Origin of the sequence: Nostoc sp., assembly GCF_036916575.1 — a bacterium.
Lineage (GTDB): Bacteria > Cyanobacteriota > Cyanobacteriia > Cyanobacteriales > Nostocaceae > Nostoc.
Map to the genome: position 1 here is coordinate 1 of NZ_JBALGC010000064.1, position 51120 is coordinate 51120.

A 51120-nucleotide genomic window follows, 5' to 3' on the forward strand; every position below is an offset into this window, starting at 1 on the left:
CGGGAACGCCAAGGGCGAACATTCCGCTACCCTTCGGGAACGCCAAGGGCGAACGCTTCATTCGCAATGACAATCTATTATCTTGGTAAATTTGCAAAATTGGGATGCTCCTTTCTCTAGTCAACTATGCCACCTTACTTTTTTTGACATGGGTAGTAATATGAATTAAACTACCTCTTGCAATCAACAAAAGAATCTTTATCAATGCATCCAACTGAAAAAGCTGCTGTCCCTACTTGCGTTGTCGGTTTAATTAGTGGCACATCTGTAGATGGTATAGACGCTGCGTTGGTAGAGATTTCCGGTACAGAATTGGATCTCAAAGTTGAGTTGCTAGCCGGGGCAACATATCCCTATCCCGCTGAACTCAGAGAAAGAATATTGGCAATTGGTGCAGGCGTTGCCATCTCAGTGGCAGAATTGGCAGAAATAGATGATGCGATCGCCGTTGTTTTTGCCCAAGCCGCCCAAAATATTCAAATTGGTCATCAACCAGCCACTCTCATTGGCTCCCACGGTCAGACCGTTTATCATCGACCACCTGGGGGAGCAGGGGAGCAGGGGAGCAGGGGAGCAGGGGAGCAGGGGAAAAGAGAAATCTTAATTTCTGACTCCTCACGGGCTAAACAACAGCTATCCGCTAAGAGCACTCCCTTGGGTTATAGTCTGCAACTAGGGCGCGGTGCATTAATTGCCTATCTTACAGGCATTACAACTGTGAGCAACTTCCGGGTTGCTGATATCGCTATTGGTGGTCATGGTGCGCCTCTCGTGCCCAGAGTAGATGCCTATTTACTCAGTCATCCCCAGGAAGGGCGTTGTATTCAAAACATTGGTGGTATTGGTAATGTTGCTTATATTCTGCCTCGGCATGGCGACTGGCTCTCAAAAATTCGCGCTTGGGATACTGGCCCAGGAAATAGTCTGTTGGATCTGGCAGTGGAGCATTTAAGCGCTGGTGCTAAAACTTACGATGAAGATGGCAATTGGGCAGCGAGTGGTACTCCTTGCCATCCGTTGGTAGAACAATGGCTCAACCAAGACTATTTTCATCTGCCGCCACCCAAATCCACTGGTCGAGAGTTATTTGGTGTGACTTACCTGCATGAGTGTTTAAAAGATGCTCAAGCATACCAACTCAATGCTGCCGACGTACTGGCAACTCTCACGGAACTTACCGCAGCTTCAATTGTTCATAGTTACCGCACTTTTTTGCCGGAAATGCCACAACGGGTACTATTATGTGGCGGTGGTAGTCGTAATCTCTATTTGAAACAAAGATTACAGTCGTTGTTGACATCAATACCAGTCTGGACTACAGATGAAGTCGGCTTGAGCGCAGATTTTAAAGAAGCGATCGCCTTCGCGGTTTTAGCCTACTGGCGAGATTTGGGTATTCCTGGCAACCTACCTACTGCCACTGGGGCGCCTCAAGAAGTACTTTTGGGAGAAATTTACCAAGGTCAGTACTGTTAGCGGATAGCTGTTGTTTAGCCCGTGAGCAATCAGGAGTTAAAATTTCTTTCCCCCAGTCCCCAGTCTCGTCTACCTATTTGTAGCGACCTGAAACTGAAATGGTATAACTGTAGTCTTGGCGGCACTCGATCAAGACAGGGAATAATAGAAGGTGGCTCATACTTTTTTATTGGAACCAGGACGCTGGGCAATGCAAGGAAATTGGCTAGAACGTAATGGTACGCCAATCAGCGTCAAAGGTATGACCTTGGTAGCTTGGAATCGAGATAACTGGTTCACCATGGCCACAAAACTGATATTTCCTGGTAGCGATCGCTCCGAAATCTCTCTGCAATATAAGGGACGGCTGCATGATGGAGAGCGTCAGTATACTTTTTTACTACAACATAATATTTTGGGGCAGGTTGAAGGCGAAGGCTGGATTGGTCTAGATACGATTGTGCAGCGTTACTGGGTACTAGGCGATCGTCAGCGTCGTAGTGGCTTTGAAACCCTGCACCGGATTTCGGAAGATAGATACTACCTCAGTAGTGGTATCTTGGCTGGTCATTTTTTAACTAACACGATGGAAGCTAGCCTAGAGCGTCAGTCAAACTAAGGGTAGCGCTACCTCACAGCTAGCTAGCTGTGCGTCTAGGCTGGAAGCCTGCCGCTCAAACAACTCTGGCAACGAACGCACGGTTTCCCAACGTCCAATGTCTCATGCCTGACCTTAAGAAGTCATCGTTTATCACTGTTTAATTACTCTTATAAAATAAAAATAATAAGTAAGTGGGCGTGAATAATTAAAGGTTTTTAGTAAGGGCTTCAGCCCTGAAAATAGGGCTAAAGCCTTTACTAAAAGCAAATTTAATTAATTTTACATCGCATAACATGGTTTTGTTTATTCTTCCCTACTTATTTAGTTAATTTTTCAACTGTGGATAAAGTGCGAATTTGAGCGTTTATTTTCTTAGAGAATGGCTAGGATCAATGTTTTCGTTAAAATCCTTATGCTGTAGGGATTTTAGATTATTCTCTTGCAAGAGTGATAGAAAAGGGTTATTTTCACCAACCTATTGAGTTGTATAGTAAAAAACAAATTATCAAATTATCCTGATGATTTTAGGGAGTGACAAATAAAAAAATTTCCCCTTTGTAGGGTGCGTCAGTGGCAATAATCTCTTGATATTCAAATATCCTGTCTGACTGATGCACCCTACTAACCATTAATTTGGGATAATTTCTTTTCTGGGGTTCCCTTAGCATTTTTACCGAACTGTTTAGTCTGGAGTTTAGTTTCGTGAATCCTAAAGTCTCTGTCATTATCCCTGCTTACAATACTGAAGTTTATATTGCCAGAGCAATAGAGTCAGCCTTAGAGCAAACGCTCACTGATATTGAAATTATCATCGTTGATGATGGTTCAAGTGATCAAACTGTAGAAGTCGCTAAAAGTTTTACTGACCAACGTCTCAAAGTAATAGTTAATCAACAAAACCTTGGGGTTTCTGTTGCGCGTAATCGTGCCCTCAGAGCAGCCCAAGGAGAATGGGTTGCTGTTCTTGATTCAGATGACTGGTATGCTCCCGAAAGATTAGAAAAGCTTGTGTTGCTAGCAGAGGAAACAAATGCAGACATGATTGCTGATGATCTTTATTTAATCAAAGATGGTGCAACATCTCCTTGGAGTACATTGATTCAAGAAAGTGGAGAACATCTAGATCAAATTATCCAGATAGATATCGTTTATTTTGTAGAAACTGATGTCTATGGACAAGCAGGGTTGCATCTTGGTTTAAGCAAGCCTATATTCAAACGAGAATTTCTGGTTAAGCACGGCATCGAGTACGATGAAAACATCAGGATGGGTCAAGATTTTTGGCTTGATATGAAATGCTTAATCAAAGGATCTCGCTTTTTTCTTGAACCAAAACCTTATTATTTCTACCGCTCACGCCCTGGATCTCTTGTACATCAAAGCAAATTATCACGTCTAAATCAATGCTGCATAGCTACTAATTCTTTCATGCAACAAGAAGTTGTGAAAAAAAATCCAGCTTTAATGCGTGCTCTGTCTTATCATCTTGCAGTCTCTAAGAAAAATCTAGTTTACTTTCAAGTTTTAGTGCCTATCAAGCAAGGAAAATGGTTAACAGCATTAACAGAAATGAGTAAACAACCGGGCTTTTTTTATGATTTTATTTTCCGCTTTTACAATATTCTCGAACGTAGAATTCAATACTATGTGATGGGTAATAAATCAGTTTTTGACATGTCTTATAACCTACATATAAAACGAAAGACTACTAATTAGTACTATCACATTTTTATCAAAAAATCGTACATCCTTACATAGTCAGAATCAGCCAGAAGGTCAAGTAATAAGCTATCTGTGATTATCCCTACTTATAAAGCAAAGGCAAAGGACAGTCTTGCTGGAGATAGGAGGAAAGTACTTATAAAGCAAAACTTTAGTTGTAGGTCATTAACCACTCAAATAACAGTTATAAATCCTAATAAGCTAGAGCATTATTTACGAGGCATGAGGGCTTAGAGCTTATAAAATCTGCCCAGCACGGCTTCATGTCCCCCCTCAGGCTTTATTGATATTCAAAACTCCGGACTCATTACTCAGTTCTCAGAACTCTGTAGTGAGTGTGGTACTGCCTAATTAAGGTTTTTGGCAGATATTAGAGTTATCTATTTAGTCAAAATTGGGCAAACTAAAACTACACCACAATGAAAGTGCAAAATGGTACAAAGGGTAATTATAAATCTACCCTTTCTGCTTGTTTTATCTGGTATGTTGCACCAGTTGTAATAACCGTCTCGGTTGCAACCTGCCAGATTATGGTTTCAATCCTCTAAAAGAGGACTGAAAAAAGCTAGTATAGTACCGCCTAAATAAAGTAACAATTGGAAATAACTGAAAAGCTTACCCTATAAGCTTTTTGACTTCCGATTTCTGCTTTGCGGTACGAGGCGAGAAAGTTATTTCTGGGTGCAATAATTCAGATATCAGTTTGAATGCACTTTTCCTCCCAAACACTTACAACCTGCTTTTGGATTCAAATTCTCTATGTCAGACCCCAACATTGGTCGCTTACTCAGCAAACGCTACCAACTCCAGGAGTTAATCGGTACTGGAGCAATGGGTCGGGTTTATCGTGCTAAAGATACTTTGTTGGGAGGTGTACCTGTTGCTGTTAAGTTTCTGGCGTTATCAATCCAAAATGAAAAGATGCGATTGCAAGACCGCTTTGAGCGAGAAGCAAAAACCTGTGCTTTATTAGGGCAAAAAAGCATCCACATTGTCCGAGTTATGGACTATGGCGTAGATGACAATAATACTCCGTTCTACGTCATGGAATATTTACAAGGACAAAGCCTGAACAATATTATTCGCAAGCAACGACTGCCTTTACCAAGATTTCTGAGTATGGCGCGTCAACTCAGCTTGGGGTTACAGTGCGCTCATGATGGCATCTCAGTTGAGGGCACTATTTGCCCAATTATCCATCGCGATGTCAAGCCAAGCAATATGCTGGTGATTCAAGATGCTAGTTTCGGAGAATTGGTCAAGGTTCTAGATTTTGGTATTGCTAAGTTATTACAGTCAGATGGCGACCATACAAAATTCTATTTGGGGACATTGGCTTATTCTTCTCCCGAACAGATGGAGGGTAAAGAATTAGATAACCGTGCTGATATTTATAGTTTGGGCGTCATGATGTTTGAGATGCTCACAGGTAAAATGCCACTGGTGGCATCAACTCACTCTTTTGGAGCATGGTATAAAACACATCATTATCAAAAACCACGTTCTTTTGCTGAGGTTGCGCCTGGATTAGAACTACCAAAAGAAATCGAAAATTTGGTGATCAGTTGTCTAGCTAAAGTAGCACGCGATCGCCCCCAAAGTATCACTGAAATCCTAAAAGTTTTAGCATCTCTAGAAAAGCCTGAGCATACACGCAAAATTAAGCAAGACAGCCATGCCCTAGTTCCTACTACTACAGTTAGCACTGAGCTTGAACAAAAGACAAAAGCCGATTTGCAAGTATCCTGGTCAAACGATGAAATCGGTCGTGCCATTTCCTGGCCTCAAAATAAACCAATTGCTGATATTGTCTTTCCCCAGCCCATTCACACCAATGGGGAGGTTTTACCAGCTCTGTGGGTGATGCTACCGCAAGAAGAAATTCAAAAGCGCTTACTCTGTACCCGCTATAACCAATTTCTGTTCATCTCTGTTCCCCATCCCATGCTGCTATGGATTACTGTCATCTATAACCGCAAACATGGCGCTAAATGGTTACCTTATTACCTTGATCTCAAAACCAGTCTTGGTCAAGAAATTGCCCGGTTACTACAGCATACAGGTTACTACCGCCTAGTGTTCTTTGCACGAGAAACACCAAATCGCTGTACCCATATCTTACTTTCCAGCGTCGCTTCTGCCCAGCGCCAACGACTGCAAGAGTGGGTCGCAATGAGCAATACATTGATGTCCTCTGCCGACCCGCAACTTAGTAAAAGCTTACTCAAAAGCGAGTACGAAAAGATTAAGCCTCAAATTCTGGCAAAACTGGAAAGTATTGATACAGATTCTCCATATGATCTTTGCAGCTAGGCATAATTTCTTAATATTACGTGTTTTAGATGAAACTAAGGGGTGGTCACTCCCATAATGTAAACTTTTATAAACAAAATATATATAAAGATGTAAGTTCTAGTTATATGTATAAAGAGTGAAATCACTAACTGTCAAAGCAAGGGCGATCTAAATTCTATCTAAATCTTCCTGTGTAGACATTGCAGGAGATTTGGAATTTACGCAGTGTGATTCTCAGACTAGACTAAACAAAAAGAAGTTTGGCTAAAGCAAACAACGAATTTAGTCTACAAAGCTAAAGTTAGGTCTAGACTACAGCATATGTGTCGTAGAGAATGTTTATTGATTCTTAGTTAATCTTGTGAATTGAACTTTTGCACCGCTCTTGTGGAATTAGTTATCGAAGTTGACGCCCCGACATCCCCAGCTCTTTTCCTCCTTGGAACCAAGCAAGAGAAGGAGGTCGCCCACTGCGACAGTAGAACGACTCTATGCCATAGTGGAACCGGAATCTAAGCCCCACTGGTGCTTAAGAAGCTCTTGATAAGTTGCCTCACGCACTACCATTTGCTCATAAAGCTTGACCAAAAAGTCTTTAGCTTGATCATGGCTCATATTTTGCACCTGAGTAGCAAATGAGCAGATGCTGAATTGCTGTTCCAAAGATAGTTTCATTGGTTGGTTCATAAGTTAACTCCGAAAAAACGACGCGTAAAGATGATATCGCTCACAGAAGTCCAAATGAGATAATACTTGGACTTGTCACTGTCCAACATTTGTTCCTCCGTATTAAGAAAGATAACAATTGTTTGACAGATTGCCCACATCCTAATTGTGGACTTTTTCTGCTCTGATATCTTGCACCTAATCCTACTGATATACCACCCAAGTTAGCCGAGCCATATTCCGGAAAATAAGCTCTGTTTGGTCTCAGATTAAGTATAACTACCTCCCTGACTCCTTCCTGCTTTGCACAACTCTCCTTTGAGGAGAAAATCAGGTGCTATCCTTAACCCTTGATAGTTTTTCTTAAACGAAAAACTAAGATGCTGTTTCCCCACTATCGAGGAAGCTTCAGAGGGTAGAAATTTTAAGGAGGTTGGAGAATGAATGGTAATAAGCGTGAATTATAGTCGCTCTACCTTATTACGTGCAAGATGTCAATTTATCAATTTATGCAAATTTAGCCTCCTTAGGTCAGTTTGGAGGCTAAAAGTATTTGTATCAAATTGTAAAAAGAAAAAATGCTCACGCTGAACAAATTGCTGAGTATATTTACCACATTAGTCATTTGTCCTTTGTCCTTTGACAATCAGAAATGACTAATGACTATTTTCTTCGAGTGAGACAATAACAACTGTGATGTTATCGTGCCCTCCGTGGTCTTTGGCAGCCTCAACTAAAGAGATGGCGGCTTTATCAACCCAAGGAGTTTTCTGGAGGCAGCTAGCAATCTTCTGGTCGACAAGTTCTTCTGTGAGACCATCACTACATAACAGCAAGCGATCGCCAACTTTTACATCCAGGGGTTGCACATCAATCTGATGCAAGTCTTCACGTCCCAAACAGCGCGATAATACATGACGAAAAGGATGTAATCGTGCTTCATCTAAGGTGATGTCACCGATTTTGATTGCCCGTGCTACCCAAGTGTGGTCTTCCGTTACCTGTTCTAATTGCGACTCTCGGAAGCGATACAGCCGGGAATCGCCAACATGAGCGCACCAGGGCGATTCTGGGGAGCGAAAAATTACCGCTACAACTGTTGTACCCATGTCGGCGCGTTCGGGATGATTTTGCTGATCCTGCAAAATTGCTTCATTGGCTCCCCACAAAGCTTGCTCTAGCAATTCTTGGGAAGATTTAGGAGATTGCCAATTTGCTACCAAATACGCCTGAATTTCCTTAGTGGCAATCCGACTTGCCTCCTCACCTCCGGCATGACCACCCATGCCATCGGCAACAACACAAAATCGCCCTTCTGGGTCGATATAATAAGCATCCTGATTATTAGAACGAATAAGTCCCGGATCGCTAAAACCCGTGAAATTAAGTTTCATAAATTTTTTGGAACAATTAATACATCCGATCGTAACGGTCAAGGCGTAAAAGTAATCGGATCACGATTACTGAAAGCCCTGCTGCAATTAAACCAGGCACTAGTGCCCACCATACATAATTGCTAACCACTAAAATCGTAGCTGAAAGTGTGAAACCACTGATTAACAGAGCATAGCTTATTGAGAGCTGAATACTGCTTTGCCGTCGCAACAGCCGTTCAGTTTCTATAGACCGAACCCGCAAGCGCATGTCTCCGCGTTCTAGCTTTTCTAACGTATCCTCTAACCTACGTGGTAGACCAAACGCAGTACTACTTACCTGAGCTGCTTGACGACTTAATTCGTTAAGAAAGCTATTCCCCTCAGAACCATTCATATCGGTCATAAGCTGCATTGCATATGGTTTGGCAACTTCCATAAAGTTAAACTCTGGATCTAAGCCTTTGCCTACCCCTTCTAGAGTAGAAAAGGCTCGCATCACAAAGGTGAAGGTTGCTGGAAATCTAAATGGCTGATTATAAGCTATTTCGTAAAGGTCGTCACTAATTGCTGCGACCGATTGATTTTCAAAGGGCTTATCCATGAAATGATCCAGCATGTACTGGACGGAACGCCGCACTGGCCCCATGTCATCCGTTGGGGCGATCGCGCCTAAATCGATCAGAGACTGCACAACCCGATCGCCGTCTTTTTGGGCAATACCAAACAGTGTTTGCATCAGTCCTTCGCGGATGTTGGACTTAATCCGCCCCATCATGCCGAAATCGTAGAATATCAAAGCACCATTTGCACTAACGGCAATATTGCCTGGGTGAGGATCGGCGTGGAAAAAGCCACTATTGAGTAACTGTAGCAAGTAGGCATGAGCGCCTTGACGAGCGATCGCCTTTCGATCTAAACCTGCTGCTTCTAAAGCTTCGTATTGGCTAATTTTAATTCCAGGGAGATATTCTAAAGTCAGCACTTTGGAAGTAGCGTAACGCCAGTATATTTTTGGAACGTTCACCCAATCGTAGCCGCGAAAGTTCCGGCGAAAAGTATCGGCGTTACGACCTTCGTTAAGATAATCAATTTCTTCCCAAAGAATGCGACAACACTCTTCGTAAATACCCAACCAATCTCGCCCCCGTCCCCATTTGGGATGGTTTTGAAAGTAGCGGGTAATTCCCTTGAGAATTTGTAAATCTATTTCAAATAACTTTTTTAGTCCCGGACGTTGCACTTTGACGACAACCGATTCCCCAGTATGCAGCACAGCCTTGTGTACTTGCCCCAAGCTAGCAGCAGCTAAGGGAATAGGTTCAAAATTATCGAATAGTTCAGGAATTTTCTTGCCTAGTTCTTTCTCAATGGTCGCTTCTACTTGCTCATAGCTAAATGCCGGTACTTTGTCTTGTAACTTGGCTAATTCTTCTACATATTCAACAGGGAATATATCAGCACGGGTAGAAAACAGTTGCCCAACTTTAATGAAGGTTGGTCCTAAGTCCAGTAGGGTATTGCGAATCCAGACCGCTTGGGTCTTGCGTCTTGCAGCTTGCTTTACCTCAGTCACACCACCCGGATAACTCCAAGATTTGTTGTATAGCCAAAGTTTGAACAATATGGTCAAGACAAAAGACCAAATGTCCACAAAACGCCGTTTGCTAGAGTAGTTTTCCCGATTCCAACGGTATGCCTTATCTGAATAACCTTGTTCCATATGCTTTGTGTACCGTTGGTTTGCAAGCGAATCATCTACAAGAAAAGACACTCTGATTCCTAAACTGTTTTTGATAAAGTGCCATTTGTCTTTTGTCATTTGTGCATAATTTTTGCCCAATGACTAATGACTAACGACTAAATTTATGCAGAAGTTCTGCGATAATGTTGCAATTCTGTTCGTAACAGGGCAATTTCTGCCCGCAATTCATCAATATCTGCTTGTACGTCACCTGAATCAGAACTGGGTTGTCCACTACCTGTGTTAGGTTGACCAGCATTAGCTGCTTCTGCTGCCCGATTTGCCCGCTCTAGGACTTCTTCTGTAAACTGGCGCAATTGCTCTCTAGCTTCCGCATCAAATTTGCCCAGATCACTCAAAGCATCGGTCAAGGCGACCTCTAAACGCTCATTAACTACTTCAGCTACCGCTCTGCCTACGAAAAAGGCTTGCACAAGGGGGTTACTCATAAATTTTTGTTACGTTGATCCGCAAGAGAATTATAACTTGCCTGTATGCTTTACGGCTTCTGCTGGGGAGTTAGAGATTTAGGTGACGCGATATGCGACTTTTGCCCTGGCGAATAGAATTTGCGGCTACACAGTTGCGCCGATAATGGCTATTCGCTTTTTTCTTCTCTATGCCCTTTGGGGTTAGAGGCTATTTATAAAGTAAATCTAAAGAGGAACAATTGGGTTGAAGGTAGACAATAAGATACATTTAGACAGTATATGTACTTAGCTACCATATCTCGCAAACCATATTGCACAGACCTAAACGATTCTGAATGGGCAATTCTGGCTGCTGTGATTCCACTAGCAAAATCGGGCGGGCATCCGCGCACTACTGACATGAGAGAAGTCTGTAAGAACCAGTTTACCCGCACTTTCCATGTTGCTTTATTCACTCCTAAAAACACGTAAGTTAATTACTAAATATCGCCAGTCTGAAGAATCTTTAATCAAGCTGTAATGAAACAGATCCCAGACTTATTTGATAAGTCTGGGATCGGGTCTTGTTTATGAGGAAGATAAGACTGCACTCTCTTTTTTCTACCTAACTTAAGAATGCGATCGCCTGTTTTTGCTTCAGAAGAAGATGAATATCAAGAGCGAATAATTTATTTACCCTTAACCTAAAAATAGGCGATTACCTACGGTACGCTAGGCGAACGCTAATTACAAAACTGCTAAAATAAACCGATAACTAATTGATGTCGTATCTATTCTATGACCATTGCTCAAGAATTAGATTCTCAAAAAGACATCTGCCAAGATGTTATCTTTCCCCCTGGTGATTTATATAGTGATGAGCCTCCCTTGGAAACCGAACTGCATCTACGGCAAATAATCCTACTGTTGACATGTCTGGAATGGCTATGGCGAGACAGAAATGATTTTTATGCGGCAGGAAACCTAACTATTTACTACAGTCCGCGCCAACTGAAATCAGAATACTTCCGGGGGCCAGACTTTTTTGTGGTGCTGGGAACTGAACGTAAAACCCGTAAAAGTTGGGTAGTCTGGGAAGAAGATGGCAAATATCCGAATGTAATTGTAGAAATTCTGTCTGACTCAACAGCAAATACAGACAAAAGTTTAAAAAAAGAAATTTATCAAGATACTTTCCGCACACTTGATTATTTTTGGTTTGACCCTTACACACAAGAATTTGCGGGATTTCATTTAGTAGATGGAGAATATCAACCTCTACAAGCTTCGGAACAAGGACATTTGTGGAGTCATCAGCTAGGCTTATATTTGGGAATTCATGAAGGTCTATTGCGGTTTTTTACATCAGTTGGGCAACTAGTACCGACACCTGAAGAAAGGGCAGAACGTTTGGCAGCAAAACTACGGGAGTTAAATATCGACCCAGATACAATTTAGACTACTGTGAATACCTACGCCACGCTAGGCAAAGGCATACTGTACCATAGGCGCTATCTGGAAAAATAGAAATTATCTTGTTTTTTAATGCCAAAACGCAAAGAAAATGGCGGATTTATTTGGGATAATGCTTGGCTAAAAATTCCTCAGCTTCTCTGTTATCTTTAATCACTCCATCCAAGGTAGCAGCAAGTACATCATCTAATATTTGCCGATACTGGGGCCCTGGTTTGTAACCAAGTTTCTTTAAATCATTGCCATTCAATAGTGGCTGCACATTCGCCCAAACAGTGAAATATTCCCAAATCTGATGTCTAATCTCTCGCGGACTTTGCACGGCGATTAAAATCAGCATTGGTAAATCATACTGTCGCAACAACTGCACTACTTGACTGGGACTTTCACACATAGGCAAAGATTCCATCACCTCAGTTTGGGCAGAAGCCAAATTTTGCAAGCGTTTAATGCTATCCTCTTGCAGTTGCAGATTCTTTGCCACTTTCGCCCGATATTGTGGTGTTAGGTGGGCAATTAACGTTTCTAAGCGCATTTCCCAATGGATAAGGGTTGGTTGCGGGTCAAATCGCCGCAAGCAACGTTCTAGCAAACGTAATTGTCGCAAGAGTTCTGCGTCTAGCTTCAGGGTAGGATGGATACATTGCAATGCCCCTAAGTTATCGAGTAACTGCAAAGCCGATTTCCAGTAAGGGGCTTCTAGGATGTGCTTTAATTCTGTTTTCAGTCGAGTTTGCAAGGCTGGAGTTTTGCTATTGTCTTGAGCAGTGCGATCGTAAACACCACTATTGATGGCATAGCGGATAAACTCTTCAGTTTGCGGTTCTATTTGAAATCCAAAGCGCACGGCAAAGCGCACACCACGATAAATGCGGGTGGGGTCTTCGATAAAGCTGTTAGCGTGTAAAACCCGAATTTGCTTGGCTTGTAAATCGATTAACCCGCCAAAGAAATCGAGTAATTCACCAGCACGGGGGGTAGTGAGGCGCAAGGCGAGGGCGTTAATCGTAAAATCTCGACGATACAAGTCTTGACGAATGGAACTGGCCTCAACTTCTGGATTTGCTGCTGGATAAGGATAGAATTCTGTTCTAGCCGTGGCAATATCTACCCATAGAGAATCTAATTCTGGGTCTTTGTGCCACAACAAAGCAGCAGTTTGAAAAGCCCCGTGGATTTCTAAGCGGGCAGCAAGGTAAAGTTGTTGTAGTGCCTTTGCTAATTCCACACCAGCACCGACATCTGCTGATTTGTGAAAGCCATCAACTACGAGGTCAATATCTTTAATCATCAAAGTGCCGGATGCTGCTTGGGCTAATAGCAAATCCCGCACCGCACCCCCCACTAGATAAAGATGCCAACCCCGTTTTTCTGCCTCTGCTGATGCTTTGGTGAGTAATTGCCACAGTTGCGGAGCAAGTTTATTTTGCAATTGAGGAAGACTAAGATTACTTTCCCCCCCTTTTCTTTTCTCTCTCTCTCTCCCTCTTCCCTTCTCCCCGTCTCTTTCTTGATGTAATTCTCTCAATACATCAGTACGTGTGACAATACCAACTAACTGACCGTTCTCCAATACTGGCAAACGTCCAATATCGTATGTCACCATTAGCGCTTCAATTTCTGGCAGTGTCGTATCTGGTGTAATTGTTTTAAGATTTACTGTCATGTAACCCTTGACTGGCGCATGACTAAATCCGTGGTGCAAGGCGATATCAATATCCCGCCGCGAAATAATACCTACCAGTTGCTTTTGAGCATCAACTACAGATAAACCAGAGTGTCCATAGCGTAATAAAATGCGCTGGGCTTCGGCAATTGTGGTTTCAGGCAGAATAGTGCGGACAGGAGAGGACATCAAATCCCTAGCTGTGGGGGGATGGGGAATTTGTGCTTTTACCCCTTCCAGGAGTTGTTTTAATATTGCCTGCGAATCTACTTTGCGTAGGTTCAACGATGCGGCTTGCGAATGACCGCCGCAGCCCAAAAGTTGGAATAATAGGTTGAGATTTGTTTTGGGAATTTGCGATCGCCCAATTACTGTTAAGCGTGAATCACTTTCATCTAAAGAATATTCATTGGCTAATAGTATGGCATCAATTTCGGTTAATTCCACGAGTTCAGAAGCCAAACTTGATAGCCCTGGTACAAAACCATCTGTTTTCAGAGTTACCCAAGCAACCGTATATCCATGTAGACAAAGATATTCTAAATTTTCCAGTGCCTTAGTTAATAGCTGCTGCAATTGCAAAGACAAGCCAGGGTCACGGTAGGTAGAAATTACTGACAAACTGGCACCTTGTTGCATCAACCAAGCCAAAGCTAAAGCATCCCGTGGTGTAGACTGGTCAAAGGTCAAGGAGCCAGTATCAACGTGGATACCCAAAGCCATCACAGTTGCTTCGGCAGGAGTCAGAGAAATTTGCTGTTGTTGCAATTGCTCGACAATTAAAGTTGTCGTGGCTCCTACTGAGGAAATATGCGCTCGCGTGGCGGGAATATCTGATTCTTGTCCTAAGTGATGGTCATAAACTATAATCTCTCTTACATCGGGTAAATCTAACCACTCAGCAGCTTTACCTAAGCGATCGCGCTGTTGTGTATCCACCACAGTCACAGAACGAATTTTTTCTGGATTCACCGAACGGCGTTCAATCAGCGAATATTCGTCCCGATGCAATGCCAAAAAATCCCCTACAGAAGGGTGAGAACCGCCAGTCAGCACAATCTTACTTCCCGGTAGTAGGCGCGTTAGCCCTACAGCTGCTCCTAGTGCGTCAAAATCTGCTGTTGTGTGGCAAAGAATTAAATCCATAGTTAAGAGTCATTAGTCATTGGTCATTAGTCATTGGTCATCGGTACTTAAACAAAGGACAAATGACTAAAATGTTGCAATTTCTGGTAACTTAAAAACAAGAAAACAGTGTCAGTGTTGCTCTTTAGCTAAAATGGACAGAAGTCTCACTTTTTAGCCTTCAGAGTCAGCACCTAATTGTCAAATATTCTGAAATAGATGATCAGGGCATTGTATGATTTAATTGGTTACTGGCCGCCACGGTCGTTGATACACCTTTAGATAGCCCTCTGGGAAACCTACGTGAAACGTTGGACAACGGCAAACAAGTAGGCATCCTTTCACAGAATGCAAATTTACCATTGGTTGACACATCAGTGCATAAGTCATAAGCAATTCATCCTGTGTTGTAAAATTTGTGGGGTACGAAAGGAAGAAAAAATCAAACTGTGGGTCGTGGGGCATCACGGGGACATAAAACCAGAGCTTCTGGAAATGTCCGATGCAAGAGCAGGAGTCAAGCTCGTTGCCTACACTGTACAGCTTACTGTTAGTGTAGGATATATAACTATTTAGCTGTATTGGGAGAAGCGAAAATGACCATAATATTCCAGTTTGCCTTGATAGGTCTAGTCGTGTTGTCTTTTGTCTTGGTTGTTGGCGTCCCCGTTGCTTACGCCACTCCTCAAAATTGGGTTGAATCTAAAAAGCTACTTTGGCTTGGTTCTGGCGTCTGGATTGGTTTGGTATTTTTAGTTGGTTTGTTAAACTTTTTTGTCGTGTAGGCGACGGCTTCACTCTGGCGCAGGCACATAATATAAGAACTAGAGGAGCAGAAAAGCCAAGGTCAAAGACCAAAGGAAAAAAGGAGAAATTTTTTCCGATTTCCTTTTCTCTGACCGTGCTTTCCTGCTCCTCTACATTTAAATAAGAAATGTATATTGGCCAGAAGTATAGTTGATTAAGAGGCAGTCATGGCAGTTTTCGAGGGAACTTTTACCCAAACGGAGCCTTTGCGGTTTGCAGTGGTGATTGGTCGATTTAATGACCTAGTTACCGGAAAGCTGCTAGAGGGATGTCAAGATTGCTTGAAACGCCACGGTGTAGATCCTAACCCCCAAGGTAATCAGGTGGACTATGTTTGGGTTCCGGGAAGTTTTGAGGTACCTTTAGTAGCTCGCCAACTAGCACTTTCCCATCGTTATGATGCTGTAATTTGTCTAGGTGCAGTTATTCGAGGGCAAACACCCCATTTTGATTACGTATCCTCAGAGGTTTCTAAAGGCATTGCCGCTGCTAGCTTTCAAACTGGGGTACCAGTAATTTTTGGCATTTTGACAGTAGACACTATGCAGCAAGCCTTAGAACGGGCAGGCATAAAAGGTAATCATGGCTGGGATTATGCCCTCAATGCCCTAGAAATGGCAAGCCTCATGCGGCAACTGCGTTCTAACTTGGCAGAGCCATATTCTCGTAATAGCCAGTCTTTGCCAGCCTCTATTCAAAGTGCCAGCATAGGCAATTTAACCGCGGAGTCAGAAGAACTGGGCTAAATGAGTGTTGAGTTATGAGTCAGCGTTCGCCCTTAGCGTCTCCCCTCAGAAGTTTGAGCTGCGGTTGACGCCGCTCAAACTTCTGGCTGAGTCATGAGTTAAAAAAACTCAACACTCATAACTAAATTAAGGGGTTGACAATTACAAATAAATCTGAGATATTGATATTTGATTAATGATTGCGGGTATAGCTCAGTGGTAGAGCGTCACCTTGCCAAGGTGAATGTCGCGCGTTCGAATCGCGTTACCCGCTTCCAACTAAAATCTTTTGAAGTTGAAAATTCCAAGAGGTTTGCTGTTTTTAGGCTTCGTTGAAGTCTTCGTAAATTCGTGCTACACCTCTATGAAATGATCCCACTGTGGACAGATCGAGCAAACAACTCGTCTACTGTTCCAAATTTAATGTCGCGCACTCAAATCGCGTTGCCCGCTTGCTAAGAAATATAAAACCCAGCTTTAGAGTAGTCTATATATGGATTAGCTTGGCTACAATCTTTATAGGTGTAGTCAATTCGTTTTATGTAGGTTGTATTACACTGGACTAAAGGTGGCTAGTTAACATAGTAGTGTAATTAGGCGCAAAGCGTCTTTTAGCAGTGAAGTTAGCCACAATCTATTTGGGGAAAGAGTCACACACACGCTCTGAATGTTTTGGCAATTCCCGCTCTGAAACGCTTGTGAACTGCAAGGAATAAAGATTGGATGTAATCCCCATCTAACCTTGATAACTGGATAGTAATATATAGTGACCCAAAGGAAAATCTAGGATTTATCGGTGTCTGTTGTTTATCAGCGTAGCCTTCCCAAACGATTTGTTTTAGGAGTGGTCGGCACGTAGGCTTAAAATTGTATCAAGTGTGTCAGCACAATAAATGCCCAAAAACGCAACCACATTACCTTTAAAGCGACAAATGAAGAGAAGGAAATTTTTAAATAAGATTGCCAGATCTGGGGAAAGACTACAAACAGAGAACCCTGTACTGATATGGCAATTAGAATACTTAGAGTCGGCTGCATCTACTGTTTGCAATCATGGCGATGTTTGCCTCGCCTGTCCATCTATATAAACAGAGAAGCCTTATCAGGCATTTACCAAGGGATTATATTCTCGCAGTTCGTGTAAAACACGCTCAAGTTATTAGAACGCTTGTGCAATCTCAAAAACCCGAAAAAATCGACTTCAATACTGAATACCCCTGTCCCTGTCGTCGCCGGGGTCAGTTAATTCCGATTACGCTGACAGAAGCATTTGGTTGCGATCGCTGTCAGCAAATCTTTGTAGTAGAAGATAATGGTCATGTCCTAGAACAGCTTTCTACCACCTATCCCTACAAGCGGGCTTGGCGTTGGATGGGAAATAGTTGGCATGTTGTTCATCCCCGCTTGGCAGAAAGCTATCTGCCTATAGCGCTGGGTATTATTTTCGTGCTAGTGATTATATGGCTGCCATTAGCACTACGATTGGCAAATGGTTCCAGCATTATTGCTTGGGCAATCGTGGCGGTGCTGTTGGCGATCCTACCAGCACTATTGGTCTGGCTTACCTACAGACGTTAACTCAATGACTGTTGAAGTTTTGGATGACTACCCCGAACCGATTACTAGTGCCCAACGAGGCTATCAAGCTTCCCTAAAGTTGGGGATCACAAAGGGAGCAGACCGGAGTCGTGCAGTACTGGCGATGGCACACGCCCTTGAGCGCTCATTTGACGACATTTTAGAAGCCAACACCTTGGATCTAGAAGCCAGTCGGGAAATGGCAGTGCCAGAGTTGGTATTGGACTGGCTGAAGCTGACTCCCACAAGGCTAGAGATGACAGTAGACATTTTACAACGGTTGGGGGAATTATCAGATCCGCTGCGGCGCGTCAGAACCGCTGATTATCAACTGGAAGATTCTCAAAGTTACACCCAGTTAATGCCCTTGGGAGTGATTGGATTTATTTATGAAGCGTTCCCGGATTTAGGAGCGATCGCAGCGGGTTTTTGTATCAAAACTGGGAATTGTCTAATTCTCAAAGGCAGTACTGAAGCTAGCCATTCCAACGCGGTGATCGCTGAGGTACTGCAAAGTGCGATCGCCCAAGTTGGTCTACCATCAGGTTGTCTAGAACTGATCACGGCAGAACATGGTGCTTCGATTCGGGATTTAGTCACTCAAGATCAGTACGTGAATCTAGTGATTCCCTACGGACGTTCCAGCTTGGTACAGCAGGTAGTACGACAGTCAACTTGTCCAGTCTTAAAGTCAGCGATGGGTAACTGTTATCTCTACTGGTCGCCCAATAGCAGTTTAGAAATGGTGCGTTGGATGATTCTTGATAGCCATCACAGCGAACCAGACCAAGTTAATGCCATTGAAAAGGTACTAATTCATCGTCAAGCCTTACCATCATCTTTAGCCGTTCTGTGGAACAGCTTGATGGAAAAAGGCTTTGAAATTAAAGGGGATGCAGAACTAGTAAAAGCCTTTCCCCAGTTGCATCTAGTGAAAGAAGGCGAATGGGGAAACCCTTATTTAACTAGGACAGTAGCTTTTAAATTAGTAGATAGCTTAGAGGCTGCGATCGCCTGGATTAATGAATACAGTAGTGGTCATGCCGACTCCATCGTTACTGAATCTTACCAGGAAAGTCGGCAGTTTGCCTTAGGAGTTAATAGTGCCTCTACCTACATCAACACTTCCCCGCGTTTTTCCCGCAACCCCTCGCGCGGAGATTCAGTGTTTCTCGGCATGTCTAACCAAAAAGGTCATCGTCGAGGATTTATCAGCCTGGAAACCTTGACCACTGTCAAGCACATTGTTCAGGGAAATGGCAGATTTTAAATAATTCGTAATACTCGCCATTCGCGTAGCGTCTCCTAGAGAAGGTGAGAAGCAAGCTACGTAATTCGTAATTAAAAAAGGGTTTGACAAAAGTGCCTGTAACGGCAGTTCTGTTTTGATTGGGGTCTAAATCCCTACAAAATTCTCCCAGTCTCAATGCCCAATCCCCCAATCCAATTTTAAACTTAACAAAATCTTAATTTCTGCTTGATCCTGGGTTGGTAGGTTCCTTGTGTTTGGTTGAGCAGCAATTAGGAGACAAGTCAAATCAAGCCACTGTTTGTGCTTTTCGCAACTGACCCTCCTAAATGCCAACTGTATTGACATCTGGAAAGGGGTGAATATGGAACTTATGGATGGCACACGCCTGCTAGCAAATCGGTGCAGACGGCGGAGTTTTTTGCTGGGTGCAGGATTCTTAACGGGGTTAACAATCGCTAGCCAATGGCATTCGGTATTGGCTAATTCAAGGTTTTCTGGCTATCCGTTCAGTCTTGGTGTTGCCTCTGGTGATCCTTTGCCGGATGGTGTTGTTATCTGGACACGACTGGCTCCAAATCCACTTTCTGGAGGTGGAATGCCATTCGTAAATGTCCCTGTGCGGTGGCAAGTTGCTCTTGACGAAAACATGAAACGGGTTGTGCGTCGAGGAACAGTGCTGGCAACACCAGAGTTAGCACACTCAGTTCACGTTGATGTCCGTGGACTAGACCCTGACCGTTGGTATTGGTATCAATTTCAAGCAGGTAGGGAACTTAGCCCCATTGGGCGGACTCGCACAGCACCAGCATTTTATGGCTCTATCCGACAACTGAACTTTGCTTTTGTCTCCTGTCAAGACTGGCAAAATGGCTACTATACGGCTTATCGGTATTTGGCTGAGGAAAACCTCGACCTTGTGGTTCATCTGGGTGATTACATCTACGAATACGGACCACAATCCGGTGGCCCCCGCCAGCATAATAGTCCAGAAATCATTACTCTTGCCGACTACCGCGATCGCCACGCCCTCTACAAAACTGACTCGAATCTCCAAGCTGCTCATGCGGCTTTTCCCTGGATTGTCACTTGGGATGATCATGAAGTTGACAACAACTACGCCAACTTAATCCCCGAAGATAACCAAACCCAAGAGGCTTTTAGAAAACGCCGAGCTAATGCTTATCAGGCTTACTACGAACACATGCCTCTACGTCAGTCTTCGCTGCCCAAAGGTCCAGACGCACTGCTTTATCGGCGGTTGACTTTCGGTAATTTAGCTGAGTTCAACGTTCTAGATACGAGGCAGTACCGCACTAACCAACCTTGTGATGATGGACTTAAGCCTCGCTGCCCCCAAGCTTTTGATCCCAATGCTACCATGACCGGCTCAGAACAAGAGCAGTGGCTACGAAAAGGCTTAGACCAATCGCGATCGCGCTGGAATGTGATTGCTCAACAGGTGATGTTTGCCGAGTACAATTTTAATAGTAGTCCAGGCCCAGGTGTCTTCAATATGGATCAGTGGGACGGCTACGTAGCTTTCCGTAATCGGCTGCTGAGTTTTCTCAACCAGCGTCAACCTTCTAATCCTGTGGTGATTAGCGGAGACATCCATTCTAGTTGGGTACACGACCTAAAGCTTGATTTCAATAACCCAAATTCAGCGACGGTAGGCACTGAGTTCGTAGGAACTTCAATTACCTCTGACTTTCCCACCCAATTTATCGCTCCAGCTCAAGCTGCTCTACGTAATAATCCGCATACTAAGTTCTTTGACGGTGCTTACCGGGGATACGTTCGCTGCAAACTTACCCCAGAATGCTGGCAAAGTGACTACCGCGTTGTATCAAGCATCGTTGATTTGAATGCCTCTGTCAAAACTCTAGCTTCGTTTGTAGTTCAAAATGGACAACCAGGAGCACATTTAAGTTAAGGCAATCTCACAAGCAATCAAACAAACCCTCCAAATTATATTTGGGGGGTTTCAATATAGTAAGCTAAACCATATCTAGTTTGCATAATCTGAAATTATACATTTATTCTAAGGTGGGCGTCTCGCCCGCCCAAGATATGCTTTCTTAAATGTGAAACAGCTTATGAAATATGACTTCGATTATTAGAACATCCGAATTTGGATGCTGTTATCCCATATTCTTCTGGTGTTCGGATATAGCAATCCTATCTGAGTTACAAAAACTGCAAGAAACTTAAAAAAAGGCAGAGGTCGGGAAAAATTCAGAAATAGTGTAGACTATTCAAACCTGAAGCGATCGCCTGTTAAAGGTTACACTGAATCAATTTTCATAAAGAATTATTTTGGCATTTATTTGCAATACTTAACTAACTTCTAATTAAAAAAAGTTAACATAGATTAAAAATGATAATTAACATCATAATTTATTAAGTTATTCAGGCTAAATTGAGAGTATGCTTAATAATTGAGGTTTAGTTGAGAATTTCAATAACTAGGTGGAAATAAACTTAAACATTTGTTGATTTTTTTATACTTTGCCATTTGTTTGAGTGTTAAATACTAAAAAACAAAGTTTATTTGTGCCACCTTACTAACTAGTACAACGCGGCGTAAATAAACATACCCTTCGGGTTCACCAGTCGCCTGCGGAGGGAAACCCTCCCGCAGCGCTGGTTCACCATTTCAAATGGCGCAAAAGCCTGGAATATAATTATGCGTGACTTTTGACTTTTGACTTCCGCCTTGCGGTACTAGGTTGTCGAGCAAGGCGGTAAAAATCTGACCAGAGCCAAGTACTAACAGCGAAAACAAAAGTAAACTTAACAAAAATTACGTAAGATGATCAAAAGAATTTTGCTGGCTGTATCGGGATTGGGACACGCAGAAGAAATGCTCAAAACCCTGAAAGAAATTCCTTCAATTCAATCTGCAAAAGTTACAATTTTGCATGTTGTTCCTGCACAAAGTACTGCTACTACCATGACAGCTAAATGGGAAAATGGTGGTAAAATTCTGGCGAATGCGATTCAAACTTTGAACTTAGATCCTAGCCAGGTTTCTTCAATTTTGCGTGAGGGCGACCCCAAAGATGTAGTTTGCCAAGTAGCTGATGAAATCGACGCTGACTTGATTATTATGGGTTCACGCGGGCTGAAACGGCTGCAATCGATTTTATCGAACTCAGTCAGTCAGTATGTTTTCCAACTATCTTCTCGCCCCATGTTGCTGGTAAAAGATGACATTTATGTCAAAAGAATTAAGCGCATTATGGTGGCAATAGACAACTCTGATTCAGCAAAAAACTGCTTAAAATTGGCTCTATTCTTGTTGCGAGATATTCAGGGCGGCCAGTTAATTTTAGCAAACATTACTACAAATTTAGGCGGTAAAAAATCGGAAACAACCGAGGTTAAATCAGATAAAAATCCCGTTTTAGCAGCCGCAATTGCAGAAGCTCAAAAACAGGGCATCCAATCTCGTTCTTATATCAGTAGTGGCAAACCTGGTGAAGAAATTTGTCGAATGGCAGAGGAATTGAATATAGACTTATTATTGCTTGGTTCTCCAGATCGTCGTCCATCGATCGCTAAGAGTTTTGTTGATATAGACCGACTCATCGGTTCTTCCTTGTCTGACTATGTTCGAGTCAATGCCACTTGTCCGGTATTGTTGGCGCGGACAATTGATTAAGGTAAAGAGTGCTGAGTGCTTAGTTGGCGGTTGATAAATAAAAACCCCTACACTATTGGTGCAGGGGTTGTTTATTGTATACACAAACTCTTAACTATCTTTTCCACCTTCGCGGCTAGCAGTTTGGATGTAAAGAATTAGTAAAAACACAGCGGGAACCAGTACGAACAAAATGCTCGCTATGAACCCCAGGTCATTAACTTGCATGGCAAGAAAGCCTCTCTTAAATTTCCAGTCAACAACATTAGGATAGCATCATCGATGACAGAGTTATACCAATTCAAAATTCAAAATCAGGAAACTCAATTTTGGTAAGTATTTTAACTACTGACTGGATACAAATCGAAGCAATGGCAGATTTGAGAACTTAAGGCTTAGTGACTACACTGACTGAGCCATTCACTAAAGTTTGACAGGCAAGACGGTAATTTTCCGGCTTTTTCTTGAATTTCCGGTTCTCTACCTCTGTACGGGGAGAAAGATTTTCTAGTCCCTCGACTATCTGGACAACGCAAGTGCCACACTGACCATTACCACCACAATTTGTCATCTTACCAATCAATGTATATATATCAATGTCATTTTGCATCGCCTTGAGCCGGAGATTTGCACCATCTGCCGCCACTACTTCTTTATTTTCTTTAACGAATTTGATATTACCCATAACTAATTTCTCCTTGACTCTAAGCTTGGCTTTCAAGGCTTCATATTGACATGGCTTGATTCACATCTTATTTATTATATTAATTCATTACAAAATATTAATAAATATTAATATTTTAAAACATGATGCCAGAAAAAATAGGACAGGTAGAGCACCTGTCCTATAAATTGAAAAATAGATTAACTTACCTAAATCCCACGGCTGCTTGCCAAACGAAAGCAAGCAACAAAAAGAATACGGGGATGACTGGGAGAACGTCCACTAAGGGATCAAAGATTTGGTAAGCCTCAGGCAGTTTTGCTAATAAAAGTGCAGCTTCCATGTTTGTTTAAATCCATCTATCCAACACAGCTTTCATAATTGAGAGATATCTTAACATGGTTTGGTCAGTTGTTTGGAGTTAGGAGTTAGGAGTTAAGAGTTAAAAATTATTCTTCCCCTGTTTCCTTTGCCCTTCTTACCCCACATCTCCCTGATCTCCCCTTTCTTGATTGAGCCAATGACCAAATTCTGTGGCAAAGCGATCGCTTAGTAGTGCTTCTCTGATATGCTGCGTAAAGCGAATTAGTTCAGTAATGTTGTGAATGCTCAACAAGGTGTAAGCTAAAATTTCCTGCGATCGCACCAAATGAGATACGTAAGCACGGCTAAAATTTTGACAAGTGTAGCAGGGACAAGTTTCATCTAATGGCGTAAAATCTTCACGAAACTTAGCATTTTTTAAATTCCAGCGTCCGCCCTGCACTATTGCCGTTCCATGTCTGGCCCAGCGTGTGGGAATTACGCAATCAAATAAATCTACACCAGATGCGATCGCGATCGCCATTTCCCGATAAGTACCCACACCCATCAAGTAACGCGGTTTTTCGGGGGGTAGAAGCGGTGCTGTGACTTTGACAATTTTAGCCATCAATTCTGGCGGTTCTCCCACACTCACGCCACCAATGGCATATCCGGGCAAATCCAACTTAGCCAAAGCTTCAGCCGCACGGCAACGCAAATCCAAATACACACCTCCCTGCACAATCCCAAACAAAGCCTGTTCACTACCTTGATGAGCCGTTATACAGCGTTCTAACCAGCGGTAAGTGCGCTCAGTTGCAGTTTCTACCTCTTGGCGAGTTGCTGGGTAGGGCGGACACTCATCAAATGCCATAATCACATCGGCCCCCAAAGTATTTTGAATTTCAATCGAGCGCTCTGGTGTTAAGTTAATAATTTGTCCATTATAGGGTGAGCGAAAAATTACGCCTTCTTCAGTAATTTTTCGCATCTCGCTTAAGCTGAACACTTGAAACCCACCCGAATCTGTGAGCATCGGACCGTTCCAACCCATAAATTTATGCAACCCACCACCCCCAGCCACGATCGCTTCTCCTGGTTGTAAGTGAAGATGATAAGTATTGGATAAGATCATTTGCGCCCCAGTATCTCGTAGCTGAGATGGGGTAATAGTTTTGACATTCGCCAGTGTTCCCACTGGCATAAATCTGGGGGTTTCTACAATCCCGTGAGGAGTGAAAAACACTCCTGCTCTGGCTTTTGTCTGACTACAGCAAGCAAGACATTGAAAAGAAAAATTCGCACTCATGCCATTTTGGATTTTTGAAGATGCGCCTATAGGACTTACACAAAACTATACGATGTAGGGACAATTCTGAATTGCCCCTACATCAATAAAGCGCAGCCTCACATAAATTTGCTATAACAGTCGCTATTTTAGAAAGAATCAGAACAGTCATCGTCGATTTCTGCATCCCACCTGGCTGAGAGTACTTGCTCCATCATCGCTTCTATGGCGCTGACATTGAAGTTTCGCTCTCGTCGCTCTTGTAGGGGGGTTGAGCGGGGAATTAACCGCAGACACACTCCTTCTTGCATCAAATCGAAGTAGGTTTCTTGTTGCGACGACTGTTTGAGTTCCAAGTAATCAAAACTACAAACATTCAGATATAGCGCGTGGTTAGCCACTAAGGTAGACCTTTGTGGATTGGCAAAAACTTCCATAACATCCCCTTCACCCTCGCTCAGTACCTTATCTTCTTGGGTGTAGGTGTAGTGGACTCGACCTAAATCTGCCAGCAATCGCCGTATGTCGAGCTTATTCACAATGATGCCCGTGTTAATAATGCACGGAGCTGGTATCCTGGTGTCGGGTAGATGGTGACTCATAGGAAAATAGCGATTGAGCTAAGGAGAGCGACAACATAGCTAAACTGTCATAATTGAATAGCTTGTTGACTCCCTACATTTAAAAAAATATCAATTTTGTGGGGCAATCGTCTAATAATTTCGAGTAAGTTTTCAGTTTACGAATACAAAACACAAATTTTGATCCCTGATGGAATTTTAATTTCCTGAATCTTTTGTTTTTTGTATAAAGAAGTACTGATATTTATTTATTCAATACTTAGACCAGCATAACAAAATTTTCAGGGAGAATCTCTAATAGGAAGTAAATCTTATCTAAAGCTTTAAAGTTTCGTGATGTTCAATTTTAGTGAAATTCTGACTATTATCAAGCAATTAACCAAATATTAATCTAATTCAGATGACGAAACAGCAACAGTGGTGGAAAAAACTGCTGTTCAAGCTAGCAGCTAGTATTATCTTTTACACAATTATTCCAATACCGTATTTGTACGGTTTGGACTTTCGGGGAGTGGCACGTCTTGCTTCGCTTGTAGGGTTAATAATTGGGGGAATTTTAGGATTACTGGATACAGGGATAAATTATATTGGTATACCAGTGTTAACTCGTAGTACTTTAGTAGTAAGTGTTTGGATTGCCATCACTGGAGGACTGCACTTAGATGGGGCAATGGATACTGCCGATGGTTTGGCAGTAGGCGACCCAAATCGGCGACTGGAGGTGATGACAGATAGTGCTACAGGCGCATTTGGAGCAATGGCAGCGATCGCTTTGGTGCTACTAAAAATAGCAGCTTTGACGGACATGTCAGAAAACCGTTGGTTATTGCTGATGGCTGCTTGTGGGTGGGGACGTTGGGGACAACAGCTAGCGATCGCGCGATACCCTTATCTGAAACCAACTGGCAAAGGTGCATTTCATAAACTTGCCATTCGTTCTTACAAAGATTTGTTACCGGGACTGTTTTTGTTGTTTGGTTTGAGTGGTTTACTTTGGCTGATAGATAAACAGCAGCTATTTCTCGCACTGGCAATGATAGTTGCTGGAAGTGCGATCGCCACTTTAACTGGTGCGTGGTTCAACCACAAATTAGGCGGACACACTGGAGATACCTACGGCGCAGTCGTTGAGTGGACTGAAGCCTTATTTCTCTGCGTGCTGACCGCTGTGGGAAGTTAGGAGTGAGGAGTGAAAAGTGAGGAGTTAAAAATCCAAACTCCTAACTTTATTTAATCGGTTGCAACTTTGTCACCTTGAGTTTAAAAGCTCCAACCCCAGTTTCCCCAAAAGACCGGACACGAATAACATAATTCCCTGTCTCTACGATGCGAGTAAATAGTAGGGAATTGCTACTACCATCAGGGCCATCATCATTTTCTGCCACAGTCGATCCATCAGGTGCCAGTAGTGTGATGATGCTGTCAAAGTTTTCAGATGACAGGTCAACTGCTAAATTATCGCCCTTCTGTAACTTCACTGTGTAATCACGGGCAAACCCACCTTGACCTGTAGGAATGTCTTTGTCTGAGAGGGTATCATTAATTTCAGTACTGTTAGATAAAGGGATTGGACTATACAACTTATTTTGAGCAAAAGCTGCACTTGTACTTATGCTTATTGCCAGCAATGTGGCAGGAATGATAATGAGTTGTTTTAAACCCGCCGCAAAAACTTTATTCATAACACTTCAAGGAATTTTTCTCCAAAAATAGCGTAAATTGGTCAATTTATCCACTTTTAAGCCAAAGCTTGCCATTATCTCTTGATTTATCCGTCTTTGACCGTAGTGGCTACAGCTACTAGTCCTAAGACCACAATTCCATACTGACGAAGTGTTTGCACAGCAGACCTGGCAGTAGCACCAGTAGTATAAATATCGTCTACTAACAGCACTGGGACTTTTGGGGGATGATCGCGAAATTCTTGCCCAACAGCAAAAGCTTTGTCCAAGTTTTTTTCTCGTTTAGATATCGACAAACCAAACTGCGCTTCAGTTTCTCGCACTCTTGCTAAACCGTTTAGTTTCAATTTTAATCCAGTGATTTCGCAGAAGCTTTGTGCTATCAGTGCGGCTTGATTGTATTTGCGTTGCTTTTGCTTGCTAGCGTGGAGTGGGATGGGAACTACCACAGGCTGGCTATCTTGCCTCGGTGAATTTAACAACCATGCTTCTCCTAACCATTGACCCAAAGGACGAGCTATTTGGGGTTGATTTTCGTATTTCATCGCTGCGATCGCCCGTTTCACGGGACCACCATACTCCCCCCAGCCAAACACTGGTATTGGTTCTTGCCATAGATAAATCGGGTCTTTACGTTGACATTTTTGCAGTTGTCTGATGCAGTTGTGACAGAATTCTTGGGAAGTTGCACGTTGACATAGGGGACAATGGGATTGGAGAAAAAGATTGAGTAAGCCTGTGAGATTTTTATTCCAAGTGTGCATTTAGGGCTGGTTGAGGAATTTAACATACACGCGATGCCTGCGGCTGGCAATGCCAACACACCTTGTTGTTTCTACTCCTGTTGCTGGAGTGTAGCCATTGCTTTCATACAGCTTGACTGCTTCCACCAAGACGCTGGCGGTTTCAATCCAAATTTGCCCAAATCCACGCTGGGCGATCGCTGCTTCTAGCTGTTGTAACAAATATTTGCCCAGTCCCAAACCCCTAATGCTGGGCAAAAGATACATTTTGCGGATTTCTACAGCTTTTTCGCCTCGGTGTATGGGATAGTATGCTCCAGTACCTACTAACTGGCTTTGGTGTTCAATTACCCAAAACTCTCCCCCAGTAGCTAAATAACATTCCTCTACTCGCAGCACATCTCGGTCAGCAACCTTGGGTTCCCAACCCAGACCGTATTCTGATAATACATAACTGATGACTTCGGCGGCTCTTGTGCGATCGCTTTCCACCCAATCACGGATTAAAAAATCTTGATAATAGTTCTTCATCACCATTTGCTGGTCAAGTTTACACAGAAAATTTTTCCGCATCTATATCCCAATTTACTCAGCAAATAGCAATTCTTGCAGAGTCGATTTCAGGCGGTACTCTCAAGGTGTCATACCATTTCTTTGTGAGGCTGCGCTAAACCCTTTTAACTTCTTTCTTTCTTTGTGTCCTTTGCGTCCTTTGCGGTTCGTTTTTCTTTCTTGTACTTAAATATGGTTTAGCGCATCTTCATACAGAATTGGTATCAATTGTACCAGTGCTGAAAAAAGTCATCTTTAGCAAATAAATTGGCTCTACATTTATATTATCAACGCACAGTCAGGTGTATTCTTGCCAGGAATCGAGTTTTTGCACTTCTAATTCTCCACTATTCGTGATCTCATCTCCGGCAAATCACTTATGATATGTCATTGCAAATGAAACGTACTTTTACGGGGAAGCAAGCTACAAAAAGCGTCTCCAAGAGTTTAGGACTTACGCATCATACATATGTACTATACCAAACTTGGGCTTTTGAGCCATGTCTAACACCCAAAACAGTAAATATGCGATCAAATCAGAGTTGGAGTCAGCACCGGAAATGTAGATTTTGTGTGATGCATATTATGGTCGATTTGTATAGTGCGTAAGTTCTAGAGTTGTGGAACGCAGCAATCACAAAGTCTCTGCGATTGCTGCACTTAGCTTGCAATTGACTTGTATTCAAGCGGACATGATATAAGATAGTTAAGCTCGACTTTAAGCTAATTTGTGACGTAGAAAAAGTATTTGCCAAAAAACCAGGTTTTTTGCCGGATAAAGAAAATCGAGTTCTTAATTTTGGATAAAGTCGAGCTTAGAGCCAAGTTTGTGGTTCAGATATTGGATAGTTGTTGGCAGCAAACTTTTAACTGACAATTCCTAGATTGTTATAGATTTCGATGAGATTGCCATCAGGATCGCGAAAATGAGCTGTGCGGATTCCCCAGTCTGGGCGGTCTTGTGGTTGAGTCACAACGAGCGCATTCTGATCTTTTACTTGCTTATAGACCTCATCGACGCTATCGACTGCGAAAATCAAGACAATTTTATCTCGATTGACAACATATGAAGGCTGTTCGATTCTTGGGACTACTTGCGCCATTAATTCTTTTTTGAACAAACCGAGCTTAAAATATCCAGTATTAAACTCAGCATATCCGCTATCTTCATCGCCCCAATCGACATCAAATTTCAGCAGATCCCGGTAGAACAGAAAAGAATCTTTGTAATTGGAGACAAGCAGTCTCAGGTGTGTTAACTGAAGCTTCATATCTGTTGGGTTAGTCTACTAACTGTAAATTCTAGGTTCTGGGTGTAAAGTCGCCAGCAACTCACTTTCGACAATTGCTAATTCATCAAGCCGTTGCATGACAATTTCTCTATCGAAATAAGTAGCAGCTAAAACCCAATATATACCGTAGTGACCCGCTTCGGATGTCATTAGCCCACAATAAAATTTTGCTAACTCTGGTTCTGGACAGTGAATGGAGGCGGTGGTAGGGGAGCCAGGGGAATATTCCGGCGTTCTGGTGGCGATCGCTTATTCTAAATTTTCCTTGGTCATTGGCAGTCTTCTGCGATGATTGCACTTATTGCTGCTGCCGCCGTTCCTCGATATCTTGAATAGAAATCATACTATTGACTTTCTCTACATCTGCCATCATTAAAAGTGCTCCCTGCATTTCAATGCCAACCAGGGGAGTAATTGCCACGTAACATTTTATTTTCCTACCCCGACGATTGATGGCATCAAGGATCATTTCTTGAAACGGTTTTTTTCCGGATAGGGATTCGCGGATGGGCGATCGCAACTGCTCGACGGATAGCCCAATATCTAGGCTGAAGATAGATTGTCCTAGAACTTCATCAGTTCGCAATCCCCATAACTCTACTGCCATATAATTCCAAATTGAGATATTAAAGTTGCTGTCAATTACCACTATTCCAGTTTGCAGACTTCTGAGAATAGAGATCAGGAAAACGTTTGTGTAATCGAGTTCTGTAGTGCGCTGACTCAACTCGTGATTAATTGTCTGTAATTCTTCATTAGAAGATTGTAATTCTTCATTCATCGTCACCAATTCTTCATTGGTAGATTGTAGTTCTTCGTTAATGGTTTCTAATTCTTCATTGGTAGATTGTAGTTCTTCGTTGGTGGTTTCTAATTCTTCATTGGTAGATTGCAGTTCTTCGCCAATGGTTTCTAATTCCTGTCGGGAGCGTTGCAGCGACTCTTGGAGTTGAATGTAACCAGTGACATCATTAAAGGTAATGCTGACACCTAAGACGCTAGCGTCGATGTCTTTCAAAGGCGTAATCTGCACATCTAAATATTGCCTTTCTGTGTTTAACAAATGGCGCTCTACATTTGTCAGCCTCAGAGGGCGGCCTTCAGTATAAACCCGTTTAATTAATGAGCGCAACTCAATTGGTCGATAGGATAGTTCTAGCTCCTGGAAGGGACGAGTTAAATCTTTGGGGGAAAGGGCGAACATAGCCCGCGCCTGCTCGTTCACCAGTGTCAGAGTGCCACTGTTATCAATGACTATTTGAGCAATTGGTGCTGTGTCAAAACCCATGTCTCGCAGTCGGAGGTGTCGAGACAAATTCTTGCTAGTTTCTTCATATGCTGAATTTGCTACAACTAAGGGGCGATCGCGGACATTCACCGATGATACCTTAGTAAATATCCGGTTTTTTAAATTTATTGGTGTAAACAGATCAGAATGTATCAATAGCATCTCTGCTTTCCCCAAAAACAGATAGCCTCCATCATTTAGTCCAAAATAAAACCGGGACAGAATTTGCCCTTGAGCCTCAGAATTAAAATACATTAATGTATTACGACTTACCAGCAAATCTAAGCGCGAAATGGGCGCATTCTGAAGTAGATCGTGGCGACCAAAAATCACTGAGCGGCGCAAGTCTTCGCGGAAGAGATAGTGGTTCCCGACAATCTCAAAGTATTTCTCCCGTATTTCATCTGGCATCGCCTGGACATCTTTTGCTGAATACATAGCAAGACGTGCTTGTTTGAGAGCATCTTGATCTACATCTGTAGCGTAGATTTTCACTCGTTGGCGAAATTCCTCTACTCCCAAGATTTGGGCCATCAATATTACCAGGGTATAAGCTTCTTCCCCAGAAGCACAGCCAGCGCTCCAGATGCGGATTTGGTCAGAAGTTTTTTTATTTCTAATCAGATTAGGTAGTATTTGCTCTGCTAGGTATTCCCAAGCTAATGGATCTCGAAAAAAAGCGGTGACGTTAATTAAGATAGTATTGAAAAGATAATTAAATTCTTCTGGATGAATTTTTAAGTAGTCTATATACTCTTGAAAGTTTTTTATAGTCAATAATTGTATCCGCTTGCTTACCCGACGCATCAAAGTTGAGCGCTTATAGCTTGTAAAATTAAATCCCCGACTTTCTCTAAGATAAATCAATAGATTTTCAAATTCAGGGTCTTGTTTTGAGGAAATCATATAATAGTAACTCAAGTTGCTAGTTATACATAAGTACGATGCCTGCGGTGGTCACTGAGCTTTGCCGTACCACTTCCCTACAGGACGCGAACGTGGAAGCAAGCTAGCAAGAGCGTCTCATAGAGAAGTGCGGGTTATACGAAAGCACGCAACTACTTAAGCGATAAAATCCTGTCCAGTCAGAAAATTCAGAGCGACATATGTTAAGTCAAACAATTGCGATCCTATGGGGAGCAAGTATCAAAAACTCATTAGCGAGGTTCATAGCTTTAACTTTTCACTCTTATCTGGAAAACCTCACTTCTAATTCCTTTTTTCTTGCTGGAAAGAGGCTTTGAATTCTTCTCATTTCTTTACAGGGAACTCAGCACTCCTACAAAGTGGGAATTAGGATCACAGGGATGGGGTTAGATTTCACCATCTTGCTTTCCACATGACGTAAAAATTCAGATTTATACCTCCATTCATGAGTTTTTAATACTCATGAAACTATGTTTATACCAAATTTTATTGTAAAACACATACCAGTTTGCAAGTTAAGTGAAGTATAAAATGCAGGACTCCTGCCTCAAAACCTGTAGCTTTTTACTTGATGCAAAAGAAAACTGTTGTATCTCCTCTGCCCCCTGCCCCTCTGCTTACTTATATCCCATGACCAAAGTCACGAGGGTGTTGGAGATTTGATCAAGGGGGAGAATAAAATCTACATTGCCAGTTCCAATTGCGGCCAAGGGCATTCCGAAAAACTCGGCGGTTTCTACGCTTTGGACAATAACAGTACCGCCCATTTTTTTTATCGCTTCTATTCCCATCGCGCCGTCTCTACCCGTTCCAGTCAGCACAACAGCAATCGCTTTATCTTTGTAAATGGTTGCAACCGATTCAAATAACAAGTCAGCCGAAGGACGTAAAAAATTTACTAATTCCGACTGTGATAACGAAAGCGTGCCATCATCGTTAACCAACAGGTGACGATTAGGTGGGGCAATATAAGCCGTTCCTGGGGTAAGGCAATCCCCTTCTTCTGCCTGCTTGACGGTAATATCCGTGCGCCGAGCCAGAATTTCTGCCATGAACGAGCGGTATTCGCGACCGAGGTGTTGCACAATGGTGATCGCGGCTGTAAATTCTACAGGTATAGTCGATAGAACTTTAGTTAAAGCAGTCAGACCGCCTGCTGAGGCTGCGATCGCCACAATATCAAAGCCAGCATTAGTAAAGTCAGATGGATGATTGCCCACATCATCTGGCATCTTAATCATAATTTTGCGGCTATGACTATCTGTCAACTTATTAAGTTACAAATAGCATTTATAAATTTACAATTTTTAATTTTTAATTTTTAATTTAAATAAATTATAGAGTATATTTAAGCTACTTCAGCATTTTTTGTCTTTCTTTGTTAAGTTCATGCCTTAATTTTCCTGCTCTAGAATCCGTTTCGCTTGTAACAGTTGCTGCCTATGCTCCTGATTAACTATTGGATATTGCAGATTTAGTTCTTCTAATTTTGTGCAGATGATGTTGGCAACGGTTAGGCGTGTAAACCATTTGCGATCGGCAGGAATAATATACCACGGTGCCCATTTAGTACTAGTATAGTTAAAAACTTCTTCATAAGCATTCATATAATCATCCCAAAAAGCTCGTTCCCGGACATCGCTATCTGAAAACTTCCAATTTTTTTCTGGAGATTCAATCCGTTGTAAAAAGCGTTTTTTCTGCTCTGACTTAGAGACATTTAGAAAAAACTTCAAGATGATCACACCATTGTCAACCAAATATTTTTCAAAGTTGTTGATTTCTTCAAAGCGCTGCTTCCATATCTTATTTCCTTCAGAAAAGTGGGGAAGTTGTTGTTTCTTAAGCATTTCTGGATGGACACGAACCACAAGTACTTCTTCATAATATGAACGGTTAAATATCCCAATTCGACCTCTTTCTGGCAAAGCCTTCGTTGTTCGCCACATGTAGTCATGGTCTAATTCCTCTGCACTGGGGCCCTTAAAACTAAACACCTGAAATCCTTGCGGGTTCACGCCAGAGGTCACATGTTTAATTGTGCTATCTTTGCCAGCAGCATCCATTGCCTGAAAAATAATCAGCAATGCATAGGTATTTTGAGCGTAGAGAATATTTTGGTAATTTGCTAATCGTTCAATATCTGTCTTCAATCTGATTGCAGCATCACTTTTTTGATCAAAATCAGTCTTATAGGCTGGGTCATAGTTTTTTTTTAGAGAAATCTTTGAACCTGGTGGAACAATGAAAGCATCATGATTCATATATAAAATTTCCTAACGGCTGCTTATACCGAAGCACATTTTAAGTGCTAATTTTTAAAATTTATGATTTATTAATTAAATAATTTTTATTCAAAATTCATAACTTTCCACTAATTCTGAGGGTTTAAGTCCCCCTGTTGATCATTAGCAGGTTTTGTGGCTATTTCTAAATTGCTGTTATAAAACTTAATTATGTAAGCGTACCCCTATAATACAAGCAAGCTAGCAAGAGCCTCTTGTAGAGAAGCCTTTCCTACGGAACGCTACGCGAACCCGTAGGGTATTAGGAATTACTTTAACTTAGCACTTGCTACTTTTAATTTTCGCCGTTTTGGCATAGGACGCATCGCTTCACGGCCCAAGATAAACATCCCTGTAACACCCAAGCTGACAAACCAAATATATTGATACCAATATTGCCGAATCTGTTCAACCGTACTGAGTTTTGGATGCAACGTATTTAAGTACAGCAGCAGCACTAGGATCATCAGTGCCCCAAAACCAACAAAGCTGAAGCCAATACAAATTCGTACAGGTCGCAGTTCAAAGTCACTAATACTGTCTAGGTCAATTTCTGCCAGTTCCTTAAAGGAATTATCTGCCAAAGATGAGGTTGCTTGGAATCTATTGCTCAGGTTTGGTGGCAAAATCGGCGACAGTGTTGCTACGGTTGGACAACGTAGCAAAGCCTCAGTATCTCGCAACAATTCTAGTGGCTTACGGGTAGTATTTAGTTGAGCAAACTCTATGTCATCTGTAGCAGTTGGGGCATTGGCTTTGCTTTCAAAATCCATAACACGCCTCAGAAGAACCAGGATATACATAGCCTAGCGAATCAAAAGACAAATGCGTCAAAATAATTCGTAATACCCTATGGGTTCGCGTAGCGTTCCGCAGAAAAGGTGTAACCGTAGGGTATTACGAACTATCAATTACTCGTCCATCTCTTTTAATGTAGCTAATGCTGACGGAGATAAGCGACTTAGGTAGCGGAATATCCAGTATTTAAAAATAGTGTTTAAAATCACAGGAAATGTCGCAATAAAGAAAAAGATTACATTTCTATTAGCTGGCAAACCTAAATGTTCTCCAAATCCTTCAAGAATTACCTCCCACCCATCTGGTGAGTGAAATCCTACAAATATATCTGTAACCAAAATAATTAAAAAAGCCTTAGCACTATCGCTGAGTCCATAAACAATAGTATCCATGAAAGACTTGAACATCACAATTTCTCTTTTGCTGAAAGCGATGATTATACTAAAAGAAATTAGTGAGATTAAATCTGCAAAAACATTGCTAAGAGCGCTATTACTTTTAACATTAAATTCCTCAGCTATTTCCATTGCTTTGTCTTTAATTTTTTCTTGAACTACCTCTGAAGAAAGTGAAGGCGCTTGATTGAGTAAATGTTCCAATCTCAATGCTTGCTCAAAATTATGTAATTCATGGATAGCTTCTTTTTCCATATCAGAATTAATGAAAACTTGGATTTGATTATCTCCTCTAATTCTTTCTAATATGGGAATTACTAAAAATTGTTTAGATAAAATATAAGTTAAAAGTGGTACAATAATTAGAGTTAGTAAAAATCTCAGAGCAGTTTTTGTCCGATTTCGAGAAATTCGGTAATTTCTCATAAATTCTTCTTCGGCTTGTGGAGTTAGATTTGCTTTAATTCTATTAACTGTTTCTCCTATAGAATTCGGAAACACTCCAGGGTTTTGAGATAGAGGTGTTGCTTGAATATTATTAATATCATCTAAATATGGCTGTTTATTAATTTCATTGCGGTTAGTTTCTAGGGGTTGAGAAGTGGATTCTAATGCGCTGTTGCTAGTTAGTTTATCTTCGGAAGCGTACTTCTCTACAACTTCATCAATAACCTTTAACTTTTCTAACAAAATAGGATTAGAGATATTGACAATTCCCCGACTAAGCCGGAATTCTGTAAGCCTGAGCTTGATAATAGTTAAATTTTTATCAAGATATACTTGCCAGTAAGACATCACATTTTCAGTATAATTTACTGATTCTGAGGAGATTTTTTTGTTGCCAAAATGTTCTCTCTCAATGTTTTTAATTCTTTGAGCCGCTTGTTGAGCTTCTAAGAGTGCCCTTTCTGGTGTATTTAAAAACCAATCATTAAGCGATCGCAAGTATGCTTTGAACCTTTGGCGAAGTAATGCTGATGTTTTTGCAAATGACTTTTTCATTAATATATATGATTATTCATACAATGTCTATTATATTTCATATAAGCAGATAAAATGAGTAATAACTATTTAAAAATATTATTAATTATTACATAACAGTCATTAGATAAATCTATTATTTTGATTTCTTAACATAGTTTAGTTTTTTTCTGTCAACTTACTTTTATAAAGAGTAAAGATAAAAAACTAGTAGAGTAAATCGTGGCTCTGGTTTTTGTAACAAAAAATTAACTATGAGAAATTAATTTATTTCAATATCATGAATAAGGTGTGTAGATTATGTGTCAACAGTGTGACACAGATCAAAATTACACTTTACAGCTTGATGTACGGGACGGCAGCACAGTCTTCTTTGCGTCCCTTGCGCGTTCGCACTCTTTGCGTCTTTCTACGCTAGTTCCTAGAACGGAGGAGGCTTTCTCATCCTGTCCTTTGTGAAAAACTCGCCATATGATGATCTGATGGTATGTCGGCACAAAATAAAAGTTGGTGACTAGAGCAAGCAAAAAATCTCAACCCAGAATTTATTGGCAATATGAAACTCAGTTTGTGCATGATTGTGAAAAACGAAGCAGCAACACTGCCTAAATGCCTGAACAGTGTCAGAAAAGTGGTGGATGAAATAGTAGTCTTGGATACAGGCTCAATTGATCGCACTCCCAATATTGCCCAACAACTGGGTGCAAAAGTCTATCATTTTAAATGGTGTAATGATTTCAGTGCTGCCCGCAATGCAGCTCTAAAATATGTTACTGGTGATTGGATTTTGGTATTAGATGCTGATGAAACTTTGACACCAGCAATTGTACCGCAGTTGCGAGAGGCGATCGCTAGAGATGAATACTTGTTGCTCAACCTCCTCCGCCATGAAGTTGGTGCTGAACAATCTCCCTATTCTCTGGTTTCCAGGCTATTTCGCAATCATCCAGAGATTCGTTTTGACCGTCCTTACCATGCCTTAGTGGATGATAGTGTGTCAGCAATTTTAATCAAAGAACCCAATTGGCAAGTAGGTTATTTACCAGGAGTAGCACTTTTACACATAGGATATCAAAAAAGTGCGATCGCTCAAAATAATAAATATGCCAAAGCAGCTGCGGCGATGTCAGGGTTTCTCGCGACTCATCCTGATGACCCTTATGTTTGTAGTAAATTAGGGGCATTGTATGTGGAAACTGGGAAAATTTCCCAAGGTATGGAGTTGCTTAGACGAGGAATCACCGTTGCTGAAGAAAACTACGATATTTTATATGAACTCCACTATCATTTAGGTATTGCCTACAGTCGATTGCAAAAATCCCCACAGGCTATTTCTCACTATAAAGCTGCGATCAAATTGCCAATTTACCCGATGCTCAAATTAGGAGCATACAATAACTTGGGTAACTTACTCAAAGCAGCAGGAGATTTCAACGGTGCGAAAACTGCTTACGCCACAGCTTTGAAAATTGACCCGACTTTTGTTGTTGGACATTATAATTTAGCGATGACATTTAAGGCTTTGGGTTTATTTGCAGATGCGATCGTATATTATCAACATGCAATCACTTTAAATCCTAACTATGCCGAAGCATATCAAAATTTAGGGGTAGTGTTGCTCAAAGTTGGCAATCATCAAGATAGTTTAACAGCTTTTAGAAAAGCGATCGCCCTTCATGAAAGGTATAATCCCGAAGAGGCGAAGAGACTACGCCAGGGGTTGCAGGAGATGGAGTTGATGTAAAACAGGGGGCATGGGGGAGAATAACAAATAATAAATGACAAATGTCATTAGGATATTATTATCAATATTTCAGGGGTTCGGATCAGCCAAACCATTGATCAACGGATACGCCAGACAAGTGCAGATTTAGAGTTATTGTCATTCATTTTGATCAGTTATCGGCAAAGGCTTTTGAGATTTGTTTTAACCCACGTTCTAAGACATCCCGTGGAGTTGCAATATTGATCCGCTGAAATCCTTCGCCGCCTTTACCAAAGGTTGAACCATCGCTTAACCATACTTTTGCTTGATTAAGCAAGGTCTCGTTGATCTCATCGTCGCTGCGTCCCATACCCCTGAAATCCAACCAGACCAGGTAAGTCCCCTCTAAAGGAATAGCTTTTACCTGGGGGAGATAGTCACGAACAAAGGACGCTAAAAATTTAAAATTCTGATGAAGGTAGGAGTTCAACGCTTCGAGCCAGGGTTCACCATACCGATAAGCCGCAATGGTAGCTTCAATGCCGAAGATATTTGTCATCCTTAATCCTGCTTTGGACAGCTCAGTATTAAAACGGTTACGCAGCGATGCGTTAGAGATTATTATGTTGGCAACTCCCAGTCCAGCGAGATTAAATGTTTTATTTGGGGCTGTGCAGGTCACAACGCGGCTAGCAATTTCATCGGAAAGCGTCTCAAGCACGGTGTGTTTATACCCCGGCATGATCAGGTCTGCGTGTATCTCATCAGAAACAACAACAAGGTCATGTTTGAGACAAATTTTTGCAAAACGATTCAGTTCTTCGAGACGCCAGACTCTCCCCACTGGATTGTGAGGACTGCAAAAGATGATCAATCGCGTCTGGTCGTCGATAGAACGTTCCAAATCATCGAAATCGATGGCATATGTGCCGTTTTCGTGTTGAATCAATTGATTGGTTATCAGTCGCCGACCGTTGTTGATCACCGCATTCATAAAGGGGTGATACACTGGGGGTTGAATAATCACCTTATCCCCAGGATGTGTGAAAGCCTTGATTGCGAAGTTTAATGCCGGAACGACCCCAGGAGTGAAGGTAATCCAACTCTGTTTAACCTCCCAAGCAAATCGCCGCCGCATCCAGTTGATCACAGCATCGTAGTAATCGTCAGTTCTGACACTGTAGCCAAAAATTCCATATTCTGCGCGTTGTCGGATAGCTTCGAGAACTTCAGGGGGAGCCTCAAAATCCATGTCCGCAACCCACATGGGTATAGTATCCTTAGGCTTAACGTATCGTTCTTGCGTATCATGTTTGAGAGAACGAGTGTTGGAACGTAAAATAACTTTGTCGAAATTATAGTTCATTTGAACATAATATCCCAAAACGGAGAATGAGAGGCTGCAACTATTAATCTCTCGTGGTTTTGAGCAGCTTCACGGGCTTCATAAATACTTGACCACTTGCGTCTAAATATTGGTGATAAAGATAAGTCAGAATCGGAATAAACATTGCGGGTCAGTAATCTAGTAGCGTAATGCACGATCTTACATATTGTGGTGCTTAGAGACAAATCGGCATAAACTTCCTTAGTAAGCCTGTATTATTTTGTATAAACACTCAACAATAACATTTATTGTTTATGTTATTTATAAAACAATTCTTGTTTCCTCAATTGTTGATAGGGGTTGCAAAAACCTTCGCCATAGCAACTTTGAATACATTTACCACTACTGCAACCATTAATCAGCCCAGTTATGCTAGCGACATAAATTTCTTGGCAATTCGTTTAACTAATGCTGCCAAAGTTGCAACACTCACGGCTGAAGACTTCTTTAATCAGGGTTTGGATAAGCAAAAGAAAGGAGATTTGCAAGGAGCGATCGCAGCTTATACTGAAGCAATTCGCCTCAATCCTAACTATGCCAAAGCCTACTACAATCGGGGTGTTGCCCGCGAGTATTTGGGAGATAAGAAGGGGGCAATCGAAGATTTCAACCAAGTTTTGCGGATTAATCCTAACTTTGCCGAAGCTTACGTTAATCGAGGAAATGACCGCGATGATTTGGGAGATACCAAAGAGGCAATCGAAGATTACAACCAAGCTTTGCGGATTAATCCCAACTTTGCCAAAGCCTACTACAATCGGGGTGTTAGCCGCGCTAAATTGGGAGATACCAAAGGGGCAATCGAAGATTACAACCAAGCTTTGCGGATTAATCCCAACTTTGCCGAAGCTTACGGTAATCGGGGATATGCCCGCGCCCAATTGGGAGATAACAAGGGGGCAATTACTGACTTCCAGCAAGCCGCAGATATCTTTAAACAACAAGGAAAAATAGAGGAGTACCAAAAAGCGCTGAAAATCATCAACTAACTTCAGAAGTAGATACTTGAGGTTCTACATCTGTGCGGGATGATTTTGATGGTTTTCTGGCACCAAGCGATTTCTAATCGCCAAGGGTGGGTATTGCTAGACTAGAACCATTCCCGTTTGCTTTTGTTCACGAGCCATGTCCACAGTAGTTAGGCAATCCTTGACACTGGAGGAGTTTCTCGACCTACCAGAAACAAAACCTGCCAGCGAATACATTAACAGTAAGATTATTACCAAGCCAATGCCAAAAGGGAAGCATAGTCGATTGCAGTTAAGACTATGCAACAGTATCAATGATGTTGCTGAAAGCCTTCATGTTGCTTATGCCTTTCCCGAACTGCGCTGTAGTTTTGGTATCCGTTCAATAGTACCTGATGTAGCAGTCTTCACCTGGTCGCGCATTCCCTTTGCTGCTGATGGGGAAGCACCCAATGATTTTCTGCTTCCTCCAGATTGGACAATTGAAATTCTTTCTCCAGAACAAAGTTCAAATCGAGTCACAGGAAATATTCTCTATTGCTTAGATCATGGTTGCCAATTAGGTTGGTTGATAGACCCAGAAGATCGTTCCATTTTAGTCTTCCGTCCCAATCAACAACCAGAACTTTTGCAGGGTGATGAGTGTTTGCCAGTGTTAGCCGGAATAGACTTGGAGTTAACAGTTGCTCAGGTGTTTGGTTGGCTAAAAATGAGCAGTTAGCTCGACTTTATCTATTTAACCTTCCATCAAAATGCCCACTAAAATCTGCATCAAGATTTCCAAATCAGTTGGTACCCGATACAACATTAAATCTTGACTCACTTTCTTCTCTTGACGATCAAAACTACCAAACTGCCAAATATCCCCAGTAGTCACGGCACCATACAAGATTGGCTCATCTGATTCTACCCACGTATCCAAGGCAATCAACTCCGTCGCTAACTGGGTAAATCCCCGTGTTAAGTCTGCCTGTTTTGCTTCTACTACTAAAATATTATGTTCTGACTGAAGATAGTAGTCTAAGTCACCTCTGAGGTACTGATTAACTTCGATAGGGTACTCAATATTAATTATTGCTTTTGTGATGTGAGCTACTTCTAATAAGATGGGTGCGATTAATACTTCGCGTCTAGCCGCTTCACTAGTTAGACTAACACGAGCGATCGCTTCTTCTAGGCGTTGGCGTAAGTCTGGTAGTCGAGTCAGTAATTCGGAAGCAGCGATAGGTAAATTGATTGTTGCTTTAGTTAAACTTACTCCTAATTACCGCAGAATATCGGCGGGAGCGAATTTCATTTGGAAATAGCTGCGGAATGTGTAGAATTCATTTGGTTTAAGTATTGGGGGACGGTGACGTTCAGTCATGTTAAAATCCGCAGTTATGATATTGAAATTATTTTTATTCGTTTTATTGGAACGCATCAAGAATACGAGAACGTAACTTGAGGTTTGGAAAAGAGGAACTTCAAGTTTAAAAATGAACTCCACCCGTTCTGAGTCGAAAAGGTGGAGTTAAGAAGTTGGAGAGTTGGTAAATTCTACTCACAAATGACAACTAACTAAATACGCGACTTGATAAATTTCTCTAATCTATCCATTCCCTTTTCAATCGTCGCCATATCTGTGGCATAGGAAAGGCGAATGTTGTCATCAGCGCCAAAAGCAATTCCAGGAATGACTGCAACTTGATGTTCTTCCAACAAAGCGTCACAAAATTCTAGGGATTTTAGACCGGTTTTGCTGATATCAGGGAACAGATAAAAAGCGCCATCTGGTTTTGCAGTACTCAATCCAGGAATGGCGTTGAGTCTGTCTAACATTACCTGTCGCCGTTTAGCGAAGGCTTGGCGCATTTCTTCGACACAATCTTGATGACTTTGTAGCGCTGTGATCGCACCATATTGGGCAAAGGTACACACGTTAGATGTACTATGCCCTTGAATGGTACTGGCTGCTTTAATAATTTCCACTGGCCCCGCTAAATAGCCGATACGCCACCCAGTCATGGAATAAGCCTTCGCAAACCCATTACTGATCAAAGTGCGGTCAAAAATTTCCTTCCCTAGAGAACCGATGCTGATATGTTCTGCATCGTCGTAGAGAATCTTTTCGTAAATTTCATCAGAGACGACAAAGATATCTGCATCAACTACTACCTGCGCCAGTGCTTTGATTTCATCTGGTGTGTAAACCATCCCTGTGGGATTAGATGGGGAGTTGAGAATAAATAACTTCGTCTTCGGCGTGATTGCTTTACGGAGTTGTTCGGGAGTAATTTTATAACCCGTCGTTGCATCTGTAGAGACAATTACCGAAACCCCACCGACTAAAGTCACCATTTCGGGATAACTTAGCCAGTAGGGAGCAGGGATAATTACCTCATCACCTGGATCGATCAGCGCCACTATCAAGTTGTAAAGAGAATGCTTACCGCCATTGGTAACGATAACATTCTCTGACTTATAATCAAGACCGTTATCAGTTTTAAGCTTGTGGGCGATCGCTTCCCTTAACTTTGGTTCTCCAGCTGCTGCACCATATTTGGTTTTGCCTTCATCCAAAGCTTTTATTGCTGCGGCTTTAATATGCGCTGGGGTATCAAAATCTGGTTCTCCAGCGCTAAAACTACAAACATCTATTCCTTCTGCCTTCAGTGCCTTAGCCTTGGCTGCGATCGCTAAGGTTAATGAAGGTGTTACCTGACTTACTCTTGCTGCCAGCTTCATTCTTACTATTTTTGGCAAATCTTTCACTTATTTAAGGATATCCCAGAATCCCTACCAAGATTTGTTTTTTCTGAATTCGTTGGGGATTGGGAACTGGGGAATGGGGAAGAATTTCTGACCCTTGATTCTTGATGCTTGACTCTTAAGAATGTATTTTGTATAACTTGAGTTTTAGGGAAAACTAACTGTTTATATGCAGATTAAGAAACTTTTCATCGCATCTTCTCTGTTAATTACTGCTGTTTTTATACCTAATGCTGCCATTGCTCAAAATCGCGGTACTCCGGGTAAATTTGATTTTTATGTACTGACACTCTCTTGGTCGCCAGATTATTGTGCGACAAACGGTACCCGTGACCAGCAGCAGTGCGGTTCTGGAAGGAAACTTGGTTTTGTACTACATGGTTTGTGGCCGCAGTACCAAACTGGTTATCCTGCTAATTGTTCTACGCAAAAATTACCGTCGGAAGTAAAGCGGCGGTTTCCCAATTTGTATCCTAGTAATAAACTTTACGATCATGAGTGGGAAAAACATGGTACTTGTTCGGGGAAAACTCCTGCGGAATATTTGGGATTGAGTAAACAATTAAAAGATGCGATCGCGATTCCCGCAGCTTATAATCGTCCTGATAAACCCGTGCGTACCACAATTACAAATTTTAAAAATTCATTTGTGAGTGCGAATAATCAAATTACTGCTGATGGTGTAGCACCTTTTTGTTCTGGTTCGGGAAGATTTTTGCAAGAAGTCTTCTTTTGTTATTCCAAAAACGGTGAACCTGGTATTTGTAGCGCTGAGATTTTGAAGCGATCGCAAAAAAGTTGTGGTCAGCCAGATTTCTTACTAAGAAACGTTAGATAACAATGGGGCATGGGGGAGCCACTGCGGTCTTCTCCCAAAGGGAGAGGCTAGCGCCAAGGGGTCTCCCTAAGTGGAGCAAGTGGCGTCACTGGGCACAAAAGGCAGAGGTGCAGAGGAGAAAAACTTACTGTAACTGCTCCTCTGTTCTCTCATCTCCCCACTGCCCACAACTATAATTTGAAGTGACTTAATTTATTATTTACTGTTTCTTATTTATTTCTTAACCTGTCTATTGTAATCTTCAATTGTAATTAGAACCATTCTTAATTTCGAGATAGCAGATGCAATCAGAGAATTTGTTCAAGAAAAGGTTGTATTTATAACCATAAATTTTTGTATAGCTCGCTGAATTGCAATAACTCCAGGTTTTTTCTCAGTTTTAATAGTTTTTTGCAACACAAATTATTTTTGTCAGGCTGCATTCTTGTCTTTTACTAGGAGTGCTAAATGGAATACTTATTTCTAGCATTGGCGCTGGGTCTAGCACTCAGCTTTGAATTTGTCAACGGCTTTCATGATACTGCAAATGCAGTTGCTACAGTCATTTATACTAACACCTTGAAGCCAAATATTGCCGTTGTTTGGTCAGGCTGTTGGAACCTAATTGGTGTGCTGACATCAACTGGAGCCGTTGCTTTTGGTATTATTGCCCTACTTCCCGTTGAGTTGGTACTCAATGTTGGCTCAAGTGCAGGCTTCGCAATGGTTTTTGCACTTTTGATTTCGGCGATCATGTGGAACTTAGGAACCTGGTACTTAGGCTTACCTGCATCCAGTTCACACACATTGATTGGCTCGATCATGGGTGTTGGTTTAGCAAATTCAGTGTTATCTTCAGGTCATGTTTTTGGCGAGGGCGTAAATTGGTCAAAGGCGCAGGAAGTTTTCACATCGCTACTGGTTTCGCCAATTGTTGGATTTACCTGCGCCGCATTGCTGTTAATACTAGCGAAGATACTGATCAAGCGACCAGAGTTATACCGTGCGCCAGATCATGGTAAAGCACCGCCGCCTTGGATACGTGGTTTGTTAATCTTGACATGTACTGGTGTCAGCTTTGCCCACGGTTCAAATGATGGTCAAAAAGGTATGGGTCTGATTATGCTCATTTTAGTGGGCATTCTTCCAGGGATATTTGCACTGAATATAGATACTAATGCCGGAGCGATCGCTCAGTTGGCCGCTACGTCTAACTCTGTAGTTTCAGTGCTGCAACAACCATTACCTGGAACATTCTCAAACAACCAAAACATCACAAATGAGCTTTCTGACTTTCTCAAACCAAGTAACGAAGCCACTGAAAAAACATTACCAGCTCTTGCTGCCGAGAGTCGTACAATCGGAGATAAGCTTACTGGTAAGACTAGTTTCAAACAGTTTTCAAAGGATGAGCTTGGCTCATTACGAACCGATATGTATTTAGTAGCTGGAACAATTGCAAAGTTGGACAAGCAGAAAAAATTAACTAATGCCAAACAAGAAGAGGTGCTTACCAGTTATAAAACGCAGTTGGATAAAGTAACCAAATTCATTCCCAATTGGGTGAAATTTGCTGTTGCTATTGCACTGGGTCTTGGCACAATGATTGGTTGGAAGCGGATTGTAGTGACAGTAGGTGAAAAGATTGGCAAAGATCACCTTACCTATGCTCAAGGAGCTTCCGCCGAGTTAGTAGCTATGACAACCATTGGTGCTGCGGATTACTTCGGTCTGCCAGTCAGTACCACTCACGTGCTGTCATCTGGTGTAGCGGGTACAATGGCGGCGAACCATTCGGGTTTGCAAATGGACACTCTGAGAAATCTGCTGTTAGCCTGGGTGCTGACACTGCCGGTTTGTGTACTGCTTGGTTCTGCTACATACGCAGGGGGCTTGTATATAGTCTTGAATATTCTGGGTTTGAAGTAGGACAATGGGGGATTGGGCATTAGCAAGAGACAAAAAAGACAAGGAAGAGGGGGAGACAAGAGAGAGACTTAGTTCAATAATTCCCCCTTGTCTTCCCCTACTCTCCTACTCCCTCATCTCCCGACTCCCTAAGCTATCGTCACATCCGGCGACAAGTAAACATCTTGGATGGCGTGAAATAGCTTCACACCTTCCTCAAAGGGACGTTGGAACGTCTTCCGTCCAGAAATTAATCCTGAACCACCAGCCCGTTTGTTAATTACAGCGGTGCGAACTGCTTCGGCAAAGTCATTTTTACCAGTCGCGCCACCAGAATTAATCAGCCCCACACGCCCAGAGTAGCAATTCAGCACCTGGTAACGAGTTAAATCAATTGGGTGGTCAGTTGTCAATTCTGTGTAAACGCGCTCATCGGTTTTACCGTAACTCTTACCACTGGCTTTGGCGACTGCACCGTAACCATTGTTATTTTCGGGTAACTTTTGTTTGATGATGTCGGCTTCAATCGTCACACCCAAATGATTCGCTTGTCCGGTGAGGTCAGCAGCAAGGTGGTAATCTTTATCTTGTTTAAAAGCGTTGTTCCGCAGATAGCACCAGAGAATTGTCACCAAACCGAGTTCATGGGCGCGTTTAAAAGCTTTGCTGATTTCTTGGATTTGTCTGGTAGATTGGTCTGAGCCAAAGTAAATTGTCGCACCTACGGCGGCCGCCCCTAAATTCCAAGCTTGTTCCACATCAGCAAACAATACTTGGTCAAATTGATTGGGGAAAGTCAGCAATTCGTTGTGATTAATTTTGGCAATAAAGGGAATTTTGTGGGCATATTTGCGCGATATGATCCCTAATGTCCCCAAAGTGGTAGCAACCGCATTGCAACCTGAGGCGATCGCTAGCCTAACAATATTTTCTGGGTCAAAGTAAATCGGATTGGGCGCAAAAGACGCACCTGCCGAATGTTCAATACCTTGGTCTACCGGTAGAATGGACAGATACCCAGTATATGCCAGACGACCAGTAGAATAAAGTAGCTGGAGATTACGCAATACTTGAGGATTGCGATCGCTGTTGAGCCAGATTCGATCTACAAAGTCTGGCCCCGGCAAATGTAGTAAATCATGAGAAACTTTTGCTTTATAGGTAAGCAGGTCTTCAGCCTCTTTACCTAGCAATGACTCAATAGAATTAGCCTCTATGAGCGTTGTAGTCATAGCGTTTTCCCCAAAAATTGAGCAAATGACCTTTGCCTTTAAGATAGCATTTTTCAATATTGCTAACCTGGTTGTGCGGGCATTAACTATATATAGAATCCTTGTGATATCGCACTCTTAAATCATCTGTAAAAACTTGTTTGACTGATTAAACGTGAGATTTAATTGTCATAATTTGCCTTTTCTCCCAAACAAATAACTTCTTAAGGAAGATGCAGAGTGATCGGATCACGCAAAAGACGAGAATTTATCTATATTAAGAAATAAAAAAGATTCATCCTTTTAGTTCAATACAAACCTAACAAGAAAAGCCCCTTAATAAAGCTAGCGTTGGGGAGTAAAGCTCAAAGCTTCTCTTCTAAAAGGAGAGAGGAATGGAAGTGAGGTCAGAGTGTATTGCATACATAGACGCGTAGCGGCTTAAGGCAGGGTACGAGCGTCACCGATAGCGTAGCGTAAAGCCTTCTCTACGAGAGGCTGCGCCAACGGCATAGCAACTCTTAGAGACGCTAACGCGTAGCTTGCTTCCCCGAAGGGGTACGCTTAGAGCGACACAGGAGCGTCACAGCCCGTTGTAGACATCGTTATATTAACTTAAAACTTGGCATCTACTAGCTGCTCAATTATGCTATCTTCGTATCCTATCTAAGATTGACAGGAAAGTAAAACTTATCTTCCCCCCATTGTGGTAATAGTCGTTAAAAGAACAAATACAATTTTATGAGTAAGTTTCAAATCGATATCGACTTCAGCAATATAGATTTAGCTTCCCTTGAGACAGAAGACGATTTTCAAAGAGAGGCAAAAATATTACTACCAAAGGTACTGGTCAAAGTAGGTGAAAGTGTAGGTGAGAAGACTTGGGAAGAATTACAGCAAAAGCTGCAAGGCACTGGAAGTAAAGTTAAATCTTCTCCAAGCGAGAAACGCAAGTTTATCCAAGAAACAGGAAGAACTTATCAACGAAATGCCAGTAATAGAGAAAAACAAGAACTAGAAAACTATATAGTAGAGCAATTACGCCAGCACAAGCAATAAATATCTACCTAAGCCTGATGTACGTGTATTCTAACTTCTATTTTTAGCAGTAGTTTTGGTAGGGTGCGTTAGCCTTTGGCGTAACGCACCACTTTGCCTAACTTCTAGTATTCAAAATCATTGTAGGGGCACAATATATTGTGCCTCTTGGCGTGTGGTCTATTCAATTGAAAACTGCTGTAAGTATCCACCCCAGACTTTCGCCAAAGAGGGTGAAGCGCGAATATCTAAGACAAAGCCTTTAACGTATCACATTTCTTAAAGATAAGACCTTGTTATCGATTAACTGAGTTCGTAGCGGTTCCCAACCAGATGATATAGAGCGTCGCTTTGGTAAATAAAACTCTGGGCAACGAATAGTTAAGCTTAGATGAGTCTTTGAACTCCGTCAACGAGTCTTTGATACTCGTGAATGAGTCTTTGATATCATGTCCGGTTGAACACTTGTCATTGCGAGCGGAGCGAAGCAATCGCAAGGATGTTGGGATTACTTTGCTTCTCTACGAGACGCTCCGCGATCGCTCCCAATGACATATCATAAGTTAATTTACCGGACATGATTCAAACAAACCAGCGGCGAATCAACTCCACCTGGAAGCCATAGCCGTCGTCAACTTCCTCAATTAACTCCCGTTGCAACAGCAATTTGAAAGTAATATCAGCATAAGGGAACTGTTGCAATAAAGTTTGGCAGCTAACTATAGCCCCTTCCCCTTGAGCAGCGATAAAACGTAGAATAGCTTGTCCAGTAGCGTCTACTTGGTTATTTTGAATATCAGCAAAGAAAAAGCCCCCACTTTGCAAAGCTTCTGGTATCGCGGCTTCCACATCCGCGAAAGTTGCCAATCGCCGGATAGAGGGGTCTTGTTCGTTCTTAAGGACAATAATTTCCGCACAGAGTAGTTGTATTAAGAACGGGTGACAACGGGTGAGTTGCAGTACTCGCTCAACGGCATTGGGTTGATAGCGCAGGGTAAAATCTTTGACGGGACGTTCAATTAATTGTCGTGCTTCCGCTTCTTTGAGGTAGGAGATATGCACTACTTGAACATTAATTAGATAACTAGCCCAGCGCTGATATTCTTCGATAATATGAGAGCCAGCCAGTAGCACCTTGAAGCGAGGACGATGTTGGATGAGGTGACGCAGCATCCCCAAAACATCATGTTCATCAAAGCGACCTTTGGCTATGGCGTTGTCTAGCACCTCGAATTCATCTAGCGCTAGTAAGGCGGTATTTTGTTCTAGAGCCTGTTCTACTTTATCTAGCCATTCATCGAAATAGGTGAAGGGGTCAGATTTTAGCACTTCGCGGGCTATGGACGGTAGAGTTACACCTTGCTTTTTTGCTGACTTCTCCATATCTCTAGCCAGGTTGTAGAGAAAACCTGCATGGTCACTAGCTGATGAAGGTGCGCCTTGCAAGTCTACAAACATTGGGATGATGGAATTGGGTAGTAATTTTCCGATGTTATTAAGGAGAGAAGTTTTACCCATGCGTCGCTGACCGTATAGTAGCAAAGGTGGGCGACGGCGATCACGCAGTAGTTGCTCAATGCGTAAGCCGATGTCATCACGCCCGGTGAAAATTTCTTGCTCCTGTGTAAGGGGTGGGCCGATGATGTAAGGCGAGTCAATTTCTTGACGGAGTTCAGTAATTTTAGCCAGTTCATCTACATAGTTAGTTACTATCTCACGCCAACTTTTGATAATGGGGTAGAAACGGACTGTGTATTTGTCGCTGCTACGAACGAAGTTCTGCAACTGTAGATTTAATTTATCTGCAACATTTCTGAGGAGTAAGCGCTGGTTATAAGCACTTGCTTGATTGAGAGCAGCATCTACATCCTCGCTGATACGGCTAAAGATTCGTAATAGAGGGCTAACTTCACTCTCTAGTTCGCTACTTACCAGACTGCGATGAGCTTTACGGATAGCTTCCACATCACTATAGGCTTCTAAACTGTGTGCATCCAGTTCAATTTGTGCAGCTTGAGCCGCCCAGCGCTGGCGACTGGTACTGAGATATTCTAAAGCAGCTTTGCCTTCAATTGGGTTATGCGCGATTACGAAGAGGAGATGCTCATCCAAACCAGGTAGATGTAAACGTTGCCACTCATCCCAGAACGCGGAGTGATAGCGCAATAAACAAGGGCTTTTACCATTACGCCCTTTGTCTAATCTATATAGGAGATAATTCCAGACAAGCAGAAATGGAAAGGAGAAAACAGGTCGCCATGACTTAATAGTTGCTCCCACGCCGAACGCCACGCCTAGCGCCACGCCTTTCACTACGCCTACCGCCACGCCTAACGCCATGCCTACCGCTACGCTTAGCGCCACACCTATCGCCACGCCTACTGCCACGCCTCGCGCCACGCCTCGCGCCACACCTCGCGCCACGCCTACCGCCACACCTACCGCCACACCTAGCGCCACACCTAGCGCCACGCCTCGTGCCACGCCTCGTGCCACACCTACCGCCATGCCTCCTGTCACACCTCCTGCCACGGTTACCGCCACGCCTCCCACCACGCCGAATGCCACACGAAAAGCTATATTTGGGATTGGTTCACCCAACATCCACAGCACTAAACCCAGCAGTAAGTTAGCGAGAATAGGCAAGATGAAGTATCCCTGGATGAGCAGCCGCCACAGAGCAAGGTTTTGCCATCGCTCTTGTCTCAACAAGATAATCAAAGAGGAATCGGTGTCTAAAATGGGGTCAATGCGCTTGAGATGGTTACGCCAAGCTGAAGGACGGAAAACGAGCCAGAAAAGCAGTTGCAAGCTACCGAGTATTAAGTTGGGGTGCTGTTGGGGTGCATTGGTGTAGGCGTTGGGGGGTAGTTGTGGTGAGGTCAACGTTTTTGCACTCCTATTTAATACTCCATATCATTGCGGTTGCTTCGCTTCGCTCGCAATGACATAATCTGTCATTGCGAATGCAGCGCTAGCGGAATGTTCGCCCTTGGCGTTCCCGCAGGGTAGCAATCGCAA

Annotated in this window: 44 protein-coding genes, 1 tRNA gene and 1 pseudogene; 21 read left to right on the top strand and 25 right to left on the bottom strand. The window is 42.3% G+C overall.

Annotation, left to right across the window (positions count from 1 at the left end; genetic code table 11):
• The first annotated feature begins 204 nt into the window (after positions 1-204).
• The 4 genes from V7L29_RS14020 (at position 205) to V7L29_RS14035 (ending at position 6091) form a co-directional block, all read left to right on the top strand.
• On the top strand, positions 205-1476 hold the full coding sequence (locus V7L29_RS14020; RefSeq protein WP_334735866.1) for an anhydro-N-acetylmuramic acid kinase: 1272 nt from the start codon (positions 205-207) through the stop codon (positions 1474-1476).
• Positions 1477-1627: 151 nt separating this feature from the next.
• Positions 1628-2074, top strand: a complete 447-nt coding sequence (locus V7L29_RS14025; RefSeq protein WP_334735867.1) for a hypothetical protein — start codon at positions 1628-1630, stop codon at positions 2072-2074.
• Positions 2075-2758: 684 nt separating this feature from the next.
• Positions 2759-3772: a glycosyltransferase family 2 protein gene (locus V7L29_RS14030; protein ID WP_334735868.1), complete on the top strand. Its 1014-nt coding sequence runs from the start codon at positions 2759-2761 to the stop codon at positions 3770-3772.
• Between the two features lie 765 nt (positions 3773-4537).
• Positions 4538-6091, top strand: coding sequence for a serine/threonine-protein kinase (locus V7L29_RS14035; RefSeq protein WP_334691872.1), 1554 nt, complete (start codon positions 4538-4540; stop codon positions 6089-6091).
• A 471-nt stretch (positions 6092-6562) separates the two neighbouring features.
• On the opposite strand, the gene V7L29_RS14040 is transcribed toward V7L29_RS14035, so the two are convergent.
• From V7L29_RS14040 to V7L29_RS14055, 4 genes are all read right to left on the bottom strand, one after another.
• Complete coding sequence (locus tag V7L29_RS14040; RefSeq protein WP_041565841.1) at positions 6563-6760, bottom strand: NblA/ycf18 family protein; 198 nt, start codon at positions 6758-6760, stop codon at positions 6563-6565.
• Between the two features lie 635 nt (positions 6761-7395).
• A complete protein-coding gene (locus V7L29_RS14045; RefSeq protein WP_334735869.1) occupies positions 7396-8133 on the bottom strand; it encodes a Stp1/IreP family PP2C-type Ser/Thr phosphatase in 738 nt (245 codons plus the stop codon).
• Positions 8134-8149: 16 nt separating this feature from the next.
• Positions 8150-9835 carry an ABC1 kinase family protein gene (locus V7L29_RS14050; RefSeq protein WP_334691881.1) on the bottom strand — a complete coding sequence of 562 codons (1686 nt, stop codon included), beginning with the start codon at positions 9833-9835 and terminating at the stop codon, positions 8150-8152.
• Between the two features lie 143 nt (positions 9836-9978).
• Positions 9979-10305: a DUF6825 family protein gene (locus V7L29_RS14055; protein WP_334691870.1), complete on the bottom strand. Its 327-nt coding sequence runs from the start codon at positions 10303-10305 to the stop codon at positions 9979-9981.
• Positions 10306-10566: 261 nt separating this feature from the next.
• On the opposite strand from V7L29_RS14055, the gene V7L29_RS14060 reads away from it, so the two are divergent.
• Together V7L29_RS14060 and V7L29_RS14065 are read left to right on the top strand one after the other, a co-directional pair.
• Entirely contained in the window at positions 10567-10758 is a 192-nt protein-coding gene (locus V7L29_RS14060) for a hypothetical protein (protein WP_334735892.1), read from the top strand.
• Between the two features lie 306 nt (positions 10759-11064).
• A complete protein-coding gene (locus tag V7L29_RS14065) occupies positions 11065-11724 on the top strand; it encodes a Uma2 family endonuclease (RefSeq protein WP_334735870.1) in 660 nt (219 codons plus the stop codon).
• Positions 11725-11839: 115 nt separating this feature from the next.
• On the opposite strand, the gene V7L29_RS14070 is transcribed toward V7L29_RS14065, so the two are convergent.
• Positions 11840-14551 (bottom strand): CBS domain-containing protein, encoded by a 2712-nt coding sequence (locus tag V7L29_RS14070; protein WP_334735871.1) that lies wholly within the window; start codon positions 14549-14551, stop codon positions 11840-11842.
• Positions 14552-15126: 575 nt separating this feature from the next.
• Between V7L29_RS14070 and psbZ the strand changes: the two genes are divergently transcribed.
• The 7 genes from psbZ to V7L29_RS14105 all read left to right on the top strand — a co-directional run bounded on the left by psbZ (position 15127) and on the right by V7L29_RS14105 (position 22556).
• Positions 15127-15315 (top strand): photosystem II reaction center protein PsbZ, encoded by a 189-nt coding sequence (psbZ, locus tag V7L29_RS14075; RefSeq protein WP_298905268.1) that lies wholly within the window; start codon positions 15127-15129, stop codon positions 15313-15315.
• A 189-nt stretch (positions 15316-15504) separates the two neighbouring features.
• Positions 15505-16083 (top strand): 6,7-dimethyl-8-ribityllumazine synthase, encoded by a 579-nt coding sequence (ribH, locus tag V7L29_RS14080; RefSeq protein ID WP_334691867.1) that lies wholly within the window; start codon positions 15505-15507, stop codon positions 16081-16083.
• Positions 16084-16264: 181 nt separating this feature from the next.
• Positions 16265-16336 (top strand) — tRNA-Gly (locus V7L29_RS14085).
• Between the two features lie 896 nt (positions 16337-17232).
• Positions 17233-17640 (top strand): hypothetical protein, encoded by a 408-nt coding sequence (locus V7L29_RS14090; RefSeq protein ID WP_334691866.1) that lies wholly within the window; start codon positions 17233-17235, stop codon positions 17638-17640.
• 4 nt (positions 17641-17644) lie between these two features.
• Positions 17645-18910 carry a glutamate-5-semialdehyde dehydrogenase gene (locus V7L29_RS14095; protein WP_334735872.1) on the top strand — a complete coding sequence of 422 codons (1266 nt, stop codon included), beginning with the start codon at positions 17645-17647 and terminating at the stop codon, positions 18908-18910.
• 343 nt (positions 18911-19253) lie between these two features.
• Positions 19254-20825, top strand: coding sequence for an alkaline phosphatase D family protein (locus V7L29_RS14100; protein WP_334735873.1), 1572 nt, complete (start codon positions 19254-19256; stop codon positions 20823-20825).
• An 879-nt stretch (positions 20826-21704) separates the two neighbouring features.
• The gene (locus V7L29_RS14105; protein ID WP_334735874.1) at positions 21705-22556 is read left to right on the top strand and encodes a universal stress protein; all 852 of its coding nucleotides are present in this window, start codon (positions 21705-21707) and stop codon (positions 22554-22556) included.
• A gap of 90 nt (positions 22557-22646) precedes the next feature.
• Here V7L29_RS14105 and psbM read toward each other — a convergent pair whose 3' ends face one another.
• From psbM to V7L29_RS14130, 5 genes are all read right to left on the bottom strand, one after another.
• The gene (gene psbM / locus V7L29_RS14110; protein WP_084227279.1) at positions 22647-22763 is read right to left on the bottom strand and encodes a photosystem II reaction center protein PsbM; all 117 of its coding nucleotides are present in this window, start codon (positions 22761-22763) and stop codon (positions 22647-22649) included.
• Positions 22764-22923: 160 nt separating this feature from the next.
• Positions 22924-23220 carry a 2Fe-2S iron-sulfur cluster-binding protein gene (locus V7L29_RS14115; protein WP_334691862.1) on the bottom strand — a complete coding sequence of 99 codons (297 nt, stop codon included), beginning with the start codon at positions 23218-23220 and terminating at the stop codon, positions 22924-22926.
• A gap of 184 nt (positions 23221-23404) precedes the next feature.
• Positions 23405-23542 (bottom strand): photosystem II reaction center protein K, encoded by a 138-nt coding sequence (locus tag V7L29_RS14120; protein ID WP_006195022.1) that lies wholly within the window; start codon positions 23540-23542, stop codon positions 23405-23407.
• Positions 23543-23677: 135 nt separating this feature from the next.
• A complete protein-coding gene (gene tgt / locus V7L29_RS14125) occupies positions 23678-24811 on the bottom strand; it encodes a tRNA guanosine(34) transglycosylase Tgt (protein WP_334735875.1) in 1134 nt (377 codons plus the stop codon).
• Positions 24812-24939: 128 nt separating this feature from the next.
• The gene (locus V7L29_RS14130; RefSeq protein ID WP_334691860.1) at positions 24940-25392 is read right to left on the bottom strand and encodes a hypothetical protein; all 453 of its coding nucleotides are present in this window, start codon (positions 25390-25392) and stop codon (positions 24940-24942) included.
• Between the two features lie 379 nt (positions 25393-25771).
• Here V7L29_RS14130 and cobS point away from each other — a divergent pair, with 379 nt between their 5' ends.
• On the top strand, positions 25772-26551 hold the full coding sequence (gene cobS, locus V7L29_RS14135) for an adenosylcobinamide-GDP ribazoletransferase (RefSeq protein WP_334735876.1): 780 nt from the start codon (positions 25772-25774) through the stop codon (positions 26549-26551).
• 46 nt (positions 26552-26597) lie between these two features.
• Here the strand turns inward: cobS and V7L29_RS14140 are convergent, their stop codons facing one another.
• From V7L29_RS14140 to V7L29_RS14185, 10 genes and pseudogenes are all read right to left on the bottom strand, one after another.
• Positions 26598-27053, bottom strand: a complete 456-nt coding sequence (locus tag V7L29_RS14140) for a PPC domain-containing protein (protein WP_334735877.1) — start codon at positions 27051-27053, stop codon at positions 26598-26600.
• An 86-nt stretch (positions 27054-27139) separates the two neighbouring features.
• Positions 27140-27817 (bottom strand): ComF family protein, encoded by a 678-nt coding sequence (locus V7L29_RS14145; protein WP_334735878.1) that lies wholly within the window; start codon positions 27815-27817, stop codon positions 27140-27142.
• Positions 27818-28327: a GNAT family N-acetyltransferase gene (locus tag V7L29_RS14150; RefSeq protein WP_334691880.1), complete on the bottom strand. Its 510-nt coding sequence runs from the start codon at positions 28325-28327 to the stop codon at positions 27818-27820.
• An 887-nt stretch (positions 28328-29214) separates the two neighbouring features.
• Positions 29215-29619 (bottom strand): VOC family protein, encoded by a 405-nt coding sequence (locus V7L29_RS14155; RefSeq protein WP_334691856.1) that lies wholly within the window; start codon positions 29617-29619, stop codon positions 29215-29217.
• Between the two features lie 18 nt (positions 29620-29637).
• Positions 29638-29832: pseudogene (gene miaE, locus V7L29_RS14160) on the bottom strand (tRNA isopentenyl-2-thiomethyl-A-37 hydroxylase MiaE); the annotation flags it as partial.
• A 106-nt stretch (positions 29833-29938) separates the two neighbouring features.
• Complete coding sequence (locus tag V7L29_RS14165; RefSeq protein ID WP_334735879.1) at positions 29939-31834, bottom strand: CheR family methyltransferase; 1896 nt, start codon at positions 31832-31834, stop codon at positions 29939-29941.
• 638 nt (positions 31835-32472) lie between these two features.
• Positions 32473-33096, bottom strand: a complete 624-nt coding sequence (locus V7L29_RS14170) for a chemotaxis protein CheB (protein ID WP_334735880.1) — start codon at positions 33094-33096, stop codon at positions 32473-32475.
• 153 nt (positions 33097-33249) lie between these two features.
• A complete protein-coding gene (locus tag V7L29_RS14175; protein WP_334691853.1) occupies positions 33250-34119 on the bottom strand; it encodes a polyphosphate kinase 2 family protein in 870 nt (289 codons plus the stop codon).
• A 290-nt stretch (positions 34120-34409) separates the two neighbouring features.
• Complete coding sequence (locus V7L29_RS14180; protein WP_334691852.1) at positions 34410-34913, bottom strand: hypothetical protein; 504 nt, start codon at positions 34911-34913, stop codon at positions 34410-34412.
• Between the two features lie 138 nt (positions 34914-35051).
• Positions 35052-36335 carry a proton extrusion protein PcxA gene (locus V7L29_RS14185; RefSeq protein WP_334735881.1) on the bottom strand — a complete coding sequence of 428 codons (1284 nt, stop codon included), beginning with the start codon at positions 36333-36335 and terminating at the stop codon, positions 35052-35054.
• 535 nt (positions 36336-36870) lie between these two features.
• Between V7L29_RS14185 and V7L29_RS14190 the strand changes: the two genes are divergently transcribed.
• Positions 36871-38058, top strand: a complete 1188-nt coding sequence (locus V7L29_RS14190; protein ID WP_334735882.1) for a glycosyltransferase — start codon at positions 36871-36873, stop codon at positions 38056-38058.
• 151 nt (positions 38059-38209) lie between these two features.
• Here the strand turns inward: V7L29_RS14190 and V7L29_RS14195 are convergent, their stop codons facing one another.
• Positions 38210-39385: a MalY/PatB family protein gene (locus tag V7L29_RS14195; RefSeq protein ID WP_334735883.1), complete on the bottom strand. Its 1176-nt coding sequence runs from the start codon at positions 39383-39385 to the stop codon at positions 38210-38212.
• Between the two features lie 275 nt (positions 39386-39660).
• Here V7L29_RS14195 and V7L29_RS14200 point away from each other — a divergent pair, with 275 nt between their 5' ends.
• A complete protein-coding gene (locus V7L29_RS14200) occupies positions 39661-40395 on the top strand; it encodes a tetratricopeptide repeat protein (RefSeq protein WP_334735884.1) in 735 nt (244 codons plus the stop codon).
• Between the two features lie 136 nt (positions 40396-40531).
• A complete protein-coding gene (locus tag V7L29_RS14205; protein WP_334735885.1) occupies positions 40532-41095 on the top strand; it encodes a Uma2 family endonuclease in 564 nt (187 codons plus the stop codon).
• A 15-nt stretch (positions 41096-41110) separates the two neighbouring features.
• Here the strand turns inward: V7L29_RS14205 and V7L29_RS14210 are convergent, their stop codons facing one another.
• Positions 41111-41296: a hypothetical protein gene (locus V7L29_RS14210; protein WP_334735886.1), complete on the bottom strand. Its 186-nt coding sequence runs from the start codon at positions 41294-41296 to the stop codon at positions 41111-41113.
• A 184-nt stretch (positions 41297-41480) separates the two neighbouring features.
• On the opposite strand from V7L29_RS14210, the gene V7L29_RS14215 reads away from it, so the two are divergent.
• Positions 41481-41681, top strand: coding sequence for a hypothetical protein (locus V7L29_RS14215; RefSeq protein ID WP_334735887.1), 201 nt, complete (start codon positions 41481-41483; stop codon positions 41679-41681).
• Between the two features lie 253 nt (positions 41682-41934).
• Here V7L29_RS14215 and V7L29_RS14220 read toward each other — a convergent pair whose 3' ends face one another.
• Complete coding sequence (locus tag V7L29_RS14220; RefSeq protein ID WP_334735888.1) at positions 41935-43101, bottom strand: pyridoxal phosphate-dependent aminotransferase; 1167 nt, start codon at positions 43099-43101, stop codon at positions 41935-41937.
• A 193-nt stretch (positions 43102-43294) separates the two neighbouring features.
• On the opposite strand from V7L29_RS14220, the gene V7L29_RS14225 reads away from it, so the two are divergent.
• Both V7L29_RS14225 and V7L29_RS14230 read left to right on the top strand, forming a co-directional pair.
• Positions 43295-43963, top strand: a complete 669-nt coding sequence (locus V7L29_RS14225; RefSeq protein WP_334735889.1) for a ribonuclease T2 family protein — start codon at positions 43295-43297, stop codon at positions 43961-43963.
• 447 nt (positions 43964-44410) lie between these two features.
• Complete coding sequence (locus tag V7L29_RS14230; protein ID WP_334735890.1) at positions 44411-45871, top strand: inorganic phosphate transporter; 1461 nt, start codon at positions 44411-44413, stop codon at positions 45869-45871.
• 128 nt (positions 45872-45999) lie between these two features.
• Here V7L29_RS14230 and V7L29_RS14235 read toward each other — a convergent pair whose 3' ends face one another.
• Entirely contained in the window at positions 46000-47082 is a 1083-nt protein-coding gene (locus tag V7L29_RS14235; RefSeq protein ID WP_334688528.1) for a class I fructose-bisphosphate aldolase, read from the bottom strand.
• Between the two features lie 720 nt (positions 47083-47802).
• Between V7L29_RS14235 and V7L29_RS14240 the strand changes: the two genes are divergently transcribed.
• Positions 47803-48120, top strand: coding sequence for a hypothetical protein (locus V7L29_RS14240; RefSeq protein WP_334688529.1), 318 nt, complete (start codon positions 47803-47805; stop codon positions 48118-48120).
• Between the two features lie 561 nt (positions 48121-48681).
• Here the strand turns inward: V7L29_RS14240 and V7L29_RS14245 are convergent.
• The gene (locus tag V7L29_RS14245; RefSeq protein ID WP_334735891.1) at positions 48682-50985 is read right to left on the bottom strand and encodes an AAA family ATPase; all 2304 of its coding nucleotides are present in this window, start codon (positions 50983-50985) and stop codon (positions 48682-48684) included.
• Positions 50986-51120: the final 135 nt, after the last annotated feature.

Coding starts and splice junctions, on each gene's coding strand:
- V7L29_RS14020 (WP_334735866.1), top strand. CDS start 205: ATGCATCCAACTGAAAAAGCTGCTGTCCCTACTTGCGTTGTCGGTTTA.
- V7L29_RS14035 (WP_334691872.1), top strand. CDS start 4,538: ATGTCAGACCCCAACATTGGTCGCTTACTCAGCAAACGCTACCAACTC.
- V7L29_RS14040 (WP_041565841.1), bottom strand. CDS start 6,760: ATGAACCAACCAATGAAACTATCTTTGGAACAGCAATTCAGCATCTGC.
- V7L29_RS14045 (WP_334735869.1), bottom strand. CDS start 8,133: ATGAAACTTAATTTCACGGGTTTTAGCGATCCGGGACTTATTCGTTCT.
- V7L29_RS14050 (WP_334691881.1), bottom strand. CDS start 9,835: ATGGAACAAGGTTATTCAGATAAGGCATACCGTTGGAATCGGGAAAAC.
- V7L29_RS14055 (WP_334691870.1), bottom strand. CDS start 10,305: ATGAGTAACCCCCTTGTGCAAGCCTTTTTCGTAGGCAGAGCGGTAGCT.
- V7L29_RS14060 (WP_334735892.1), top strand. CDS start 10,567: ATGTACTTAGCTACCATATCTCGCAAACCATATTGCACAGACCTAAAC.
- V7L29_RS14065 (WP_334735870.1), top strand. CDS start 11,065: ATGACCATTGCTCAAGAATTAGATTCTCAAAAAGACATCTGCCAAGAT.
- V7L29_RS14070 (WP_334735871.1), bottom strand. CDS start 14,551: ATGGATTTAATTCTTTGCCACACAACAGCAGATTTTGACGCACTAGGA.
- psbZ (WP_298905268.1), top strand. CDS start 15,127: ATGACCATAATATTCCAGTTTGCCTTGATAGGTCTAGTCGTGTTGTCT.
- ribH (WP_334691867.1), top strand. CDS start 15,505: ATGGCAGTTTTCGAGGGAACTTTTACCCAAACGGAGCCTTTGCGGTTT.
- V7L29_RS14095 (WP_334735872.1), top strand. CDS start 17,645: ATGACTGTTGAAGTTTTGGATGACTACCCCGAACCGATTACTAGTGCC.
- V7L29_RS14100 (WP_334735873.1), top strand. CDS start 19,254: ATGGAACTTATGGATGGCACACGCCTGCTAGCAAATCGGTGCAGACGG.
- V7L29_RS14105 (WP_334735874.1), top strand. CDS start 21,705: ATGATCAAAAGAATTTTGCTGGCTGTATCGGGATTGGGACACGCAGAA.
- psbM (WP_084227279.1), bottom strand. CDS start 22,763: ATGCAAGTTAATGACCTGGGGTTCATAGCGAGCATTTTGTTCGTACTG.
- V7L29_RS14115 (WP_334691862.1), bottom strand. CDS start 23,220: ATGGGTAATATCAAATTCGTTAAAGAAAATAAAGAAGTAGTGGCGGCA.
- V7L29_RS14120 (WP_006195022.1), bottom strand. CDS start 23,542: ATGGAAGCTGCACTTTTATTAGCAAAACTGCCTGAGGCTTACCAAATC.
- tgt (WP_334735875.1), bottom strand. CDS start 24,811: ATGAGTGCGAATTTTTCTTTTCAATGTCTTGCTTGCTGTAGTCAGACA.
- V7L29_RS14130 (WP_334691860.1), bottom strand. CDS start 25,392: ATGAGTCACCATCTACCCGACACCAGGATACCAGCTCCGTGCATTATT.
- cobS (WP_334735876.1), top strand. CDS start 25,772: ATGACGAAACAGCAACAGTGGTGGAAAAAACTGCTGTTCAAGCTAGCA.
- V7L29_RS14140 (WP_334735877.1), bottom strand. CDS start 27,053: ATGAATAAAGTTTTTGCGGCGGGTTTAAAACAACTCATTATCATTCCT.
- V7L29_RS14145 (WP_334735878.1), bottom strand. CDS start 27,817: ATGCACACTTGGAATAAAAATCTCACAGGCTTACTCAATCTTTTTCTC.
- V7L29_RS14150 (WP_334691880.1), bottom strand. CDS start 28,327: ATGAAGAACTATTATCAAGATTTTTTAATCCGTGATTGGGTGGAAAGC.
- V7L29_RS14155 (WP_334691856.1), bottom strand. CDS start 29,619: ATGAAGCTTCAGTTAACACACCTGAGACTGCTTGTCTCCAATTACAAA.
- V7L29_RS14165 (WP_334735879.1), bottom strand. CDS start 31,834: ATGATTTCCTCAAAACAAGACCCTGAATTTGAAAATCTATTGATTTAT.
- V7L29_RS14170 (WP_334735880.1), bottom strand. CDS start 33,096: ATGATTAAGATGCCAGATGATGTGGGCAATCATCCATCTGACTTTACT.
- V7L29_RS14175 (WP_334691853.1), bottom strand. CDS start 34,119: ATGAATCATGATGCTTTCATTGTTCCACCAGGTTCAAAGATTTCTCTA.
- V7L29_RS14180 (WP_334691852.1), bottom strand. CDS start 34,913: ATGGATTTTGAAAGCAAAGCCAATGCCCCAACTGCTACAGATGACATA.
- V7L29_RS14185 (WP_334735881.1), bottom strand. CDS start 36,335: ATGAAAAAGTCATTTGCAAAAACATCAGCATTACTTCGCCAAAGGTTC.
- V7L29_RS14190 (WP_334735882.1), top strand. CDS start 36,871: ATGAAACTCAGTTTGTGCATGATTGTGAAAAACGAAGCAGCAACACTG.
- V7L29_RS14195 (WP_334735883.1), bottom strand. CDS start 39,385: ATGAACTATAATTTCGACAAAGTTATTTTACGTTCCAACACTCGTTCT.
- V7L29_RS14200 (WP_334735884.1), top strand. CDS start 39,661: ATGTTATTTATAAAACAATTCTTGTTTCCTCAATTGTTGATAGGGGTT.
- V7L29_RS14205 (WP_334735885.1), top strand. CDS start 40,532: ATGTCCACAGTAGTTAGGCAATCCTTGACACTGGAGGAGTTTCTCGAC.
- V7L29_RS14215 (WP_334735887.1), top strand. CDS start 41,481: ATGGGTGCGATTAATACTTCGCGTCTAGCCGCTTCACTAGTTAGACTA.
- V7L29_RS14220 (WP_334735888.1), bottom strand. CDS start 43,101: ATGAAGCTGGCAGCAAGAGTAAGTCAGGTAACACCTTCATTAACCTTA.
- V7L29_RS14225 (WP_334735889.1), top strand. CDS start 43,295: ATGCAGATTAAGAAACTTTTCATCGCATCTTCTCTGTTAATTACTGCT.
- V7L29_RS14230 (WP_334735890.1), top strand. CDS start 44,411: ATGGAATACTTATTTCTAGCATTGGCGCTGGGTCTAGCACTCAGCTTT.
- V7L29_RS14235 (WP_334688528.1), bottom strand. CDS start 47,082: ATGACTACAACGCTCATAGAGGCTAATTCTATTGAGTCATTGCTAGGT.
- V7L29_RS14240 (WP_334688529.1), top strand. CDS start 47,803: ATGAGTAAGTTTCAAATCGATATCGACTTCAGCAATATAGATTTAGCT.